53 protein-coding genes and 3 tRNA genes are annotated in these 56,369 nt (G+C 71.6%); 28 read left to right on the top strand and 28 right to left on the bottom strand.

Annotation, left to right across the window (positions count from 1 at the left end; translation table 11 throughout):
* The first annotated feature begins 167 nt into the window (after positions 1-167).
* Together P3T37_RS22495 and P3T37_RS22500 are read left to right on the top strand one after the other, a co-directional pair.
* A complete protein-coding gene (locus P3T37_RS22495) occupies positions 168-947 on the top strand; it encodes an ABC transporter ATP-binding protein (protein WP_280725589.1) in 780 nt (259 codons plus the stop codon).
* The gene (locus P3T37_RS22500; RefSeq protein WP_280725590.1) at positions 941-3,307 is read left to right on the top strand and encodes an FtsX-like permease family protein; all 2,367 of its coding nucleotides are present in this window, start codon (positions 941-943) and stop codon (positions 3,305-3,307) included. The genes P3T37_RS22495 and P3T37_RS22500 overlap by 7 nt, the downstream gene beginning before the upstream one ends.
* Before the next feature lie 54 nt (positions 3,308-3,361).
* On the opposite strand, the gene pgi is transcribed toward P3T37_RS22500, so the two are convergent.
* Together pgi and P3T37_RS22510 are read right to left on the bottom strand one after the other, a co-directional pair.
* Positions 3,362-5,023, bottom strand: coding sequence for a glucose-6-phosphate isomerase (gene pgi / locus P3T37_RS22505; RefSeq protein ID WP_280725591.1), 1,662 nt, complete (start codon positions 5,021-5,023; stop codon positions 3,362-3,364).
* A 94-nt stretch (positions 5,024-5,117) separates the two neighbouring features.
* Positions 5,118-6,704, bottom strand: a complete 1,587-nt coding sequence (locus P3T37_RS22510; protein ID WP_280725592.1) for a Na+/H+ antiporter — start codon at positions 6,702-6,704, stop codon at positions 5,118-5,120.
* 140 nt (positions 6,705-6,844) lie between these two features.
* Between P3T37_RS22510 and P3T37_RS22515 the strand changes: the two genes are divergently transcribed.
* Positions 6,845-6,918: transfer RNA gene (locus P3T37_RS22515), tRNA-Lys, on the top strand.
* Between the two features lie 329 nt (positions 6,919-7,247).
* On the opposite strand, the gene P3T37_RS22520 is transcribed toward P3T37_RS22515, so the two are convergent.
* The 8 genes from P3T37_RS22520 to P3T37_RS22555 form a co-directional block, all read right to left on the bottom strand.
* Positions 7,248-7,553, bottom strand: a complete 306-nt coding sequence (locus P3T37_RS22520) for a hypothetical protein (RefSeq protein WP_280725593.1) — start codon at positions 7,551-7,553, stop codon at positions 7,248-7,250.
* Between the two features lie 32 nt (positions 7,554-7,585).
* The gene (locus tag P3T37_RS22525; protein ID WP_280725594.1) at positions 7,586-8,296 is read right to left on the bottom strand and encodes a hypothetical protein; all 711 of its coding nucleotides are present in this window, start codon (positions 8,294-8,296) and stop codon (positions 7,586-7,588) included.
* Positions 8,297-8,568: 272 nt separating this feature from the next.
* On the bottom strand, positions 8,569-9,036 hold the full coding sequence (locus tag P3T37_RS22530; protein ID WP_280725595.1) for a GNAT family N-acetyltransferase: 468 nt from the start codon (positions 9,034-9,036) through the stop codon (positions 8,569-8,571).
* On the bottom strand, positions 9,033-9,878 hold the full coding sequence (locus P3T37_RS22535; RefSeq protein WP_280725596.1) for a serine/threonine-protein kinase: 846 nt from the start codon (positions 9,876-9,878) through the stop codon (positions 9,033-9,035). Before P3T37_RS22535 ends, P3T37_RS22530 begins: the two co-directional genes overlap by 4 nt.
* Complete coding sequence (locus P3T37_RS22540) at positions 9,842-10,498, bottom strand: hypothetical protein (RefSeq protein ID WP_280725597.1); 657 nt, start codon at positions 10,496-10,498, stop codon at positions 9,842-9,844. The genes P3T37_RS22535 and P3T37_RS22540 overlap by 37 nt, the downstream gene beginning before the upstream one ends.
* Positions 10,495-10,917 carry a hypothetical protein gene (locus P3T37_RS22545; RefSeq protein ID WP_280725598.1) on the bottom strand — a complete coding sequence of 141 codons (423 nt, stop codon included), beginning with the start codon at positions 10,915-10,917 and terminating at the stop codon, positions 10,495-10,497. Before P3T37_RS22545 ends, P3T37_RS22540 begins: the two co-directional genes overlap by 4 nt.
* A gap of 135 nt (positions 10,918-11,052) precedes the next feature.
* The gene (locus P3T37_RS22550; protein ID WP_280725599.1) at positions 11,053-11,487 is read right to left on the bottom strand and encodes an ATP-binding protein; all 435 of its coding nucleotides are present in this window, start codon (positions 11,485-11,487) and stop codon (positions 11,053-11,055) included.
* Entirely contained in the window at positions 11,471-11,935 is a 465-nt protein-coding gene (locus P3T37_RS22555; protein ID WP_280725600.1) for a hypothetical protein, read from the bottom strand. Before P3T37_RS22555 ends, P3T37_RS22550 begins: the two co-directional genes overlap by 17 nt.
* 173 nt (positions 11,936-12,108) lie before the next feature.
* Here P3T37_RS22555 and P3T37_RS22560 point away from each other — a divergent pair, with 173 nt between their 5' ends.
* The 3 genes from P3T37_RS22560 to P3T37_RS22570 are packed head-to-tail and all read left to right on the top strand — an operon-like array spanning position 12,109 to position 14,609.
* Positions 12,109-13,203 carry a hypothetical protein gene (locus P3T37_RS22560; RefSeq protein ID WP_280725601.1) on the top strand — a complete coding sequence of 365 codons (1,095 nt, stop codon included), beginning with the start codon at positions 12,109-12,111 and terminating at the stop codon, positions 13,201-13,203.
* A gap of 16 nt (positions 13,204-13,219) precedes the next feature.
* Positions 13,220-13,888, top strand: a complete 669-nt coding sequence (locus tag P3T37_RS22565; protein ID WP_280725602.1) for a YdcF family protein — start codon at positions 13,220-13,222, stop codon at positions 13,886-13,888.
* A 25-nt stretch (positions 13,889-13,913) separates the two neighbouring features.
* A complete protein-coding gene (locus P3T37_RS22570) occupies positions 13,914-14,609 on the top strand; it encodes a WbqC family protein (RefSeq protein ID WP_280725603.1) in 696 nt (231 codons plus the stop codon).
* Positions 14,610-14,659: 50 nt separating this feature from the next.
* Here the strand turns inward: P3T37_RS22570 and P3T37_RS22575 are convergent, their stop codons facing one another.
* A complete protein-coding gene (locus P3T37_RS22575; protein WP_280725604.1) occupies positions 14,660-15,397 on the bottom strand; it encodes a hypothetical protein in 738 nt (245 codons plus the stop codon).
* A gap of 106 nt (positions 15,398-15,503) precedes the next feature.
* Here P3T37_RS22575 and P3T37_RS22580 point away from each other — a divergent pair, with 106 nt between their 5' ends.
* Positions 15,504-15,944, top strand: coding sequence for a hypothetical protein (locus P3T37_RS22580; RefSeq protein ID WP_280725605.1), 441 nt, complete (start codon positions 15,504-15,506; stop codon positions 15,942-15,944).
* A gap of 45 nt (positions 15,945-15,989) precedes the next feature.
* Here the strand turns inward: P3T37_RS22580 and aspS are convergent, their stop codons facing one another.
* A complete protein-coding gene (aspS, locus tag P3T37_RS22585; RefSeq protein WP_280725606.1) occupies positions 15,990-17,297 on the bottom strand; it encodes an aspartate--tRNA(Asn) ligase in 1,308 nt (435 codons plus the stop codon).
* A gap of 157 nt (positions 17,298-17,454) precedes the next feature.
* Between aspS and P3T37_RS22590 the strand changes: the two genes are divergently transcribed.
* Both P3T37_RS22590 and P3T37_RS22595 read left to right on the top strand, forming a co-directional pair.
* Positions 17,455-20,673, top strand: coding sequence for a S41 family peptidase (locus P3T37_RS22590; protein ID WP_280725607.1), 3,219 nt, complete (start codon positions 17,455-17,457; stop codon positions 20,671-20,673).
* 76 nt (positions 20,674-20,749) lie between these two features.
* On the top strand, positions 20,750-21,598 hold the full coding sequence (locus P3T37_RS22595) for a serine/threonine-protein kinase (protein ID WP_280725608.1): 849 nt from the start codon (positions 20,750-20,752) through the stop codon (positions 21,596-21,598).
* Between the two features lie 68 nt (positions 21,599-21,666).
* Here P3T37_RS22595 and P3T37_RS22600 read toward each other — a convergent pair whose 3' ends face one another.
* Both P3T37_RS22600 and P3T37_RS22605 read right to left on the bottom strand, forming a co-directional pair.
* On the bottom strand, positions 21,667-21,894 hold the full coding sequence (locus P3T37_RS22600) for a hypothetical protein (protein ID WP_280725609.1): 228 nt from the start codon (positions 21,892-21,894) through the stop codon (positions 21,667-21,669).
* 92 nt (positions 21,895-21,986) lie between these two features.
* Positions 21,987-24,038: a phospholipase C, phosphocholine-specific gene (locus P3T37_RS22605; protein ID WP_280725610.1), complete on the bottom strand. Its 2,052-nt coding sequence runs from the start codon at positions 24,036-24,038 to the stop codon at positions 21,987-21,989.
* A 277-nt stretch (positions 24,039-24,315) separates the two neighbouring features.
* Between P3T37_RS22605 and P3T37_RS22610 the strand changes: the two genes are divergently transcribed.
* Positions 24,316-25,050, top strand: a complete 735-nt coding sequence (locus tag P3T37_RS22610) for a class I SAM-dependent methyltransferase (RefSeq protein WP_280725611.1) — start codon at positions 24,316-24,318, stop codon at positions 25,048-25,050.
* 55 nt (positions 25,051-25,105) lie between these two features.
* On the opposite strand, the gene P3T37_RS22615 is transcribed toward P3T37_RS22610, so the two are convergent.
* The 4 genes from P3T37_RS22615 to P3T37_RS22630 all read right to left on the bottom strand — a co-directional run bounded on the left by P3T37_RS22615 (position 25,106) and on the right by P3T37_RS22630 (position 27,521).
* Positions 25,106-25,909 (bottom strand): aminoglycoside 3'-phosphotransferase, encoded by an 804-nt coding sequence (locus tag P3T37_RS22615; RefSeq protein WP_280725613.1) that lies wholly within the window; start codon positions 25,907-25,909, stop codon positions 25,106-25,108.
* A 102-nt stretch (positions 25,910-26,011) separates the two neighbouring features.
* The gene (locus P3T37_RS22620; protein WP_280725614.1) at positions 26,012-26,290 is read right to left on the bottom strand and encodes a type II toxin-antitoxin system RelE/ParE family toxin; all 279 of its coding nucleotides are present in this window, start codon (positions 26,288-26,290) and stop codon (positions 26,012-26,014) included.
* A gap of 5 nt (positions 26,291-26,295) precedes the next feature.
* A complete protein-coding gene (locus P3T37_RS22625) occupies positions 26,296-26,577 on the bottom strand; it encodes a type II toxin-antitoxin system Phd/YefM family antitoxin (RefSeq protein ID WP_280725615.1) in 282 nt (93 codons plus the stop codon).
* A 50-nt stretch (positions 26,578-26,627) separates the two neighbouring features.
* On the bottom strand, positions 26,628-27,521 hold the full coding sequence (locus P3T37_RS22630) for a DMT family transporter (RefSeq protein WP_280725616.1): 894 nt from the start codon (positions 27,519-27,521) through the stop codon (positions 26,628-26,630).
* A 130-nt stretch (positions 27,522-27,651) separates the two neighbouring features.
* On the opposite strand from P3T37_RS22630, the gene P3T37_RS22635 reads away from it, so the two are divergent.
* Positions 27,652-28,566, top strand: coding sequence for a LysR family transcriptional regulator (locus P3T37_RS22635; RefSeq protein WP_280725617.1), 915 nt, complete (start codon positions 27,652-27,654; stop codon positions 28,564-28,566).
* On the opposite strand, the gene P3T37_RS22640 is transcribed toward P3T37_RS22635, so the two are convergent.
* The 4 genes from P3T37_RS22640 to P3T37_RS22655 form a co-directional block, all read right to left on the bottom strand.
* A complete protein-coding gene (locus P3T37_RS22640; protein ID WP_280725618.1) occupies positions 28,550-30,082 on the bottom strand; it encodes an AMP-binding protein in 1,533 nt (510 codons plus the stop codon). The genes P3T37_RS22635 and P3T37_RS22640 overlap by 17 nt on opposite strands.
* A gap of 30 nt (positions 30,083-30,112) precedes the next feature.
* Entirely contained in the window at positions 30,113-30,760 is a 648-nt protein-coding gene (locus tag P3T37_RS22645) for a pentapeptide repeat-containing protein (RefSeq protein ID WP_280725619.1), read from the bottom strand.
* 76 nt (positions 30,761-30,836) lie between these two features.
* A complete protein-coding gene (locus P3T37_RS22650; protein ID WP_280725620.1) occupies positions 30,837-32,036 on the bottom strand; it encodes a low temperature requirement protein A in 1,200 nt (399 codons plus the stop codon).
* Positions 32,037-32,437: 401 nt separating this feature from the next.
* On the bottom strand, positions 32,438-34,147 hold the full coding sequence (locus P3T37_RS22655; RefSeq protein WP_280725621.1) for an ABC transporter family substrate-binding protein: 1,710 nt from the start codon (positions 34,145-34,147) through the stop codon (positions 32,438-32,440).
* Positions 34,148-34,512: 365 nt separating this feature from the next.
* Here P3T37_RS22655 and P3T37_RS22660 point away from each other — a divergent pair, with 365 nt between their 5' ends.
* From P3T37_RS22660 to P3T37_RS22670, 3 genes are all read left to right on the top strand, one after another.
* Complete coding sequence (locus P3T37_RS22660) at positions 34,513-35,496, top strand: ABC transporter permease (RefSeq protein ID WP_280725622.1); 984 nt, start codon at positions 34,513-34,515, stop codon at positions 35,494-35,496.
* A gap of 98 nt (positions 35,497-35,594) precedes the next feature.
* On the top strand, positions 35,595-36,485 hold the full coding sequence (locus tag P3T37_RS22665; RefSeq protein WP_280725753.1) for an ABC transporter permease: 891 nt from the start codon (positions 35,595-35,597) through the stop codon (positions 36,483-36,485).
* On the top strand, positions 36,482-38,563 hold the full coding sequence (locus tag P3T37_RS22670; RefSeq protein WP_280725623.1) for an ABC transporter ATP-binding protein: 2,082 nt from the start codon (positions 36,482-36,484) through the stop codon (positions 38,561-38,563). Before P3T37_RS22665 ends, P3T37_RS22670 begins: the two co-directional genes overlap by 4 nt.
* Here P3T37_RS22670 and P3T37_RS22675 read toward each other — a convergent pair.
* On the bottom strand, positions 38,536-39,201 hold the full coding sequence (locus tag P3T37_RS22675) for a response regulator transcription factor (RefSeq protein ID WP_280725624.1): 666 nt from the start codon (positions 39,199-39,201) through the stop codon (positions 38,536-38,538). The two genes, P3T37_RS22670 and P3T37_RS22675, sit on opposite strands and share 28 nt — an antisense overlap.
* A gap of 53 nt (positions 39,202-39,254) precedes the next feature.
* Complete coding sequence (locus tag P3T37_RS22680; protein ID WP_280725625.1) at positions 39,255-39,476, bottom strand: hypothetical protein; 222 nt, start codon at positions 39,474-39,476, stop codon at positions 39,255-39,257.
* A 146-nt stretch (positions 39,477-39,622) separates the two neighbouring features.
* On the opposite strand from P3T37_RS22680, the gene P3T37_RS22685 reads away from it, so the two are divergent.
* From P3T37_RS22685 to P3T37_RS22720, 8 genes are all read left to right on the top strand, one after another.
* Positions 39,623-40,759, top strand: a complete 1,137-nt coding sequence (locus tag P3T37_RS22685; RefSeq protein ID WP_280725626.1) for a helix-turn-helix transcriptional regulator — start codon at positions 39,623-39,625, stop codon at positions 40,757-40,759.
* A 182-nt stretch (positions 40,760-40,941) separates the two neighbouring features.
* Positions 40,942-41,015, top strand: a tRNA-Lys gene (locus P3T37_RS22690).
* A 171-nt stretch (positions 41,016-41,186) separates the two neighbouring features.
* Complete coding sequence (locus tag P3T37_RS22695) at positions 41,187-41,753, top strand: DJ-1/PfpI family protein (protein WP_280725627.1); 567 nt, start codon at positions 41,187-41,189, stop codon at positions 41,751-41,753.
* An 82-nt stretch (positions 41,754-41,835) separates the two neighbouring features.
* Positions 41,836-42,486 carry a LysE family translocator gene (locus tag P3T37_RS22700; protein WP_280725628.1) on the top strand — a complete coding sequence of 217 codons (651 nt, stop codon included), beginning with the start codon at positions 41,836-41,838 and terminating at the stop codon, positions 42,484-42,486.
* A gap of 51 nt (positions 42,487-42,537) precedes the next feature.
* A tRNA-Lys gene (locus P3T37_RS22705) sits at positions 42,538-42,611 on the top strand.
* A gap of 197 nt (positions 42,612-42,808) precedes the next feature.
* Positions 42,809-43,111 (top strand): hypothetical protein, encoded by a 303-nt coding sequence (locus P3T37_RS22710; protein WP_280725631.1) that lies wholly within the window; start codon positions 42,809-42,811, stop codon positions 43,109-43,111.
* A gap of 87 nt (positions 43,112-43,198) precedes the next feature.
* Entirely contained in the window at positions 43,199-44,407 is a 1,209-nt protein-coding gene (locus P3T37_RS22715) for a histidine kinase (protein ID WP_280725632.1), read from the top strand.
* A 59-nt stretch (positions 44,408-44,466) separates the two neighbouring features.
* Positions 44,467-45,456 carry a DMT family transporter gene (locus tag P3T37_RS22720; RefSeq protein WP_280725633.1) on the top strand — a complete coding sequence of 330 codons (990 nt, stop codon included), beginning with the start codon at positions 44,467-44,469 and terminating at the stop codon, positions 45,454-45,456.
* On the opposite strand, the gene P3T37_RS22725 is transcribed toward P3T37_RS22720, so the two are convergent.
* Positions 45,453-45,803 (bottom strand): chorismate mutase, encoded by a 351-nt coding sequence (locus P3T37_RS22725; protein ID WP_280725634.1) that lies wholly within the window; start codon positions 45,801-45,803, stop codon positions 45,453-45,455. The two genes, P3T37_RS22720 and P3T37_RS22725, sit on opposite strands and share 4 nt — an antisense overlap.
* Before the next feature lie 223 nt (positions 45,804-46,026).
* Here P3T37_RS22725 and P3T37_RS22730 point away from each other — a divergent pair, with 223 nt between their 5' ends.
* The 3 genes from P3T37_RS22730 (at position 46,027) to P3T37_RS22740 (ending at position 49,642) form a co-directional block, all read left to right on the top strand.
* The gene (locus P3T37_RS22730) at positions 46,027-46,794 is read left to right on the top strand and encodes a VOC family protein (RefSeq protein ID WP_280725635.1); all 768 of its coding nucleotides are present in this window, start codon (positions 46,027-46,029) and stop codon (positions 46,792-46,794) included.
* A 76-nt stretch (positions 46,795-46,870) separates the two neighbouring features.
* The gene (locus tag P3T37_RS22735) at positions 46,871-47,296 is read left to right on the top strand and encodes an OsmC family protein (RefSeq protein WP_280725636.1); all 426 of its coding nucleotides are present in this window, start codon (positions 46,871-46,873) and stop codon (positions 47,294-47,296) included.
* 348 nt (positions 47,297-47,644) lie between these two features.
* On the top strand, positions 47,645-49,642 hold the full coding sequence (locus P3T37_RS22740; protein ID WP_280725637.1) for a GGDEF domain-containing phosphodiesterase: 1,998 nt from the start codon (positions 47,645-47,647) through the stop codon (positions 49,640-49,642).
* A 3-nt stretch (positions 49,643-49,645) separates the two neighbouring features.
* Here P3T37_RS22740 and P3T37_RS22745 read toward each other — a convergent pair whose 3' ends face one another.
* A complete protein-coding gene (locus tag P3T37_RS22745) occupies positions 49,646-50,722 on the bottom strand; it encodes an LLM class flavin-dependent oxidoreductase (RefSeq protein WP_280725638.1) in 1,077 nt (358 codons plus the stop codon).
* A 107-nt stretch (positions 50,723-50,829) separates the two neighbouring features.
* On the opposite strand from P3T37_RS22745, the gene P3T37_RS22750 reads away from it, so the two are divergent.
* The 3 genes from P3T37_RS22750 (at position 50,830) to P3T37_RS22760 (ending at position 54,608) form a co-directional block, all read left to right on the top strand.
* A complete protein-coding gene (locus tag P3T37_RS22750; RefSeq protein ID WP_280725639.1) occupies positions 50,830-52,104 on the top strand; it encodes a multidrug effflux MFS transporter in 1,275 nt (424 codons plus the stop codon).
* A gap of 369 nt (positions 52,105-52,473) precedes the next feature.
* A complete protein-coding gene (locus P3T37_RS22755) occupies positions 52,474-53,076 on the top strand; it encodes a VTT domain-containing protein (protein ID WP_280725640.1) in 603 nt (200 codons plus the stop codon).
* Between the two features lie 248 nt (positions 53,077-53,324).
* Positions 53,325-54,608, top strand: coding sequence for a hypothetical protein (locus P3T37_RS22760; protein ID WP_280725641.1), 1,284 nt, complete (start codon positions 53,325-53,327; stop codon positions 54,606-54,608).
* A 28-nt stretch (positions 54,609-54,636) separates the two neighbouring features.
* On the opposite strand, the gene P3T37_RS22765 is transcribed toward P3T37_RS22760, so the two are convergent.
* Together P3T37_RS22765 and P3T37_RS22770 are read right to left on the bottom strand one after the other, a co-directional pair.
* The gene (locus tag P3T37_RS22765) at positions 54,637-55,533 is read right to left on the bottom strand and encodes an alpha/beta hydrolase (RefSeq protein ID WP_280725642.1); all 897 of its coding nucleotides are present in this window, start codon (positions 55,531-55,533) and stop codon (positions 54,637-54,639) included.
* Between the two features lie 76 nt (positions 55,534-55,609).
* Positions 55,610-56,329, bottom strand: a complete 720-nt coding sequence (locus tag P3T37_RS22770; protein ID WP_280725643.1) for a uracil-DNA glycosylase — start codon at positions 56,327-56,329, stop codon at positions 55,610-55,612.
* Between the last annotated feature and the right edge of the window lie 40 nt (positions 56,330-56,369).

Below are 56,369 nucleotides of genomic sequence, written 5' to 3' on the forward strand. Positions count from 1 at the left end.
CTCCCTCAATCCTGCGAGACCACCACGCTCAACGCCCACGGTCCCCGCAACTCCCATCGATCACGGGTGTTGCGAGGACCGTTAGAACCCAAGCCGTTAGGTGGACAGCGAGTCGTGCGGTAGTACTGTCGCTCGAATTCGTTGATCGTTTAATGGGGGAAGTCGTCATGGGGCAGGCAGGCGCGGTGGTCGCGCTGACAGCGGTGCGCAGGGAGTACGGCAGCGGGGAGGGGCGGGTCGCGGCGCTGGACGGGGTGACGGTGGAGTTCGCGCCGGGGACGTTCACGGCGATCATGGGGCCGTCGGGGTCGGGGAAGTCGACGCTGCTGCAGTGCGCGGCCGGGCTGGACCGGGTGGATGAGGGGCGGGTGCAGCTCGCCGGGGTGGATCCGAGCGGGATGTCCGAGACGGCGCTGACCAAGCTGCGGCGGGAGCGGATCGGGTTCGTCTTCCAGTCCTTCAACCTGCTGCCCACGCTGACGGCCCGGCAGAACGTCGAGCTTCCGCTGCGGCTGGCGGGTCGCCCGCCGCGGCCCGACCAGGTGGCGCAGGTGCTCGCCGAGCTGGGGCTGGCGGAGCGGGCCGGGCACCTGCCGGGTGAGCTCTCCGGCGGGCAGCAGCAGAGAGTGGCGATCGCCCGGGCGCTGGTGACCCGTCCGCAGGTGCTGTTCGCCGACGAGCCGACCGGCGCGCTGGACTCGCGCACCTCGCGGGACGTCCTCGCGCTGCTGCGACGGATCGTGGCCGAGCACGGTCAGACGATCATCATGGTGACCCACGACCCGGTGGCCGCCTCGTACGCGGGCCGGGTGGTCTTCCTCGCCGACGGCCGGGTGGTGGACGAGCTGGCGGATCCGACCGTCGAGGCGGTGGCCGCCCGGATGGCGGGCCTGGAGAGCCGGCACGACACAGAGCAGGACGTCGCGGAGCAGGGTGCCGCGTGCTGAGCCTCGCACTGGCGAACGTCCGGTCGCGGTGGACGGCCTTCGCCGGGGCGTTCGTCGCCCTGGCCCTGGGCACCGGGCTGATCGCGATGATGGCGCTCACGCTGGCCGCGACCGTCGGGACGCCGTACCCCGCGCCGCAGCGGTTCGCCGCTGCCACCGCGGTGGCGGTCCCGGTCGACCCGCGCGGAGACCACGCCCGGCTGCCCGCAGCGCTGCCGGCCGACCTGGTCGCGCAGGCGCCACCCGGTGCCGTCGCGGACCGCAGCTTCCCGGCCCGGCCGGCCGGCGGGCCCGCCGACGGCGTCGGGCACGGCTGGTCCTCGGCGGCGCTCACGCCCTACCGGCTGACGGCCGGGCGGGCGCCGGCCGCCGACGACGAGATCGTGACCGCAGGTGGGAGTGGGATCGGCGCACAGGTCACCGTCTCCACCGCGGCCGGACCGGCCCGGTACACCGTGGTCGGCACCGTCGGGCACAAGTGGTTCGAGGACCCGGTCTTCTTCACCGACGCCACCGCGGCCCGGCTCTCGCCGCCCATCAACGCACTGGCGACCACGGCCGCTCTCCCGAGCCACGCAGGCGTGCTGCTGCTGACCGGGGACGACCGGCGGCAGGCCGACCCGGACCCGTCCGGCGGCGCGGACCAGCTGATGAGCGCCTCCGCGATGGCCGCGACCACCAGCGTGATCGCGCTCTCGGTGGCGGTCTTCATCGTCATCGCGACCTTCGCCTTCTCGGTCGAGCAGCGCGGACGCGAGCTGGCGCTGCTGCGCCTCACCGGCGCCACCCCGTGGCAGGTGGCGCGGCTGGTGCTGGCCGAGGCGGGCGTGGTGGCGGTGGCCGCGGCGCTGGTCGGCTGCGGCCTCGGGGTGCCGGCCGCCGGGCAGCTGAACGGCTGGATGATCGCGAACGGCGTCGCCCCCGCCTGGTTCCACGTCGGCTTCAACCCGGTCGCGCTACTGGCGGCGGTGCTGCTCGGAGTGGGCTCCGGGCTGCTGGGCGCGGCGGCGGTGGCCGTCCGGGCGGCCCGGGTCCGTCCGGTGGCGGCGCTGCGCGAGGCGGCGGCGAGCAGCCGGGCGATGACCCCGCTGCGCTGGGTGCTCGGCCTCGGCCTGCTGGTCGGCGCGGTCGCCACCGGCTGGACGATCGCCGCGACCACACCCGAGTACGCGGTGAACGCGCGCAAGTACGGCATGGTCCCGCTGCTCTACGTCGGCGCGCTGGCGCTGCTCGCGCCGGTGCTGCTGCGGCCCGCCGCGCAGCTGGTCAGCCGTCCGCTGCTGCGCTTCGGGGCCGGACCGCTGGTCGTCCGGCAGAACCTGCTGAACGCGCGGCGGCGGACGGCCGCGACGGTCGCCCCGGTGGTGGTCGCAGTCGGGCTGGTCGCGGCGATGGTGAGCATGCAGACCTCTGCCGACCAGGCCCGGGCGACCATCGCCCGCCAGCAGACGCACGCCGACGCGGTGGTGCAGCCGCGCGACGGCGCGGTGTTCGACCGTCCGACCGCCGCGGCACTGGCCGGGCTGCGGGCCACCACGGTGACGCCGACCCGGCTGGAGATCGGCACCGGGGACGGCCAGATGATCGACTCGCTCAGCGGCAAGGCGGTCTCCCCCGGCGCACTCGGCTCGGTGCTGACGCCCGCGGTGCTGGCCGGCTCGCTGAGCGGCCTGTCCGACGACTTCCTGGTGATCGACCAACACACCGCACAGAGCGATGATCTGACGGTTGGTCAGCCAATCGACTGCTGGCTGCCGGACGGCTCGCGGACCACGCTGCGGATCGCCGCGGTGATCCGCACCGGACTGAACGGGGACGACACCTACCTGTCCAGCGCGCACACGGCCGGCGGCCTGCCGTCGGTGGCCTGGCTCTGGGGGACGCCCGGCGACCGGCTGGCCGGGCTGGACGCGCGGGTCGGGCCGGTCGCCGGCTACTTCGCGCAGCTGGCGGCCAAACAGCGCCAACAGTCGCGCACCGCAAGCACCGTGGTGCTCGGGATCTCGGTCGGGTACGCGCTGATCTCGGTGGCCAACACGCTGATGATGGCGGCCGCGGGCCGCCGGCGCGAGCTCGCCTCGCTCAGCCTGGCGGGGGCGACCAGGGGCCAGCTGCTGCGGCTGGTCGCAGCCGAGTCGGCGCTCGCGGTGCTGGTCGGCAGCCTGCTCGCCGCGCTGGCCGGAGTGGCGCTGGCCGCGACCCAGGCCTTCGCGCTGGCCGAGCTGATCCACGGCGTCGACCTTGCGGCTCCGCCGTGGCGCGCGCTCGGCGAGGCGATGGCGCTGTGCGCGGTGGTCGCCGTGACGGCCTCGGTGCTGGCCGCCTGGCGGACCACCCGCGGTCAGGCGATCCGGGCGTAACTGGTCGACCGCCCCGGGCGCTTGAAGTGCACCCGGGGCGGTTCGCAGGTCGGCTCAGCGGCCGCGCAGCTCGCGGTAGCGGGAGACCAGCGCGGCAGTGGAGCTGTCCAGTGCCTCGACGCCCTCGCCGGTCAGCAGCACCGGCTCGATCCGCTTGGCCAGCACCTTGCCGAGCTCCACGCCCCACTGGTCGAAGGAGTCGATGTTCCAGATCGCGCCCTGCACGAAGACCTTGTGCTCGTAGAGCGCGATCAGCTGGCCGAGGACCGAGGGCGTCAGCTCGGTGGCCAGGATCACCGAGGTCGGGTGGTTGCCCTTGAAGGTGCGGTGCGGCACCTGCGCGGCGGGCACGCCCTCGGCCACCACCTCTTCGGCCGTCTTGCCGAACGCGAAGGCCTGCGCCTGCGCGAAGAAGTTGGCCATCAGCAGGTCGTGCTGGGCCACCAGGCCAGGCAGCAGGTCGTCCACCGGCTTGGCGAAGCCGATCAGGTCGGCCGGGATGACCTTGGTGCCCTGGTGCAGCAGCTGGTAGTAGGCGTGCTGGCCGTTGGTGCCGGGGGTGCCCCAGACCACCGGGCCGGTCTGCCAGTCGACCGGACGGCCGTCGCGCTGCACCGACTTGCCGTTGGACTCCATGTCCAGCTGCTGCAGGTAAGCGGTGAACTTCGACAGGTAGTGCGAGTACGGCAGCACCGCGTGCGACTGCGCGTCGAAGAACGCGCCGTACCAGACGCCGAGCAGGCCGAGCAGCATCGGCACGTTCTGCTCCAGCGGAGCCGTCCGGAAGTGCTCGTCCACCAGCCGGAAGCCGGCCAGCATCTGCTGGAAGTTCTCCGGGCCGATCGCGATCATCAGCGACAGGCCGATCGCCGAGTCGTAGGAGTAGCGGCCGCCGACCCAGTCCCAGAACTCGAACATGTTCGCGACGTCGATGCCGAAGTCGGCCACGCCCGCGGCGTTGGTCGACAGGGCGACGAAGTGCTTGGCCACCGCGCCGGCGTCGGCGCGCAGGCCGGTGAGCAGCCAGTCCCGCGCCGAGGTGGCGTTGGTGATGGTCTCGATGGTGGTGAAGGTCTTGGACGCGACGATGAAGAGCGTCTCGGCCGGGTCCAGGCCGCGGACGGCCTCGTGCAGGTCGGCGCCGTCCACGTTGGAGACGAAGCGGAAGCCCAGCTCGCGGGCCGAGAAGGCGCGCAGCGCCTCGTACGCCATCGCCGGGCCCAGGTCCGAGCCGCCGATGCCGATGTTGACGACGGTCCTGATCCGCTTGCCGGTGTGGCCCTTCCACTCGCCGCTGCGCACCCGGTCGGCGAAGGCGGCCATCTTGTCCAGCACGGCGTGCACCGCCGGAACGACGTTCTCGCCGTCGACCTCGACCACCGCACCGCGCGGGGCACGCAGGGCGGTGTGCAGGACGGCACGGTCCTCGGTGACGTTGATCTTCTCGCCGCGGAACATCGCGTCGCGCAGCTCGGCCACGCCACGGGCCGCGGCCAGTTCGCGCAGCAGCTCCAGCGTCTCGTCGGTCACCAGGTGCTTGGAGTAGTCCAGGTGCAGGTCACCGACCTGCAGGGTGAAGCGGCTGCCGCGCTGCGGGTCGTCGGCGAACATCTCGCGCAGGTGCAGCTCGCCGAGCTCCGCCCGGTGCTTCCCGAGGGCGGCCCACTGCGGGCTGCGGTCCAGCGGGGTACGGCCGTCGGCGGGGTTCTCCGGCATCGGTTCTCTCCTCGATTCGTAGGCGGCGCAGTGCCTGATCGTCCGCCCAGCCTACGGAACAGTCAGCGCCCGCCGTGCCAACGCGGGCTGACACTCAGACCTGTCTACGGTCCGACCTGAGATCCAGGCTGCGCAGCACCTGGTCGACCAACTCCGGATCGGTGCCCGGCTCGGCCCGCACCGACAGCACCTCGCGGCGCGAGGCCGCGAGCAACTCCTGTTCCACCTCCCGCAGTCGGCGCACCTGCGCGACGCGCTCGCGCGCCTCGGCGGCCTCCTCCTCCTCGTACTGCTCGGGGCAGAGCCGGGCGAGCCGGTCGTGCTGGCGGGACCGCAGCTTCTCCACCAGCTCGATCGGCAGCCGGTCCTCCTCCTCCAGCTCGGCCAGCCGGACCAGGCCCGCCTTGGCCGCCCGCCACCAGAGCAACCGCTCCTGCTGCTCGCGCAGGTCCAGCCGGGCGTCGATGCCCAGCCGCTTCACCAGCCAGGGCAGCGACAGCCCCTGCACCAGCAGGGTGAACAGCACGACGCAGAAGGCGATGAAGACGATCCGGCCGCGCCCCGGGAACGGCTGTCCGTGGTGCGTGGTCAGCGGGACGGCCAGCGCCAGGGCGACAGTCGCCACCCCGCGCATCCCGGACCACCAGAGCACTACGGTCTCCCGCCAGCTGATCGGGATGTCGTCCTCGCCACGGCTGAGCCGCTTGGAGAGCCGGGCGGCGGGCAGCAGCCAGACCAGCCGGACCAGCACCACGACCGCGATCACCAGCGCCGCGTCCCCGAGCATCGAGTGCCAGCCGGCTCCGACGTCCTTGAGCACGGTGGCCAGTTCCAGGCCGATCAGACCGAAGGCGACCCCGGTGATCAGGATCTCGATGATCTCCCAGAAGGCGCCGCCGACCAGCCGGTAGCCGACGTCGTCGGCGTCCGCCGCGCGGTCGGCCAGGTAGAGCCCGCAGACCACCACCGCCAGCACACCCGAGCCCTCGATCTCCTCCGCCAGCGTGTAGGCGGCGAACGGCACCAGCAGGTTGAGCGCGACCTGCTGGGTCGGGTCGTCCAGCAGCGCGGCCAGCCGGGCGTTCAGCCAGCCCAGCGCGATGCCGACGACCACCGCGAGCACCGCGGACTGCACGAAGCGCAGCAGCGCGTGCGGGATCGAGAAGTCCCCGCTGACCACCGCCTCGACGGCCAGCGAGTAGATCACGATCGCGGTGACGTCGTTGAAGAGCCCCTCGCTCTCCAACACCGCGACCAGCCGCCGCGGCAGCCCCACACTCCCCGCCACCGCCACGGCCGCCACCGGGTCGGGCGGCGAGACCAGCGCGCCGAGCGCGACCGCGGCGGCGACCGGGGTGGCCGGCGCCAGCGCGTGGAAGGCGACCGCCACCAGCGTGGTGGTGATCACCACCAGAGCCACCGCGAGCAGCAGGATCGAGCGCATGTTCGCCCGGAAGTAGTGCAGCGACGCGCGCCTGGCCACCGCGAAGATCAACGGCGGCAGCACCAGCGGCAGGATCAGCTCAGGGTCGACGGCAACATCCGGGATCCACGGCACCACCGCCATCGCCAGCCCCAGCAGCGTCATCAGCACCGGCTGCGGCATCCCGGTCCACCGGGCCAGCGGCATGGTGACCACCGAGGCCAGCAGCACCAGGAAGAACAGCGACAGCTGGCCCACGAACGGTTCCTCTCGGATGGCTGGAGGTCAGCGTAGGCAGCGGGCCGCGCGGCAGCGGACGGACGCGCCGGGCTGGGCGGCCCCGCGGACCCGATTGGAGATTCCGGCCGCTGACCAGGTAATGTCTTCCCCGTCAGCAAGCGCCGCTAGCTCAGTTGGTTAGAGCAGCTGACTCTTAATCAGCGGGTCCGGGGTTCGAGTCCCTGGCGGCGCACAGCGAGACAGACGTCAGAGGCCGTTCTCCCTTCGGGAAGAACGGCCTCTGACGTTTCCGGGTCACGGGCGCCGGCGCGGGTCCGACGCGCCGCCCGTCGGGGATGGTCGAGTACCTGACCATGGCCGAGATCGCCTTCCTGCCTCCGCGGCGGCCAGCGCCAGCGTGGCGGCACCGTGGCGCAAGTCGCGGAATCGGACGGGCGGCGGCAGCCCGGATGCTCGGATGCTCGGACAGATTCGACGGGCCGGCGAGCACTGTTCATGATTCTCGGGCAATGGGCATAGCTACCCGACCGAATAGTTGGAACTCCGAACCCCTTTTAACGATCACGCCTCCGGCCTTGCATGCCAGCCCCACCTTTCAACTGGCAATGGTGGAAACCCGCTTTCAACAGAGTTGCCCTGCGCATCCTCAGCCAGCGCAACCTCTAGCCCCCGAGGATCAAGTTTAACGTATTGTGCGCCGTTAGCCACTCTGCCTTCCAGCTCCTTGAACAGCTTGACCACCATGTCGGGCTGATCAATAGCCCCAAGGACCTGGCCCCTCTTTCGAGAGGTCTGCCTGACGTTTCCCTCCAGATTCACCATGAGGTCGGGATCCGGCGGGTACGGGAACACTCGGTATCGTTCCACTTCGGGCTTCTTTGACTTTTTTTGCCACATCATCACGGATCTGCCTTACTCGACCTGGGGTCAGGCTGCCGGGTAATCGTCACGACAACCGTTGGCGTTGGTTCGATCCGTTCCGTGACTCGAACATCGACTGTGGGCACAGGGGCTGGAGGTTCAGTCACGGAGACGTTGATCTGCGGAGTCGGCACAACAGCCACAGGACTGACAACAACAACCGGCGTTGGACCATTCCTGTCGGTCAATCGGCACAATGAACCAGCCACATCAACCATCATCGCTGCAGCAATCAGGAAGACAGTTGCTCTCAGGTAGGAGCGCTTTTTGTAAAGGCTGGAGATGTCTGATTTCTGATTCCAAACCAGGGTACTGGCCAACACGCCCAGGCTCTCATCCGACCCCAGTGCCGCATAGCTCAGCAATCGCTCTCCACCAGGATACTCGCCCGGTCGAAACCAGAGTGACATCACTGCCACGAACACGGCAATTCCAGCGAGCACCTGGCCGATTACCTCAAGAATATCGGGGTGATCCGATCGGATCAGACCAACCAAAACACCGCCCAGGGCGATGAGGAAGCCGGCCTTTTGGTCATAGCTGGCAAATCGGTCGGCTTGCCATTTGCTTCCTTCCTGAACCTGCTGCCAAACCACCTTCATCGATGGGAAGGGCCGGTGGGGTGATCCTTTCGCTGTGACTGGCGCTGCCGCCTGGCCAGCAGCGTCGTCATCCGGAGCATCGACCATGAGAACTAGTCCAGTCGCTGACCACGGTGCGCGCCACCCGAAAGGAGCTACCAGAGTGCGCGAGGCAGGCCGAGGCCCGGCACGATCGGCCCTGCCGGAGACTGCCAGGACAGTTCGTCCTCGGCCACCCGACAGCGCACAAGCAGCACCTGCCCGGCCCGGACCACGACCGCCGCCACCACCGCCAGGTTGGTGACGAGTTAGCCCGAGATCTCTTTCGGCGCAAAGTGCAACAGGAGCAAGCCGGTAGACCGTCCGGGCTGTCTTGCAGTTCAGGGACAGGGTGATCGGATCTCGTACAGCTCAAATCCACCCTCCGCCACCGTGCGAGAGAATCCGGCCTTGATGAGCACGCGTCCAGAGGCAGAGTTGCCCGAGTGGTGTTTGGCCCGTACGAGCGGGATACGCAGAGCGGCACCGAAGGCCAGGGCCAGCAGTCTGGTCACGGCCTCGGTGGCATAGCCCTGGCCCCAGGCGTCCGGTCGCAGGATGTAGCTCAGCGCGCCGTCACCGTGGGCGGTGTTGAGCTTGGCGATGCCGACCAGATCGCCGGTCGCTTCGATGCCGAAGATGAACTGGGTGCGAGGAGACTGCTCAGACGCTGCTGCGGCCCGGCGGATGTACAGCCGGGCTTCGTCCTCACCCATCGGACCCCGGCCCAGATACCTGACCGACTCGTGGCAATAAATCCGCTGGAGAACCCGTTCGTCCCCGGCCCGCAGCTCCCGCAACCGGATCACGTGCTCACCGCCGCCAAGGCGTCGCCGAGTTCGGCTGCGGTCGGCCGATCAGCCGGCCCCGAAAGCAGCACAGGGCGGAGCACGGCCTGAAGCTCCGGCCACGGCGTCGCCAAAGTAAGGGGCAGCGTGCCCGTGGCGATAGCGTCGCGCAGACCTTCGGGGCCGGCCTGCTTGCGGTTGATTCCGGCTGCCCGGTAGTCGAGTGGCCAGTCACCGGTCGCGCAGGTCCAGAGCACTCCAGCGAGGGCGTACACCTCGGCGGCCGGTGACGTCTTGACCGGCTGCGGCCCGGTTGAGATCCAAGCGGCGAGTTCCGGTGCCATCAGGTGAACCATGGCCCCTTGAAAGACGCTCCAGGGAGTCGTGCCCACCTGCCAGGACCAGGCGAAGTCGATCAGCTTCGCTCCCGTCTCGGTGTGGATGCCGTGCGACGGCTGCAAGTCACCGTGAACCCAACCGAGGGCGTGGAGGTCGGCGACCGCACGACACAGATCGACTGCTCCGGCGAGCGCCATCGAACGGCCCGCAGCACCCTCTCTGGAGGTTCGGGACACCTCCCAGGTGGATCGCCCGACCAGCCACGGCGTGACGAACCAGACCGCGTCACCGGCTCGGTCCGCCGTCACCGTGTAGCCGGGAAGCTGGTCCAGCACCGACGCCTCGCGCGCCGTCACCTCGGCGGCTTCTCCGATCCCGAGCTTGATGGCGACAGCGGCCATGGGACCGGTGGCCTTCCAGACGGCAGAGCCGCGTCGGTCGGTGATCTCCTTCAACTCGACCGGCCCGCAGACGGCTTCTGCGGCCTTCACGGCTTCCGGGGGACAGGAAGCGAACTCGCCCATGCTCGTAATGCCTTCCACTCACAGGGGATGTGCTCGAACACGTCCCGCCCATCGTCGTCGGCAGCAGCCAGCGCCGCAGCAAGCTCGGGCGTGTCCTTCAGGAACTTCGGGTCGCGGGCGCGAACGGATGCCCGCACCGGCAGGAACGAGAACGGAGCCGGCGGAATGCTCCAGCCGAAGCGGTCCAACTCCTGGACGCCCTTGGCGAACTTGCCGAACATCACGCCAACCGGGCCGTAGAGGTTCTTGAGCGCCCAGTGGGGCCACGTCATCAGCTCTCGGTGGTCAGTGTCGATGGCCTGGCCCAGGATGACGATGTTCTCGCAGGTGAACATACCGTCGGTTCGACGTGCCAGGGGTCGCACCCACTCGGCAGCTTGAACGCCGGCGTGGAACAACTCGGCCTCGACGGCGTACTGGTGGGCACCGGGAGCGATCTCGTAGACGGTCCAGCCGGTCATGCCACGGGCTTGGGAAGGTTCGAGGAACGGGCAGTGCCTGACTAACGCGCTGACGTAGTCGGTCACATCGACGCTGCGCGGATTCTCCGACCTGGCCTCGATGAGGCGGAGCGCCCCGGCGGTCGGCCGGGACGCTCCGTCCGTTGGGGCGGTGATCACCGGGTGGTCTTCTCCGGCACCATGTCGTCGCCGTCACCGGGGCCGGGCTTGGGGCCGCAGTCCCACTCGGCCACGACGATGCCGGTCTCCCGGTACTGCGCCAGGGCGTCAGTGTTGACCGTGCCGTCGGCGCTGGTGAACCAGATCTCTGGCAGCGGTCCGTACTCCTTCTCGTACGCCGCCACCCAGGCGATGTGGCCGTGGCCGGCCCACTCCGTGTGGGACAGCTCCTGTCCGGCGTGCGTGATGGTGAACTCGCGGTGCGCCTTGGGGTTCTGGGCGAGCGCGTGCCACGTGGCGTCGATCGTCGCGGAGAACATCTCCGGCGCGGCCTGCCCAGCGTTGAATCGCTGGCCAGCAATCTTGAAGAACTTGCCCAACTCGACCAGCTCAGGGCTGGACTCGATGGTGGTGCTCATGCCTTTTCTCCAACAGGTTGGCGATGCCGCATCCGGCCAGACAGCCGGGCGGATGATGCGTGGGTCTTGCAAACCCCGGCCTGGCAGGACGACCCTTTCCTGCCTGCCAGGCCGGGAGACTGGGGACTTGCGGCTTCACAGGGGCGGTCGGAGCCGGAGATCGGCGTGCACGGTCTTGCCGAACGCCTCGGGCTGGACTCCCCAGTTCCCGCGAGTCAGGTTGTGGACGATGGCCATACCCCGACCGCTCTCCGCGCCGCTGTCGGTCGACCCGTCCTGGATGAAGACGGGGAGCGACCGCGAGCCGTCCCTCACGGAGATGCGTATCGAGTGGATGGTGATCTGTTGCACGGTGACCACCATCCGTCGCCTGCACCCCGTGGCAACGGCGTTGGTGGCCAGCTCGCTAACGATGATCAGGGAGTCGTCGAGTAGACCGTCCAACTCCCATGCGGCAACCGCATGGCGGACCAAGCGCCGTGCTGCGGCGGCGGATTCTGGCTGGTACGGCAGCGAGGCGCACAGCGTTGTCGGTGCCGCGACGCTGACGGGCTCATCGAGTGTTGTCACTGCGGCCCCCGGCTGACGCGTCTGCGGCGCCGTTCAGCGAGTTGCGGACTCGTTTCGAGGCCGGAGCTGGCTGGGCCACCAGATCCGAGAGCCCAGCGCGCACAGTCATCGGGTGGCGGATCAGCAGCAGACGAGCGCGGGCTGCGCGGATCTGCATTTTGCGTTCGCCCGCTATTGCTCGGGGGCCAAGGTGTGAGGCCGCCGGCATGACCACCCCGAAGGTGTCCGGCAGCGCCAGGACGTCGAGCAAGCCGGCGAATGCCGCGGACTTCGCGGCGCTGGCGCTCTCACGCTCGGTGAAGACACCGCACAGCGTCAGTTCATGCTGCGTGCAGTACTGGGCAAGGACTTCGGACAGTGCCCGGTGGCGGGCGGCGGCAGTCGCCGCCATCCGAAGGAAGCCGTAGACGACGAGGCCGTGGATCAGGCGGTGTTCCGTGAGTTCCATCTGCGAGACCGTTCATGGCGAAGGGACTGAGACCAACCTGCGGGGCGTTGGCCTTGCTCCAAGCGTCCCTGGATTCGGCGGGCGCAGAAATGACCTGCTGTTGCACTTGCGTGGCACTTCTGACTCACCGTCTGCGCGCTTCGTGCTTCGATGACTTCTCGAAAGGAGGCCTCATGGCGACCGTGCAGCAGTGGAGCGGAGTGGAAGCGCTGGCCCTACGACGTGCGCTGCGCATGAGCGTCCGAGCCTTCGCCGAGCACCTCGGTGTGGCTGTGCGAACGGTCTCCAAGTGGGAGAAGCTCGGCGCCGACACCCAGCCTCGCCCCGACACCCAGGCGATCCTCGACACCGCCCTTACCCGGTGTGACGGCGCAGCCCAACTGCGGTTCGAAACCTTGCTGTCCGAGGCTGGCCGGAGCACGACACCGCCGAGAGTCACCACGGCTGGTCCGCGTCTGTGGGAGTTTGAGTCCTGGACCGACGACCTTGAGCGCACAGTCGCTGCTCTGAGTCGGCAGAACTTCACGTTCGCGACCAGCCTCCTCAACCGATGGCTGAGTCGCTACGAACCCCGCAGCCTGGACGAGAAGGGCCTCTATCTCCACGCCCGCTCCATCACTCTTCTCGGTGACTTGCAGCGCGACCAGGGCGCCATCCTCGGGCCGTTGTCAGCCCAGCACTCCTACGCCCAGGCCCGCTCGATCTTCACTCAGCTCGACATTCCGCGCCGCGTGGCTCAGCTCGACCTGTCCTTGGCCGTTGTTGCCGAGATGTCCGGCAAGCTCGATCTGGCGGCCCACCGTTACGAACTGCTCGCCACCGACGAACGGCTCAGCCGCCGTGACCGGGCCAGAGCCCGCCTGTGGGTAGGAACGGCGCTGAGCAAGGATGGCAACCACGACTACGCGGCCCGCGTCATGATGACTGCCACCCGCGAGTTCGAGGACCTGTCCGAACCCGACGACTGGTCGGTGGCTCACCAGAAGCTCGCCCTCGCTCACCGCGGCGCCGGCGATCTGACAGGCGCCTTGCAGTTCATCGAGATCGCCCGCCAGACAGGCATCACCGACGCACCGATGCAGCGCGTCCGGCTCGATACCGCCCACGGCCACATCCTGCTGTCCGACGAGGCCACGGCAGCCGATGGCCTGGCCGTGCTCAGCCGGGCTGCCACACTCGCCGCCCATTACGGTATGAGTCACCAACTGCGAAGCATTGAGGGCATTCGGCAGACCTACGAACGGCCGACCGCCCTTCAGCATCGGTGACCCAAGGAGAACCCGAGTGACGGACAGCCAGAAGTCGGCAATCACCGACGGACAGTGGACGGATGCCACGCTGATCTGGGACTACCACCAGATGCACCACCAGCTCCGGCCGTGCGACGTGGCGATCGGCCTTGGCAGCCACGACCTGGGAGTGCCCGCGTACGCGGCTGAGCTGTACCACGCAGGGTTGTTCTCCGCCCTGATCTTCAGCGGGGCGAAGAATCCCACCCACCCCGAGCGATTCCCGCGTGGCGAGGCAGTCCAGTTTCGTGAGCACGCTGTAGATCTCGGCGTTCCTGACAGCGCGATCCTCCTTGAACCCAACGCCACCAACACCGGTCAGAACATCAGCCTCTCGCGCCAGGTCCTGGCTGATGCCGGCCTCGAAGCCGCGTCCGTGATGCTGATCGCCATGCCGTACATGGAACGGCGCGCGTACGCGACCTGCCGCAAGCTCTGGCCCGAGGTCGACATCGTGTGCGCGTCCGCGCCCATGGCTTTCGATGACTACGTCAAGGTCATCGGGGACGACAAGCTCGTCATCGACATGCTCATGGGCGATCTGCAACGGGTGATGGAGTACCCGAAGCTCGGCTTCGCCATTGAGCAGGAAGTCCCGGGGGAAGTGCATGCCGCTTACCGACGTCTCCTCGCCGAGGGGTTCGACAGCAGGCTCCTGGCCTGATCAGCTGCTGCCGTTACCGGGCGGCGTGTGCGCCATCCACCAGCCGAATCTGTTCCCGAGGCTGTCGACACTGGCGAAGATCTTCGCCGCGGACTACTGGATCGTCCTGGACGACGTCCAGTTCGCCCGGCGCGACTACCAGCACCGTGCCCGCCTGGCCACCCTCGACCAGCCTGGCAGGGCGCAGTGGCTGTCGATCTCGACCCACCTGCCGCACGGCCGCTCCACCCTTATCAACCAGATGGTGATCGTCGAGCCGGAACGCTGCCGACGCCGCACCGGCCAGCTGATCCGGCAGCACTACGGCTCCAGCCCGCACTGGCCGCAGCTGCGAGACGTGCTCGATCCCGTGCTCGACCTGTTTGCCGTCACCGACCGCACGGCTGTGATCGCCGAGGCATCCACCCGAGCCCTGCTCGGCCTGCTCGGTTGGCAGGGAGAAATCCTTCACAGCAGCAGCCTGGAGTCCAGGACTGACCGTTCGCAGCGGCTGGCCGATCTTGCTGCCGTGACCGGCGCCAGCTCATACCTGTGTGGAACGGGCGGCATGCGGTACCTCGACCCCGTGGCCTTCCACCAGCACGGCATCACCGTGACACCGTTCCAGACCGCCATCGACGGCACCTGGTCCTCTGCCCGGGAGGTCAGCAGCCTCCAGCCCCTCATGGCGCTCGGGTCGGACGCCCTGGCGGCCGAGCTGCTTCTGGCGTCGGAGCAGTAGATGCCAGGGGCCTCTCGCAGTTCTTGCAAGAGGCCCTTCGGCGTGTCCGGTCAGGTGGTGAAGCGGTAGGCGCCGCGGATCTGGGCGGTGGTGTCTTGGAGGAGGAGCTCGAGGCCCGAGGCGACCGGGGGGCCGCCGGCGGTCGGGGCCAGGTCCCAGGTGAAGCGGATGGCGTTGTGGTGGGCGGAGGCGTGGCCGGTCAGGCGGCGGGTGAGGCCGTTGGCGGCCAGGGTCCGGCCGGTCGTGGTGATCGAGTCGTGGACGGCTGCGCGGCCGAGGTGTTCGGCGGAGTCGTCAACCAGGCGGGCGTCCGGGGTGTAGAGCTCGGCGACGGCCTTGCGGCGGAGTTCGGCGTCCGGCTCGTGGGCGAGGGCCAGGTAGCGGCGGGCGAAGGCGTCCAGGTCGGCCACCGGGGCCGGTGGCTCGTTGAACTGGTAGTCGATGAAGATCCGGCCGCTGCGGTCCAGCAGCACGAAGTCGGATCCGACGGCCTGCACGTTGCCGCCCGCGGCCGGGGATATCTCCCAGCTGAAGGTGGCGACGTCGTGGTGGGTGACCAGGTTCTCCCCGGACCGGAAGCGCAGGCCGGTGCCCGCCACGAACTGCTCGTGCGCCTCGGTGATCCGGGCGTGCAGGGCGTCGGTCCCGCGGAACTTCCTGGTCTGCGTGAAGTGGATGCCGTCCGGGACCCAGAGCTGTGCCACGGCGTCGCGGCGGACCGCCGCGTCGGGCTCGTTCCACAGCGCGACGTACCGGTCCAGCAGGTCGTTCAGCTGACTCACTGTCATTTCCCTTTCCAGGGGAGCGCGTTGGTCGGTGCGACGGACGATATACCAGCGCCTCACGGGAGGGATCTACACTGACCGCGGCACGGCCTGGAACGAGAGGTACTGGATGCGAGTCGGAATCACGGGGTACCACGGGCTATCGGAGATCACCGAGATGCTGGTCCGCGGCGAGCTGTGGAAGCTGGTGACCACCTACGGCCCGTACGAGCTGGTGGGTGTGACCTGTCTGCGGCCGGGGCCGGAGACCTGGTTCGCGCAGGCGGTGCGCGAGCACGGCGGCAAGGTCGAGATCATCCTCCCGGCGGGAGCCCCGGCGCTGCCGAGGACCGAGATCACCCGCGAGGCCACCGCCGTGCACCGGCTGGCGCCGGTGGCGGCGGGCGGCCTGGGCAACGACGTCGGGCGGGCGCTGGTGGGGATGGTGGACGAGATGATCGCGGTCTGGGACGGCGCGCCCGGGTGCGAGGCCGCCGACACGGCGGAGCTCACCCGCCGGGCCGGGCTCTGGGTGCACGAGATCTGGCCGGCCGGCTGCGAGCGGCCGTGAGAGGCGGTCGGTTCGGCCCTGCGAGGGGACCGAACCGACCGCAGGTCACGGCGTCAGGCGGTGCGGGCCGCGGAACAGGAAGGTCGCCTCGCGCAGCGAGGGCAGCCCGAGCAGCAGCATCAGCACCCGGCCGAGACCCAGTCCGAAGCCGCCGTGCGTCGGCGTCCCGTACCGGAAGCAGTCCAGGTACTGCGCCAGCGGCGCCAGCTCCATGCCCTTCTCCCGGGCCTGGGTGCACAGCACCTCGTAGCGGTGCTCGCGCTGCGCGCCGGTGGTGATCTCCACGCCCTTCCAGAGCAGGTCGAAACTGGCTGTCACGCCGGGGTCGCCCGCCCGCCGGTGGTGGTAGAACGGGCGCACCGCCGCCGGGTAGTCGGTGACGTAGACGAAGGCGTGTCCGTACTCCTCGGCGACCAGCGCGGCCAGCCGCCGCTCGCCCTCGGGGTCGAGGTCGTCCCTGCCGCCCTCGGCGTCCCAACCGGTGGCGCGCAGCCGGGCGAGCGCGTCCGCCATGGTGATCCGCGGGAACGGCAGGGCGGGGGCGGTGACCTGGACGCCGAAGTGCTCGCGGATCGCCTCGCCGTGGCGCTCGGCGACCCGGGTCAGCACCCGGTGCAGCATCCGCTCCTCGAAGGCCATCACCTCCTCGACGTCCTCGATCCAGGCGATCTCGACGTCGACCCCGGTGAACTCGGTGGCGTGCCGGGAGGTGAAGGAGGGTTCGGCGCGGAAGACCGGGCCGATCTCGAAGACCCTGTCGATGCCTCCGGCGATCGCCATCTGCTTGTAGAACTGCGGGGACTGCGCGAGGTAGGCGGTGCGGTCGAAGTAGCCGACCTCGAAGACCTCCGCGCCGGACTCCGAGGCGGTGCCCATCAGCTTGGGCGTGTGCAGTTCGGTGAAGCCCTCCTCGGCGGCCACCTCGCGCATCGCCTGCTCGACGGTGGTCTGCACGGCCATCACCAGCTGCGCGGCGGGGCGGCGCAGGTCCAGGAAGCGCCAGTCCAGGCGGTGGTCGGGGCCGGAGTGCTCGTCGATCGGCAGTCCGGCCTCGGCCAGGGCGACGATCTCCACCCGTTCGGGGACGATCTCCAGGCCGCCCAGCTTCACCTGCGGGGCGTCGACGACCCGGCCGGTGATCTTCACGGCGGACTCGGCGGTGAGGCTCTCGAAGGCCGCCTCGATCGGGTCGCCCTCGCCGCCGCGCGGATGGGTGACCTGCACGGTGCCGGTGTGGTCGCGGACCAGGACGAACTGCATGCGCCGCTGAAGGCGCAGGGTGTGGACCCACCCGAAGACGGTGACGCTCTCGCCGACGTGCGCGCGGAGGTCGGCGGTCAGGGTACGGGGCATCGGGAACTCCAAGCGGCTGGCGCGTTGGTCGCGCACTCGGCGGGTGGTAGACGGCCACCCGAGGGCCCGGCCACCGTAGCGTGATCGTCTTCCGCCGAGCACCCGAATTTCGGCGCCCCGGTTGCCGGGCCGTCCGCGCCGCCGAACGATGGACGGGATGAGCACTCAGCCGGGGTACCTGCGATTTCCGCACCTGCGCGACGGCCTGCTGGCGTTCACCGCCGAGGACGACGTCTGGCTCGCGCCGCTGGAGGACGGCGCGCGGACCGGGCGTGCCTGGCGGGTGAGCTGCGACCGGACCAGGGTCAGCCACCCGCGGCTCTCCCCGGACGGGCGCACCGTCGCCTGGACCAGCTGGGCCGCGCTGACCCCCGAGGTCTGGACGGCCCCGGCCGACGGCGGCGAGTCCGTCCGGCTGACGTACTGGGGCAGCCAGGACACCCGGGTGCGCGGCTGGCTGCCGGACGGCGAGGTGCTGGCGGTGACCTCGTTCCACGAACCGTTCGCCCACTACACCTGGGCGCACGCGCTGCCGCTGGACGGCTCGCCGGGCCGCCGCCAGCCCTGGGGACCGGTCCGCGACGCCCAGGTGAACGCCCACCACACGCTGCTGCTGACCGCCGCCGCCCCGCACGAGCCGGCCGCCTGGAAGCGCTACCGGGGCGGCGCGACCGGGCGGCTCTGGCTGGACGGCGAGCGGCTGCTGCCGGACCTGGCGGGCCACCTCTCCGCGCCGATGCTGGTCGAGGGCCGGGTGGCCTTCCTCTCCGACCACGAGGGCGTCGGCAACCTGTACTCCTGCCGCCCGGACGGCACCGAGCTGCGCCGGCACACCGACCACGCCTCGTGCTACGCCCGCGAGGCCGCCAGCGACGGCCGGCGGATCGTCTACCAGCACGCCGGGGACATCTGGCTGCTGGACGGGCTCGACGCCCCCGCGCCGCGCCGCCTCGAGGTGCCGCTCGGCGGCGCGCGGGCCGGCCGGCGCCCGTACCAGGTGACCGCCTCCCGGCACGTCAACGACCTGGTGTGCGACGCCACCGGCCGGGCCGCGGTGATCGGGGTGCGCGGCAGCCTGTACTGGCTGACCCACCGCGACGGCCCGGCGCGGGCGCTGGCCGACACGCCCGGCGTGCGGACCCGGCTGCCGGTGCTGCTCGGCCACACCGCGCGGGTCGCCTGGGTCACCGACGCCGAGGGCGAGGACGCGATCGAGCACGTCGCGCTCCCGGGCGAGGCACCTCCCGAGCAACAGGGCGAGGCGCCGCGCCGGATCGCGTCCGGGCGGCTCGGCCGGGTGCTGGAGCTGGCCGCCGCCCCGGACGGCCACACCCTGGCGGCCACCACCTCGGACGGGCGGCTGCTGCTGGTCGGCGCCGAGGACGGCTCGGTCCGCGAGCTGGCCCGCTCCGCGTACGGCCCGGTGCGCAGCCCGGCCTTCTCCCCCGACTCGCGCTGGCTGGCCTGGTCGCAGCCGATCGCCGGCCGCTCGCTGCGCCGGATCCGGCTGGTCCGGATCGACACGCCCGAGCAGATCGTCGACGTCACCAGCGGCCGCTTCGAGGACGAGCAGCCGGTCTTCACCCGGGACGGCCGGTTCCTGGTCTTCCTCTCCTGGCGCGGCTTCGACCCGGTGCACGACGTGCACAGCGGCGACCTGTCGTTCCCACTCGGCTGCCGCCCGTACCTGGTGCCGCTGGCGGCCGACACGCCGTCCCCGTTCGCGGCCCCGGTGGACGGCCGCCCGTCGGGCGGGTCGGATCCGGTGGGCGGCGACGGCACGGTGCGGGTGGATCGGGAGGGGCTGGCCACCCGGCTGGTGCCGTTCCCGGTGATCGCCTCCAAGTACTCCTCGCCGGCGTCGGTGCGCGGCGGCCTGATCTGGCTGCGCTGGCCGATCTCGGGCACCCTCGGGCAGACCTTCGCCCACCCCACCGACACCTCCGGGCGTCCGGCGCTGGAGTACTTCGACCTGGCCACCGCCACCCGCAGCACGCTCCAGGAGCAGGTCGAGGGCTTCGCGGTGGCCGGCGACGGAAGCGCGCTGACCACCTTCCTGGCCGGGACCCTCAAGCTGCTCCCGGTCTCCTCCCCGCACAGCGCGGTCACCGTCGACCTGAGCCGGATCACGCACACCGTGCACCCCGCCGCCGAGTGGCGCCAGTCCTACCGGGAGGCGGCTCGGATCGTCCGGGACCAGTTCTGGGACGCCGATCTCGGCGGTCTGGACTGGCCCGCGCTGACCGAGCAGTACGCCCCGCTGCTGGAGCGGATCGCCACCCCCGACGACTTCGCCGACCTGCTGCGCGAACTGCTGGGCGAGCTGGGCACCTCGCACGCGTACGTGACGCCGTCCCGGCGCGGCGAGGGCCCGGCGCCGGTGCAGCAGCCGCTCGGGCTGCTCGGCGCCTCGGCCCGCCGCAGCCCCGACGGGCGCTGGCTGCTGCAACGGATCCTGCCCGGCGAGTCCTCCGACCCGCGTGCTCGAGCGCCGCTGGGCACCCACGGGGTGTGCGACGGCGACGAGTTGCTCGCGGTGGCCGGCCGGGCGCCGGATCCGGTGCGCGGACCGGCCCCGCTGCTGGCCGGCACCGGCGGCACCACCGTGGAACTCACCGTCCGCAGCGGCGCGGACGGCCCGGTGCGCCGACTCGCGGTGACCCCGCTGACCGACGAGCGGCCGATCCGCTACCAGGACTGGGTGGTCCGACGACGGGCCCTGGTCCGGGAGTTCAGCGACGGGCTGTGCGGCTACCTGCACATCCCGGATCTCGGCGGCTCCGGCTGGGCCCAGTTCAACCGCGACCTGCGCACCGAACTCGACCGCCCCGCCGTGGTGTTGGACGTGCGCGGGAACGCCGGCGGGAACGTCTCCGAACTCGTCCTGGAGAAGCTCAGCCGCCGGGTGCTCGGTTGGGATTTCAACCGCGGCCGCCGCCCGGTGCGCTACCCGCGCGACGCCCCGCGCGGACCGGTGGTCGCGCTGGCCGACGAGGCGACCAGCTCGGACGGCGACGTCATCATCACCGCGGTCAAACTCCTGGGCCTCGGACCGGTGTTGGGCCAGCGCACCTGGGGCGGAGTGGTCGGCACGCTCGGCCGCTACCCGCTCGGCGACGGGACGTTGATCTCGGTGCCGGCCAACGCCTCCTGGTTCACCGGCGGTTACGGCTTCACGGTGGAGAACCACGGGGTGGAACCGGACATCGCGGTGCTGCGCAGCCCCGCCGACTGGGCGTCCGGGCGCAACACCGAGCTGGCGGAGGCGGTCCGGGTGGCCATGGACCTGCTGCGCCACACCCCGGCCGCCGCTCCCCCGCCGCCCGCCGCCCCGCGCCCCGACCTGCGCCGCCCACCGCTGCCGCCGCGCGGCTGACCTGCGCCGACGGCGCCGAGCCGACGGCAAGTGGACGTTTATCACCGCTCGCTAGCTTCTGCCCATGCGGGGAACGATGCAGGGCACACGACTCGCCGGTCGCTACCACCTGGTGGAGCGGCTGGCGGGCGGGCCGATGGGCGAACTGTGGGCGGCGCAGGACGCGGTACTGGGGAGGGACGTCGCCGTCCGGATCCTGAAGCCGACGCTGCCGGCCGACCCGGACTTCGCCGCCCGCTTCCACGCCGAGGCCCGGCTGCTGGCCCGGCTCAGACACCCGGGCGTCGTCCAGATCCACGACTTCGGGCACAGCTCGACGCAGGACGGCACGCCGGTCGCGTACCTGGTGATGGACCTGATCCGGGGCGAGGCGCTCAGCGCGCTGCTCGACCGCCGCGGCCCGCTGGAGCCCGCCCAGGCGCTGCGGCTGATGTCCCAGGTGCTCACCGTGCTGGGGACCGCGCACAGCGCGGGCGTCGTGCACCGGGACCTCAAGCCGTCGAACCTGCTGCTCTGCGAGGGCACCGTCGTGCTCACCGGCTTCGGCATCGCCCCGCTCGGACACGACGACACCGCCAGCGGGGCGGACGACCTCTACGCGCTGGGCGTCGTACTCCACGAGTGCCTGACCGGCCGCCTGCCGGTCCGCTCCACGCTCGGCGCCGAACTCCCGGGGCCGGTGCGCGCGCTGGTCGCGACCGCACTGGCGGAGGACCCCGCGCGGCGCTGGCCGGACGCGGCGACGATGGCCGCCGCCTGCGAACTCACGCTCGCCGCGGTCCTCGCGCAGGACCCGGCCGAACCCGCTCCAGCCCGACCGGTGTCCTCGCGCGGCGCCGCGCGGCATCGCCGGGTGCCCCGCCTGTTGCGCGGCCGCGGGCGACTGCTGCTGGCGGTGGGCCTGGCGCTCCGGTCGCTCTCCTGACCGACCCCGCAGCGCATGGACGGACGGAGCGTGCCCGAGGGCACACTCCGTCCGTGGGTCCCGGCGGCCTACATCGGGTCGTGGCCGCCCTCGCTGTCCATGTCGTGCGCGGCCTGCTCGACCGGGTCCACGGCGGACTCCCGGGACCTGCCGGTCATGTCGCCCATGGCGTCGGAGGCCCTGTGGCCGGTGTCGGACATCGCGTCGGAGGCCCTGTCCTTGTGGCCGCCGAGCGCCGTCTTGGCCTGCTCCACGGCCTCGTCGGCCTTCTCCCTGAACTTGTCGAAGATGCCCATATCTCCTCCTGCGGGGTTCGTCGGGCGATGGGCTGTGACCAACATGTCACTGCTCGCTCGCACCCGCACCTCGGAGACGGCCGCGCAGCGGATCAGCCGGTGACGCTGGCGGCGCCGCTCTCCAGGTGGCCCGAGAAGCGCTGCGACCAGGTGCTGTCCAGGTCGACGGTGATCGTGAAGTCGTACCAGCCGTTGTTGTAGGCGACCGCGTTGAAGTAGTCGCTGACGTTGCCGCCGGCCGGCACCACGTACGTCCAGGGCCCGTCGGTGCGGTAGTTGTTGGAGGCGATGGTGAAGGTGGCGGGCGTCGTCCCGCTGTTGGCGAGCTTGAAGTAGATCGCCAGCTGCCCGCTGCCCGGCTCGACCGCGTACGAGGCGGTGGCGGCGACGTTCTTGCCCGCCTTGGTCGCGTCGCCCTTGAAGCGGCGCAGGAAGCGGTTCGGGCCGGTCACGCTCAGGTCGTACGCGCCGCTGCCGTAGCCGGTACCGCAGTTGAAGAAGTCGCTGGTGGCGGTGCCCGCGTCCACCGTGTACTGCCAGGGGCCGCCGCTGCGGTAGGCGTTGGCGTACGCGGCGAAGTGCGCCGACTTCACCGCCGCGGTGCCCTGGTTGGCCATCGCCAGCCAGACCTTCATCACGCCGCCCGAGCCGAACTCCAGGTGGTCCAGGTTGGCGTTCGGCTGGTACGGCAGCGCGCGGGCCGGACGGGTGCCGGACTCCTGGACGGGCAGCGCGTTGTTCACCGGCGCCGGGTTGGGCAGCGGGCCGCAGGCGGCCAGGCCGATGGTGGCCGAGGTGTCCGGCAGCGCCGGAAGGTTGTAGACCGGGTTGGCGAAGTCGAAGACCGAGGTGAGGTCACCGCAGACCTTGCGGCGCCAGGCGCTGATGTTCGGGCAGGTGGCCGGCTTGCCGATGGCCGCCGTCCAGGTCTCCAGGAAGCGCAGCACCGAAGTGTGGTCGAAGGTCTCGGAGTTGACCCAGCCGCCGCGGCTCCACGGCGAGACGGCGATCATCGGGACGCGGAAGCCGAGGCCGATCGGGGTGCCGTTGTAGGTCTCGCCCGCGGTGCCCGCCGGGGCGACCGGCGGCGGGACGTGGTCGAAGAAGCCGTCGTTCTCGTCGTAGTTGAGGAAGAGGATCGAGGAGTTGTAGACGTTCGGGTCGGCGTTCAGCGCGTCGATCACCATGTGCACGAAGTGCGCGCCGTCCTCGGGGGTGGCGTACGGGTGCTCCGACGAGCCCTGGTCCGCGACCACCCAGGAGACCTGCGGGAGCGTGCCGCCCAGGACGTCCGCCTTGATCGCGGCGGCGATGTCGTTCGGCGTGTTGCCGGTACTGGGCACCGATCCCATGCCCTGGGTGGCGAGCGCGCTGCCGGCCGGGGCGTTCTCGAACTGGGAGAAGTAGGCGAGCGCGTTGTCGCCGAAGTTGTCGGCGGCGTTCTGGTACACCTTCCAGCTCACGCCCGCGCTCTCGAGCGCCTCGGCGTACGTCTGCCAGCGCAGGCCGGACTCGTCGCCGCCGTCGTAGGCCGGGCCGCCCGCGGTGCCCGCCGGGTCGATCCAACCGCTCCAGTGGTAGGTGCGGTTGGGGCCGGTCGCGCTCAGGATCGAGCAGTGGTAGGCGTCGCAGACGGTGAAGTTGTCGGCGAGGGCGTAGTGGAACGGGATGTCGGCGCGGCCCAGGTAGCCAAGCGCGCGGACGTTGCCCTTGGCCGAGACCCAGGAGTCCATCTTGCCGTTGTTCCACGCCGCGTGCTGGTCGCTCCACGCGTGGGACAGGTCGCCGTTGCACTGCGCGAGCCGCTCGGGGTCGGCGCCACCGGCCGGGCTCGTCGCGCTGAACGCCCACGGGTACTGGCGGCCCGAGCCGTTGGGCTGGTTGAAGACGCTGTAGCCGCCCGCGATCTGGATCGCGCTGCGGTCGGCGAAGCCGCGGACGCCCTGGAGCATGCCGAAGTAGTGGTCGAAGCTGCGGTTCTCCTGCATCAGGATCACCACGTGCTGGGCGTCGGTGATGGTGCCGGTGTTGGTGAGCGTGGTGGTGGCGGGGGCCGCGGTGGCGCCGACCGTCCCGGCCACCGCCGCACCGGCCGCGGCACTCGCCGACAACGCCATGAACTTCCTGCGGCTCAACTCTGACATCCGGCTCGCCAACCCCTCGGTCTCGCCGCGTCCCGGCGGCATACCGGCCCGCGGCACACACAGGTTGTGTGTACAACACGAGCCGCGCGCCATCCTGGCGGACGGCATGCTCATGCGGAAGGACCCGGGAGGGAGATTGGCGGACTGTTCGCCCAACCGTCAGCGGACGGCGGGCGGATGGACGGAAGCTGTCCGAGATGCGGAGGCCGTCACCCCTGGACGTCGCACCGGGCGAAAACGGGATGCGCTCAACTCGCCTCCCTGCCACGCTGCGGCGATGAATCGTGAACAGATCTCCCGGATCGCCCATGCCGAACACCCGATCAAGGCCCCATTGGACGACGACTCGGTGCGCCGACTGCTCGACCGCGCCCTCCCGCGCGGCGATGAGCGGGTGCTCGATCTCGGGTGCGGGGGTGGGGAGTGGCTGCTGCGGGCGCTGGACAGCCGTCCGCGGGTGCATGCCGAGGGAGTCGACGTCTCGGAGGACGCCCTCGCGCAGGCGCGCGAGGGGGCGGAGCGGCTGGGGCTTCAGGACCGGCTGGTCCTGCACCAGCGGGAGGCTGCCGAATTCAGCTCGCCGCAGCCGTTCGACCTGGTGCTCAGCGTCGCGGCCACGCACGCCTTCGGCGGGCTGCTCCCCACCCTCGCCGCAGCGCGCAAGCACCTCGCGCCCGGCGGGCGCGTGCTGATCGGCGACGGCTTCTGGGAGCGCGAACCCTCCCCCGCGGCCGTCGAGATGCTCGGGGACTTCGCCGACCTCGCCACCACCGTGGACCGGGTCGTCGCCGAGGGTTGGATCCCCGTCGACGGACACGTCAGCACGCGCCAGGAGCTGGACGCCTACGAGTGGGCCTGCTGGGGCACGTTGGCGTCCTGGGCGCTGGACCACCCCGCCGACCCGGACAGTGCCCAGGTACGGGAGACGGCCCACACCCGGTACTCCGAATGGCTGCACGCGTACCGGGAGAGCTGGGGTTTCGTCACGCTGGTGCTGCGCCGGACGTCCTGACCGAGCGGCGCAGCGCGGTGTGAGCCAGCGGGCCCCGGCTGGGCTTGCCGCGGGCTCAGTCCGACAGGTCCCACAGCAGGCGGTAGTACCTGATCCGGTCCGGGTCGGCCTCGATCCCGTAGGCGTCGAGCAACGGCTCCTCCCACCCGGGGCCGTAGTTCCACCGCGTGCTCCAGGTGGCGATGGCGAGGTCGGCCCAGCGGTCGGCGACGCCGAGCGCGCCGAGGTCGACGTGGCCACTGCACGAACCGTCGTCGGTGATCAGGGTGTTGGGGGCGCAGGCGTCGCCGTGGCAGACGACGAGGCGGTCGACCGGCGGGAGTTCGGCGACCAGGTCGAGTGCGCGTTCGACGGTACCGACGTACCGGATGTCCTCGTGCCACTGGGCCGGATCAATCCGGCCCGCCGCCGCGCGCGACCGCACCGCCTCCAGGCGTCGCCCGGCCGACCAGTCGAACGGGCAGTGGGCGACGGGGAGTTGCTCGTGCAGCGCGCGCAGGCCGGCGCCGATCGCGCGTACGGCCGTGGCAGGGTCGCGCTTCCAGTGGTCGTCCACCGCCATCCGTCCGGGCAGGCCGGCCGTGACGATCCACGACCCCGTCGCGTCCGCGCCCTCGGCCAGCACGCGCGGCACCACGGTGAACTCCGCCGCCCAGCGCAGGCGCACGACCTCGGCCGAGAGGTCGATACCGCTGCCGACCGGCGTCCACTTCACGAACTGCCGTGCATTCCCACGGCCGAGCTGGAAAGTCAGACCACCGACGCCGTTCTCCCACACGGCCCGCAACGGCCGTCCCGCTGCCAACTCGGTGACGACCTCCGGCACTTCGACCGGTCCCTCAGGTGTGGCAGCTGTCATTCGGTCATTCTCGCCGCGCCTGGCGGTGGTCGGCCAGCCCTTATCGGGTTGCGGCAGAAGTCGACCCCGCCGACGTCTGCGTCGGCAGCAGCGACGGAGCGGCTACCTGCCTCGGTAGACGTCGCGACGGTTTCCGGCGGCCATGACCCACACGATCAGTCGGCCGTCCTCGATCGTGTACACGACTCGGTAGTCGCCGACCCTGAGTCGCCAACGCGAGCTGTGCCCCTGAAGAGCCTTGATATCGAAGGCCGTTGTATCGCCCTCGTCCAACCCCTTCTGGAGTTCGGCAAGGCGATGGAGGATCCGCAGAGCGTCAGGGCGTGGGATCTTGAGCATGTCCCGTTGGGCGTGCGGGGTAAACCGCGTCACGTAGCCCATGGAGATCAGGCGTGGTGGGCGCGCAGCATGGCGGCCATCTCTTCGAGCGAGACTGAACCCTCGGTCCCCTCGGAGTCCGCCTCGTCGGCCAACTGGTTCAGCCAGGACTCCTCGGCCTGTTCCGCAAGCCGACTCAGCCGCCGGTACTCAAGGATGTCGATCACTACGGCCTCCTGCTTGCCGCGCCGAGTGATGATGGTCGGAGTTTCATCGCGACGGGCCCGGTCGAGAACGTCGGCCAAGTGGCTGCGAACCTCGGCCATGGATTCGATCACTGGCTCACTCATGCAACAAATGTAGCAGATGTACATCTGAACGGGGCACCCGGATCCTCGTCTCACCGGCGCTGGCAGCACGTCCTCCTGGCCGTAGCGTCTGCGGTACGCGCCGTCCCGTGGCGGGTCAGGGCTACGCCGGTGAGGACGACGGCCATGCCCGCCAGGACGCGCAGGCCGATGCGTTCGTGCAGGACAGCGGCTCCCAGCGCCACCGAGACCACCGGGAGCAGGTAACCGACGGTGGCGGCGGCGGTCGGGCCCTCGTCGGCGATGAGACGGGAGTTGAGGTGGAAGGTGATGCCCGTGCAGAAGACGCCCAGGACGGCGGCGGCGATCAGCGCGGTGAGGGTGGGTCCAGCCGACGGGGGGTGGCCGGCGGGCAGGGCGAGTGTGGTCAGGCCCGTCGCGGCGAGGAGTTGGGCTGCCGAGAGGGCGAGCGGGCCGGCGCCCCGGCCGAGCAGGTGGCGGGCCATGTAGGCGAAGGCGACGGCGTAGCTGAGGGCCGCGCCCAGCAGGGCCGCCGCGCCCCGGCCGGTCAGGCCGGAGTGCTGCCAGGGGGCGAAGATCAGCAGCGTGCCGGCGAAGCCGAGCAGCAGGCCGGCCACCCGGCGCGGCCGGAGTCCGCGCTCGGTGCGCAGCGCGAGGCCGATGGCCAGCGACCACAGCGGCGTGGTGGCGTTGACGACGCCGGCCACCCCGGAGTCGACGCTCTGCTCGCCGATGCCCGACAGCAGGAACGGCAGGACGTTGCAGAAGAGGGCGGCCACCACGAGGTGCCCCCACGTGCTGCGGTCCCACGGCAGGCGCTGGCCGCCGATGCGGGCCAGGGTCAGCAGGACGGCCGCGCCGAGGGCGCAGCGGATCACGGTGAGGTCGAGCGGGGACAGGCCGCCGCTCAGCGCGATCTTGATCCACAGGAAGCCGGACCCCCAGAGCAGGGCGAGGACGCCCATCCGTGCGAGGGTTCCGGCCTGGCCGCTGGGCACTGTTGATCTCCCGTCGAGTGGTCTCCGGGGCAACACTGCGCCGATGGATAACGTAAGACAAGCGAAAAGATCTGCACCCAGCATTAAGCTGGCCTACATGCTTGATGTGCGTCGTATGCAGCTGCTGCGGGCGGTGGTCACCAGCGGGTCGGTCACCGCGGCGGCACGGAATCTCGGGTACACGCCGTCCGCCGTCAGCCAGCAGATGGCGGCGCTGGAGAAGGAGGCCGGCATCGCGCTGCTGGAGCGCACCGGGCGGGGCGTGCGGCCGACGGAGGCGGGCACGCTGCTCACCGAGTACGCGGCCGTCATCGGCAGGCAGCTGGCCGAGGCGGAGACGGCGCTGGCCGACCTGCGGGCCGGGCGGACCGGGCGGCTCGCCGTACAGTACTTCGGCACGGCGGGGGCCGCCCTGATGGCTCCCGCCGTGGCCGAACTGCGCCGCCAACACCCGGGCGTGCAGGTTGAGTTGAAGGTGGCCGAGGCCGAGGAGGCAGTCCCGGAGGTGCGCAGCGGCCGGGCCGACCTGGCCCTCGTGGTGCGGACCCGGGAGCGGCCACCCGTCGACGGCATCCGCTTCGTCCACCTGCTCGACGACGGGTACCGCGCCGTACTGCCGCGCGGGCACCGGCTCGCCGCCAAGCGGGTACTCGACCTCGCCGAGCTCGCCGACGAGCCGTGGGTCGGCAGCGAGCGCTCGGGGCCCTGCCTGGACGCCGTGCTCGACGCCTGCGGCGCGGCCGGCTTCAGTCCCGACGTCGTGGTGGAGGGCGAGGACTACGCCACCGCGCAGGGCTTCGTCGCGGCCGGGCTCGGCGTCAGCCTGGTGCCGGGGCTGGGCCTCGGCGGCCGGCATCCCGGCGTGGTCGTCCGCAGGGTCCGCAACCCGGAGCCGGTCCGGGCGATCTACGCCGCCGTGCGGGAGTCCGCGGCAGCCCCGCCCGCGCTGGACGGCCTGCTCGACGCGCTGCGCAGCGCGGCCGCCGAGGGCACGGTCAGCGCGTCGACGTGAGCGTGCGCAGCGCCGCCAGGTCGGGCTTGCCCGCCTCGGTGATCGGTATCCGGGGCAGCAGCAGGACCGAACGGGGTTCGCTGTGCGGGCCGTTGAGCTCCCGGACCCAGCGGCGCAGCTGCTCGGCGGTGACCGCGACGCCCGGGACGGTGGTGACGGCGGCGTGCACGCTCTCCTGCCGGTCGCGGTCGACGGTGGAGAACATCACGGCCTCGCGCACCGCCGGGTGGGTCAGCAGCGGCCCCTCGACGTCGCGCGGGAACACGTTGCGGGCGTTGACGATGGCCATCGCGCCCCGGCGGCCCTCCACGATGAGGTAGCCCGCCGCGTCGAGGCGGCCGAGGTCACCGGTGCGCAGCCAACCGTCGTGCAGGACCTGCGCGGTGAGCTCCGGGTTGCGCCAGTAACCCGACATCATGGTCGGGGTCCGCACCCAGATCTCCCCCGTCCGGCCGGGGCCGAGGTCCCGGCCGCGGTCGTCCAGGATGCGGACCCCACTGTCGGGGAACGGGCGTCCGGCCGTGGTCAGCAGGCGCGGATCGAGGTGCTCCTGCGGGTGGAGGCGGGTGACCGGGCCGGCCTCGGTGAGGCTGTACGTCTGGTGGAGTACCGGCCCCAGGCGGCGGGTGGCCTCGGCGAGGCGCTCGGGCGAGGGCAGGCAGCCGGTGTAGCTGACGCGCCGCAGGCTGCCGGTGTCGGTGCGGTCGAGATCCGGGTGGTCCAGCACCTGGTGGAGCAGGTGCGGCGGCAGGTAGACCCGGGTGACCCGGTCCCGTTCGACAGCCGCCAGGACGGCCGCCGCGTCGAAGCCCTCCTGGAGGACGACGGTGCCGCCGGCGGCGAGCGCCAGGTCGGCCGTCGTCCCGCCGCCGTGGCAGAGCGCCGTGCAGAGCAGGAAGGTGCCCGCGTCCTCCAGTGGGGGCCTGGTCGGGCGGGCGAAGTAGCGCTGAATGCCCTTGGGCCGCCCGGTCGAGCCGCCGGTGAACCGGATGGCCATCACGTCCTCGGGCCGGAAGCGCGGCGCCACCGGACGCGGGGAGTGCGGCGCCGCGAGCCGCAGCAGGTCCTCGCCCAGGCCGGTCGGGCCGAGGGCCAGCAACAGGGCCTCCGGCATCCCTGCGGCGATGCGCGCCGCCGCCGGACCGAACCGCTGCGGATCGAAGACGAACGCGGTGGTCCGCGCGTCCAGCGCCGTCGCCAGCTGGTCGGCCACCGGCCGGTCGGCGTAGAGCATCGCGATCCGGCAGCCGATCAGGTTGGCGGCGAGCCGGACCACCACGGTCTCCGGCCGGTTCCCGGCCAGGACGGTCACCCCGTCGCCCCTGCCGAGCCCGGTCTCCAGCAGCGCACGGGCGGTGCGATGGACGTCCTCGAGTACCTGACGCGCAGTCAGGTCGGCTCCCTCGCACCGGATCGCGACCCGCCCGGGGTTGTTCGCCAACCCCGCCAGGACGAGCCCGGTGAGGGTCGCCGACGCGTTCGCCGTCTCGTACCGACTGCCCAGTGCCTCCGTCACACCCGCATCTCTTCCCCGACCAGGGCCCTTTCAGGCGTCCTTCACCTGGACGCCCAGCGCCTGCGCGAACTGCGGTGCCAGCTCCAGCAGCTGGAGCGAGGAGATGACCGCGCCGCGCAGCCCCTCGTGGCCGTCGGGCAGGCCGAGCCGGGTGGCGCCGCGCAGGTCCACCTTCTTCAGGGTGGCACCGCCGAACCGCACCTCCTCCAGCGAACTGCCGGGAAACGAGACGTCGGTGAGCTTCGCGCCGCCGAAGTCGACGTCCCGCAGCTGGCAGTCCTCGAAGACCACGTCGCGCAGCACGGCGGACCGCAGGTTGACCGCCTCCAGCTTGCACTGACGGATCGTCAGCCGCCGCAGCTGGGAGCCGTACGCGGAGATCCCGGCCAGTAGTCCGGCCTGCACGGTGGCGTCCTGCCACTCGGTCTCGGCGAGGTCGGTGGCCACCCAGCGGCAGGCGTCCACCCAGACCTCGTTGAAGCGCGCCTTGCGCAGCCGCGCCTCGGTGAGCGAGACGCCGGTGAACGCGCACTCCATGAAGGTCGCCCCGCCGGCCTCGACGCCCTCGTAGGCCACGCCCTCGAAGTGCGCGGTGTCGTAGCGGGCGTCGCGGCGCAGCGGGCCGGCGTGCGGCTGGAGCAGGTGGGCGTACGGCAGGTCGGCGAGCTGCTGGGCCATAACAGAGGACCTCGATCGTGGTGCAGGATGCGGGCGCGGGTGCGGTCCCGCGATCGTCGCACGCGGGACCGACAGGTCAGCCCTGCGCCGCCACCGGCCCCCGGCTGTGCAGCCAGACCCCGACGGCCACCACGGCGGCGCCGACCAGCCCGGTGGCCAGCACCCCCGCCGCCCCCGCCGCCGTGCAGGCCAGCACCGCCAGCGAGGCGACCGGCAGCACCCACTGGGCGGCGCCGGTCTTGGTGTGCCGGGAGTGCAGCGCCCAGACGGTGAACAGGTAGAGCGCCGCCGGCACGGTCACCGCGGCCGTCGCGGCGGCCTGCGAGATGTGCGCGGCGCCGACCGCGTACTCGACGGCGACCTCCAGCCCCGCGCCGATCGCCGCCGCCGATCCGAAGATCAGATAGTGGCCGTAACCCCAGAGGAAGGCCTGCCGATTGGAGCGCAGGTGCGCGTGCACCGGGCGGGCGAAGTAGATCCACCACGCGGAGAAGCAGAGCAGCAGGCCGCCCACCGCGATCGGCACCAGCCTGCCCAGCGCCTCGTGCTCGTCGATCGCCGACTGGGTGGCGATGGTGGCCGCCGAGACGGTCTCGCCGAGCACGATCAGGGTGAACAGGCCGTAGCGCTCCGAGATGTGCGCCGGATGCCAGCTGGTCTGCACCCTGCGCTCGGCCAGCGCGGGCACCGACAACTCGACCAGCACGCCCACCGGGACGACGTAGGGGGCCACCGAGGACGGCAGCAGCAGCATCAGCACCCAGCCGACCTGCACCAGGGTGATCCCGGCCGCGTAGCGCCGGGCCATCGAGCGGGCGGCGCCGCTCTCGCCCTGCGCGGCCCGCAGCCACTGGGTCACCATGGCCAGGCGCATCACCACGTAGCCGGTCACCGCCAGCGCGTTGCTGCCGTCCGTGAAGAGCCGCGGGATGCCCGCCGCCAGGATCAGCACGCCGGTGATCTGCACCAGCGTGGTGACCCGGTAGGGGACGTCGTCGCAGTCGTACGCCGAGGCGAACCAGGTGAAGTTCATCCAGGCCCACCAGACTGCGAAGAACGCGAAGAGGTAGCCGACCAGCGCCACCCGCAGGTGCCCCTCGCCGAGCGCCGTCGCCAGCTGCCGGCCGGCCTGGCCGACCGCGACCACGAAGCAGAGGTCGAAGAAGAGTTCCAGCGGGGTGGACGCGCGGTGCGCCTCGTCCCGGCTGCGGCGCACCATGCGGCGCACCACCGGGTCCCGCGGCGCGAGCGCGGCGGGGGTGGGTCCTGCGGTCATCGGGGGCTCTCTCGGGACGTCGGACGAGCGGCTCCCGGCGATCGTGGCACCCCGGACCGGCGGGCGCACGCACCGCGACGGCACGGCTGCGCCGAACGACGGCACGACCTCGCCGAACGGGCGAGCCCGTCAAGGAGAGTTGACGGCGCAGTGCGCGAACCGGGTGACAGCTCGCCCGCCACCGGGCGCGCCCCGCGCCGGGGTGCGCGAACGTCCCGACCACCCCGCTACATTCCTCGTCAGTGGAACGGCACGAAGGGCGTCCTGCGGGCAACGCGGAAGGTCAAGGCCGACGCGGCACGGACGGGGGCGACGCCTCCGTCCCGCTGCCGCACCGGCCTCGTGATCACCGCGCTGCCCGGCAGCGCTTCAGCCTGCCCGCTTACCGACGCGACGGGGGCTCACTTCTGCCACCCCACCGCGGTGTAGTCGGTGTCCGCGAGCCCGGTCGCGCCGTAGTTGGCCAGGCCCTTGCGGAACGCGGCGACGGTCGGGCGCTGGTAGAGCTCGATGGTGTGGCCCAGCGCCCAGATTTCGGCGTCCGCCTGGTTGTAGAGCTTCGCCGCGGCGGCCGGGTCCAGGGTGGCGGCGGCCTGCTTGAGCAGACCGTCGATCTCCGGGGTGCTCAGCTTGGAGTAGTTGGAGAAGACGTTGTCGCCGACCGGCTCCTGGTAGGACGGGATGATCGCCGAGGGCGGGAACGAGCCGGTGTTGCGCCAGGTCGCCAGGTCGAACTTGCCGACGTTGACGTACTTCTCGAAGAAGTCGTTCTCCGGTACCCGGTCCACGTCGAGCTTGACGCCGGCCTGGAGCAGCATGTTCTGGGTGGCGGTGGCCATGTCGGCGGTGGCCTGCGAGGAGCCCTGGGAGAGGACGAAGTGCAGCTCCAGTGACTGGCCGTCCTTGGTGCGCGGCTTTCCGGCCCCCGCGTCCTGCCAACCCGCGTCGGTCAGCAGCTTCTTGGCCGCGTCCAGGTCGAACTTGCCCCACTCGCCGGAGTTGTCCTGGTAGCCGGCCTGGTTGGTCATCAGGATGTGGTTGCCGAGCTTCGGGAAAGTCACCGGGACACCCTGGTTCAGCACCTTGATCAGGGCATCGCGGTCGACCGCCTTGTCGATCGCCTGGCGCACGTGCAGGTCGGCGAGCGGCCCGTTGGAGCCGAGCGAGATGTGCACCTCGTCCCACGGGCTGGCCGAGCGGATCACCCCGTTGGCGTCCGCCTTGAGCTGGCTGTAGGCGTCCGCGTTGCCGGCGCCGGCCTCGTCGATCTCGTTGTTCAGAAAGGCCTGGGTGATCGCCGAGGTGGACAGCACCCGGTAGGTGAACTTGTCCAACTTGGGCTTGGTCCCCCACCAGTTGGGGTCCGGCACGACGGTGATGGTCTGCGCGGCCTTGTCCTGGGTGCCGAGCTTGAAGGCGCCGCCGGTGATCGGGATGTTCCCGATCCAGCCCTTGTTGAACGCGTCCGGGGTGGATATGCCGGCGGCCGGGAGCAGCGGGTAGAACAGGTTCTGCCAGTCGGCGAAGGGCTTGCTGAAGGTGATCTTGACCTGGGTCGGGTCGGCGCCCTGCGAGACGTCGCTGATCTGGTCGTAGCCGGTGGTGGAGGAGACGTTGAAGGCCGGGTTGGTGCCGTTGGCGGCCTGCCACTCGGCCTTGAAGTCCAGGTAGCTCAGCGCCTTGCCGTCCGACCACTTGGCCTTGGGGTTGAGCGTGTAGAGCACCACCTGCGGGGAGGTGGAGACCACCTTGGCGGAGACCAGGAAGTCCGGCACGGCCTGGAAGGTGCCGGTGGCGTCCACCCGGAAGAGCTCGGGCTCGACCATCTTCATGATCTCGACCGAGTCGCCGTAGGTGCCGTCCACCTGGATCGGGTTCCACTGGTCGATCCACTGCTGGAGCGGTAGGCGCAGTTCACCGCCGTCCTTGATCTGGGACAGCGGCTGCGGGTTGATGTCGGTGCTGTTCAGGCTCGGCTGGGCGCTCTTGGACGCGTCGGCCGTCGCCCCCGAACCGCTGGAGCTGCAGCCGGCGACCACCAGCACCAGGGCGGTGGCGGCGACGGCCATCGTGGAACGGCTGAGTCGGCGGCGAGGGGCGGTGACGGCCATGGAGGGTTCCCCCAAGATTTCGAAGACAGATTCGATCGCCAGGTGTGGCGACGCTTGAGCGTGGGCAGCCAAGTCGGTGTCCAGCCAGCAGAAGGTAACAGCGGATCAGTTCGCCCACCAGGGGTTGGTGTTCACGCCTGATCGAATTGAAACAGGCGGAAACACGGCGGACACACCCCGTCCGCAGAGCGCTGAAAGACTCTGACCTGCCGCTTCGCAGCACCCTGCGAAGCGGCTCCCTGCACGGGTCTTGACCGGCCCCCGCACCGGCCACAGAATCCCTGCTGCACGAACCTGCTTCGAACACCCCACGAACGAAGGCAAACCGCCATGTTGATCAGGTCCCGCCGGTTCTGGCGCCGCTGATGCTCCGCTACCTGGCGAAGCGTCTCGCCTACTACCTGCTGCTCCTGGTCGTCTCGATCTTCCTCGCCTACGCGCTCTCCAGCGCCTCGCTCAACCCGCGGGCCTACTTCGAGGCCAAGCAGCCGCGCCCCTCGGCCGCCGCCGTGGACCGCCAGCTCACCGACCTCGGCATCAACGACCGCACGCCGATCGTCGAGCGCTTCGGCCACTGGTCGAGCGACCTGGTGCTGCACGGCGACCTCGGCCAGAGCATCCACGACACCCCGATCAACGCCGAGTTCGGCCGCCGGATCTGGGTCTCACTGCGGCTGATGCTGGTCGGCAGCCTGCTCGGAATGCTGCTCGGCGTGGCCGCCGGTGCCTGGGGCGCGGTGCGCCAGTACCGGATCTCCGACCGGGCGTTGACGATCTTCTCGTTCGTGGTGCTGTCCACGCCGGTCTTCCTGATGGCGCTCTTCCTGAAGAACGGCGCCATCGCGCTCAACCAGGCCTCCGGACACCAACTGATCAACTTCACCGGCTACGAGACCCCCGGACTGACCGGCGGCTTCGTCGCCCACCTGTCCGACTGGTCCGTCCACCTGCTGCTGCCGACCCTGTCACTGGCGCTCGGTGGTCTGGCCACCTACAGCCGCTACCAGCGCGGCACGATGCTCGACGTGCTCGGCTCGGACTACCTGCGCACCGCCGAGGCCAAGGGCCTGACCCGGCGCCGGGCGCTGGTCAAACACGGCCTGCGCACCGCCGTCATCCCGATGTCCACCCTCTTCGCCTACAGCTTCCTGGGCATCCTGACCGGCGCCACCTTCACCGAGACGATCTTCGGCTGGCACGGCATGGGCGAGTGGTTCATCAACGCGATCAACGAGAACGACACCAACGCGGTGGTCGCGGTCAACCTGTTCGCAGCCGTCGTCGTTCTGGCCTCCGGCTTCGTCGCGGACGCGCTGCACGCCGCCCTGGACCCCCGGGTCCGGCACTGATGACGGGAGCTGGACCCACCGTGACCACGGCGGACGCAGTGATCGAGAACGCCACGCCGACCGCCGCCGACGCGGCGCCGGCCGGACGCGGCAAGCTGGTGCTCGGCCGGCTGCTGGCCGCGCGGGGAGCCGTGGCGGGCACGGTGATCGTGCTGCTGCTCTTCCTGCTGGCCTTCGTCGGACCGTACCTGACGCACTGGCGCTACACCGACATCGACTACGCCGCCCTGCGCCAACCTCCCTCCGCCACCCACTGGTTCGGCACCGGCGGACTCGGCCAGGACGTCTACGCGCAGACCCTGCGCGGCCTGCAGAAGTCGCTGATCATCGGCCTGCTGGTCGCTCTGCTCTCCACCGTGGTGGCCGGCCTGGTCGGCGCCTGCGCCGGGTACTTCGGCGGCTGGACGGACCGGCTGCTGATCTTCTTCGTGGACCTGATGCTGGTCTTCCCGAGCTTCCTGGTGATCACCATCATCTCGCCCCGGCTGAAGAACACCGGCTGGATCGCCTTCGTGGTGCTGCTCGCCGCCTTCAACTGGATGATCACCGCACGCGTCGTGCGCTCGATGACCATCTCGCTCAAGGAGCGCGAGTTCGTGCGCGCCGCGCAGTTCATGGGGGTGCGGCCACTGCGGATCATCCTGCGGCACATCCTGCCGAACGCCGCCTCGTACCTGATCGTGGACGCCACCATCGCGGTCGGCTCGGCCGTGATGAGCGAGACCGCGCTCTCCTACTTCGGCTTCGGCGTCAAGGCGCCGGACGTCTCGCTCGGCACGCTGATCGCCGACGGGACGGACGCCGCGCCCACCTATCCCTGGATGTTCTACTTCGCGGCCGGACTGCTGGTGCTCTTCGTGCTGGCCGTCAACCTGATCGGCGACGGCCTGCGCGACGCGCTCGACCCGACCGCCGAGTCCGGCCGGGCGCCGTCCCGCCGCGCCGCCCGCCTCAGCCGCTCCACTCGCACCCCCAAGGGCTCCCGATGACCTCCCCCGCAGCGCTGTTGACCGTCCGCGACCTGCGGGTCGAGTTCGCCGGAGCCCGAGGCCGGGCCGCCACCTCCGCCGTGCGCGGCGTCGACCTCACGGTCCGCCGGGGCGAGACGCTCGGCATCGTCGGCGAGTCGGGATCCGGCAAGTCGGTCACCGCGCTGGCCGTCCTCGGCCTGCTGCCGGGCACCGCGGGGATCAGCGGCTCGGTCGAGCTGGACGGCCGCGAACTGGTCGGGCTGCCCGGCCGCGAGCTGGCCCGGATCCGCGGCAGCCGGATCGCGATGGTCTTCCAGGACCCGCTCTCCGCCTTCACCCCGGTCTATCGGATCGGCGAGCAGATCACCGAGGCGGTACTCGTCCACCAGAAGGTCGACAAGGCAACCGCCCGCCGCCGGGCGGCCGAACTCCTGGACCTGGTAGGCATTCCGGACCCCCAGCGGGCGCTCGACAGCTTCCCGCACGAGTTCTCCGGCGGCATGCGGCAGCGCGCGATGATCGCCATGGCGGTGGCCAACGAACCGGACATCCTGCTCGCGGACGAGCCCACCACCGCGCTGGACGTCACCATCCAGGCGCAGGTGCTGGACGTGCTGCGGACCGCCCAGCGCGAGACCGGCGCCGCGCTGGTGCTGGTCAGCCACGACCTCGGGGTGATCGCCCAGATGGCCGACCGGGTCGCGGTGATGTACGCCGGGCGGGTGGTGGAGACGGCCGGCGTGGACGAGCTGTTCGCCGCGCCCCGGCACCCGTACACGCTCGGACTGATCGGCGCTGTACCGCGGTTGGACACCCGGGGTGGCCCGCTGGTGCCGATCCCCGGCAACCCGCCGCCGCCGTCCAAGCTGCCCGGCGGCTGCCCGTTCGCGCCGCGGTGCCCGCTGGCCGAGGACCGCTGCCGCACGAGCGAGCCCGAACTCCTGGGCGAGGACGGTCACTTGGCCGCCTGCGTGCGGAGCGAGGAGCTGGCCGAGCGACGGCCCGCACCGTCCGAGGTCTACCCCGTCCCCGAGGTGCCGCCGAGCGTCCTGCCGCCGGACCGGGCGGACCGCGAGCCGGTGCTGCGGGTCTCCGGCCTGACCAGGACCTTCCCCGTACTCAAGGGCGCCGTCTTCAAGCGCAAGGTCGGCGAGGTGTACGCCGTCGACGGCGTCGAGCTGGACATCCGGCGCGGTGAAACCCTGGGCCTGGTAGGGGAGTCGGGCTCCGGCAAGTCGACCACGCTGTTCGAGGTGCTGGGCCTGGCCAAGCCCGAGGCGGGCCGGATCGAGCTGCTCGGCCAGGACACCGCCGGCCTCGACCGGGCCGCCGCGCACCGGCTGCGCGCCCAGTTGCAGATCGTCTTCCAGGACCCGATGGCCAGCCTCGACCCGCGGATGCCGATCGGCGACGTGATCGCCGAACCGCTGCGCGCGCAGGCCGCGCCGAAGCCCGAGATCGACCTGCGGATCCCCCAACTCCTGCGCCTGGTAGGCCTGGACCCCGCACACGCCAGCCGCTACCCGCACGAGTTCTCCGGCGGCCAGCGCCAACGCATATCCATCGCCCGGGCGTTGGCGGTGGAGCCGCAACTCCTGGTACTGGACGAGCCGGTGTCCGCGCTGGACGTCTCGATCCAGGCCGGGGTGCTGAACCTGCTGCAACGTCTCAAGGCCGAACTCGGCCTGGCCTACCTGTTCGTGTCGCACGACCTGTCGGTGATCCGGCACCTCGCCGACCGGGTCAGCGTGATGTACCTCGGGCGCACGGTCGAGCAGGGCTCGGTGGAGGCGGTCTTCAACACGCCGCGCCACCCGTACACCCAGGCCCTGCTCTCCGCCGTCCCGCTGCCCGACCCGGTCGCCGAACGGGCGCGCGAGCGCGTCCTGTTGGCCGGCGACCCGCCGAGCCCGACCGAGCGCCGGGCCGGCTGCCGGTTCCGCAGCCGCTGCGCGGTCTACGCGGCGCTCGCCCCCGAGCTGCGCACCCGCTGCGAGCAGGACTCCCCCGTCCTGCTCGACGCGGCGCCGGACGCCGACCACGCGGCCGCCTGCCACTACCCGACGGTTCAGAGGTACCCGGCGCGCAGGGCGTAGGCGACGGCGTGGGCGCGGTTGCGCAGGTGGAGCCGGCTGGTCAGACCGTGCAGCACGTTCTTCACGGTCCGCTCGGAGAAGAACAGCCGGCTGGCGATCTCGGCGGTCTCCAGACCGTCCGCGATCAGCCGCAGCACGTCCACCTCCCGGTCGCCCAGCGCCGTCCGCGCGGCGCCGCCGCCGGGGGCGCCGTCCCGCGACATCGCGGCGACCTCGCCGAGCAGGCGGCCCAGCAGGTCGGCGGGCACCTCGCCGCGCCCCTTGGCAGCGGCCAGCACGCCGTTGGCGAGCTGGGAACTGCTTGCCTGGTGCCGCCACAGGATCGTGCCGACCCCGCAGCCGACCACGTCGAGCAGCCGGTTCTCACCGATCTGCCCGACCACCAGGACGACTCGCCCGGAGGTCTGCCGGGACAGCCCGCGCAGCATCGTCAGCACGGTTTCGTCGACCGTGTCGGCGACCACCACGCCCACCGTCGCGGACTCGGTCGAGCCCCCCGCCACCAGGGAGATTCCCGGGTGGTCGCGCAGCTGCTGCGCCGCGCCGGCCCGTGAGATCGGATCGGCCGCGTGCACGGCGACGGTCACCGTGTCGGTCATCGTGGCGGTCGCCGTGTCGTGTGTGAGTGTCTGCTGCATGAACGCCCCCTCCGTGCGAGGTTCTCGTCAGTCCGTGACGTCGCCGGCGGCGACTACGCGCCGTGGGTGGGGACGGTGGATCCGGGCCACGGGCTGGTCCGCTGGCACGCGTCGTGCTTGTCGCCCGGAATGCAGACCGGCCAGCCCCAGCTGGTGTTCGCCGTCACGGAGGTGCCGTGGCCGGTCGGAGCGGCCTGCAGCTCCCCTGCCGCCTGCGCCCCCAGGAACGCCAGAACTCCGATACCCAGAACTGCGAGGGCGCGAGCTGTCTTCATGCGTGAATCCCCAGGTGTCACTCGCGCGCCGGCCTGTCGACCAGGCGCGTCGGGATCTCTTCCCAGCTAGAGGGTGCCAGGGGCCGTGCACGGAGAACCAGAGCGTTCGGGGATCATAAAGGTGACGCACCACAGGGGAGGGATGGATGAACCAGCCCAAATCGGGCATCGCCGACCGCGCCGGCCCGCCTCCGCAACTGGACCCACAGGCCCAGTCGCTCTACAGCTGGGTCGTGCGCAGCGGACACATGGAACGCGCGTACGTCGGCACGGCCGCCGCCGAGCTCGGCCTGGACCCGGCCCGCTGCCAGGACGCCCTGGACACGCTGGCCGCCCTGCACCTGCTGCGACCGGACGAGGAGCACCCGGACCGGCTGGTCCCGGTCAGCCCGGAGGCCGCCACCGCCCAGCTGCTCGGAGCCGAGGAGGCGGAGCTGCGCGCCGCCGAGGCCGCGATCCGCGACCGGCAGGCCCGGCTCGACACGCTCAAGGCGGACCTGTCCGCACTGAGCCCGCTCTACCTGGACGGCCGCGACCGTACCGCCGGCGCCTTCCAGCTACTGGAGGACATGCACATGGTCCGGGCGGCGCTGAGCGACGCCGTGGCCAACTGCACCCTCGAGGTGCTCGCCATCCAGCCCGGCGGCGGCCACCCGGAGGCGGCGCTCTACGAGTCGCTCGCCCGCGACACCGCGATGCTCAACCGCGGAGTGCGGCTGCGCAGCATCTACCAGCACCTCACCCGTTTCCACCAGCCCACTCGTTCGTATGCGGATGTCATCCTCGCCGCCGGCGCGGAGATCCGCACCCGTGCCGAGGTCCCCAGTCAGATGATCATCGTCGACCGGCTGACCGCCTTCGTCCCGGCCCGGCTGGAGACCGGCGGGGCCTTGGTGATCCGCGAGCCCTCCATGGTCGCCTTCCTGATCAAGCTCTTCGACAACGAGTGGGGGCAGGCCGTGCCGTTCGCCACCGGCCCGGCCGCCGCCCGCACCGTCTCCGAAGCGGTCAAGCACACCATCGCGACGCTCCTCGCGGACGGCGTCAAGGACGACGTGATCGCCCGCAGGCTCGGGATGTCCACCCGAACCTGCCGGCGCCACATCGCCGAGCTGCTCGAACAGCTCGGCGCCCAGAGCCGCTTCCAGGCCGGCGCACTCGCCGAACGCCTGGGTCTGACCACTCCGGACTGCCCACTCGACACCACCGAACCCGACGACGGCGACGAGACGCCGACCCCCGCACAGCCACCCCGAGGGCAGGCGACAGTCGACTGCGGTTGACGCTAGCCCAGTCCGTGGCCGGGACCTACGGGTCCCGGCCACACTGGTTCACACCTGCGCGCGCGGACGCCCGGACGGGCAGAAACCCTGCCCGTCCGGCCCCGAAAAGGGCACCCACCGTGGCACCCCGGGCACGATTCGGCGGATCCCTCATCTGCGTGTAATGTTCTCCGGGTCAGCAGGCGCCGCTAGCTCAGTTGGTTAGAGCAGCTGACTCTTAATCAGCGGGTCCGGGGTTCGAGTCCCTGGCGGCGCACAGCGGATTCAGGGCCTTCTCGCTTCGGCGGGGAGGCCCTGAGTCGTTCCCGGGCGGCGCAGCGCGCGCCCCGTTGCGCAGCGGCCGGTGGTACGTCAGGTTGGTCCTTGACACCGCGTTTACCGGTGCCAGTGACCAGAGTTGACTACGCATCAGAATCGAGGCCAGGCCATGGCTGTGAAGATCCTGCTCGTCACCGGGGACGCGGCGGAGTCGCTGGAGGTGCTCTACCCCTACCAGCGGTTGCGCGAGGAGGGCTACCAGGTCGACATCGCGGCGCCGGCGAAGAAGAAGCTCCAGTTCGTGGTCCACGACTTCGAGGAGGGCTTCGACACCTACACCGAGAAGCCCGGCTACACCTGGCCGGCCGACCTGGCCTTCGCGGACGTCGACCCCAGCGCGTACGCGGCGCTGGTCATCCCCGGCGGCCGGGCCCCCGAGTACCTGCGCAACAACGCCGAACTGCAGCGCATCGTCCAGCACTTCTTCGCCGCCGAGAAGCCGGTCGCACAGATCTGCCACGGCCCGCAGATCACCGCCGCGGCCGGCGTGCTGACCGGACGCCGGACCGCCGCGTACCCCGCGCTGGAGCCGGACGTCACCGCGGCCGGCGCCACCTACCAGGACGGCGAAGCGGTCGTGGACGGCGTCCTGGTCTCCGCCCGGGCCTGGCCGGACCACTCCGCCTGGCTGCGCGCCTTCCTCGAGATCCTGCGTACCAAGGCCCCGGTCGCCTGATCCGGCCCCCGTCTGCCCGATTCCGGGCAGGCGGGCCACCCGCCCGGGGCGGCCGGACCCCGCGCGGCTAGCCTGACGGTCCATGACGCTCACCAGCGCACTGTGGTCCTTCGCCCTCGTCGTGGGGCTCCTCACACTCACCCCCGGCCTGGACACCGCACTCATCCTGCGCACCGCCGCGCTCGGCCGGCGCCGCCGGGCCTGGGGCGTCGTCCTGGGCATCCAGACCGGCACCCTGTTGTGGGGTTCGCTCACCTCGCTCGGGGTCACGGCCCTGCTCACCGCCTCCCATCTCGCGTACGACGCCCTGCGGTTGGGCGGCGCCTGCTACCTGCTGTGGATGGGCGGCCGGATGCTCTGGCAGAGCCGGCACCGCTCCCCGACCGAGAGCACCCCCGAGGACGACGTCCCTGCCGCCGAGCCGCCCGCTGCCGACTCCTGGACGGCCGGCTGGCGCCAGGGCACCGTGACCAACCTCCTCAACCCCAAGGTCGGCGTCTTCTACGTCGCCGTCCTGCCGCAGTTCATCCCGGCCGGCGCACCGCACTTCGCTACCGGCGTCCTGCTGACCAGCGAGCACGTCGCACTCGGCCTGCTCTGGTCGACCGTGCTGATCGCCTTCGCCCAGGCCCTGCGGGTACGGCTCCAGCGCCCCTCCGCGCGCAGGCTGCTGGACCGGGTCACCGGCGTCGCGATCGTCGGCTTCGGCCTGCGCCTGGCGGGCGGCTCCTGAACGGATTCGGCGTTCGGCCGCTGATCAGGTAATGTTCTCCGCGTTGAACAGGCGCCGCTAGCTCAGTTGGTTAGAGCAGCTGACTCTTAATCAGCGGGTCCGGGGTTCGAGTCCCTGGCGGCGCACAACAGACTCAGGGCCTCCTCGCCATAGCGAGGAGGCCCTGAGTCGTTCCGGCCTCCACCTCTCCGTAACGGGTTGATCACACCGCCCACACCTCGACGACGGCGCTGCCAGGCTGCACGCACCACCCGAGCCCCTCTCCCGCCGGAGCAGCCGTGACGAAGCCCCCGAAGCCGCGCAAGCCCAGCTACCAGCCGCAGTGGGCGGCCCCGATCGGCCCGCCGCCCCCACCACTGCCCCGGCCCCCCAGCGGACCACCGCCCCGCCGGCCCCCGCCACCAGAAAGCCGACCCCCGCCCCCACCACCCACCCCGCCACCGGCGACACGGCCCCGACCACCGCCCCCGCACCCCCCGCCGGCGTGATCATGGCGCCCAGCGGCAACTACTACCGCGCCGGCGAGTTCTGCCCCGAAGCCGACGCCGGACTCTCCACCATCGACGCCCAGCACCGCACCATCACCTGCAAACTGATCAGCGGCCGCGACCACTGGGACTACTGAGCCCCCGGAGCTGCGGAGAAGCCCGCGGCCGCTTGAGGTACCGTCGCGCAGGACTTCGCGAGAGACGCGAGGGACGGGAGTGGCACGATGCCCAGGCAGACAGAGCCGACACGGGGCGGCGGCGGCCGGGCCGGGCGGCTGGTCCGCCGGGTGTGGTGTCCGCAGCGGTGGTGGCATGCGTGGGTCGTGGACCTGGTGCTGGTCGTCACGGCGGGGCTCGACGCGCTGCTGAACTTCCCGCCGCCGCGTGACTGGCACTTCGCCGTCTCGCTGGTGGCGGCGCTCGTGCTGGTGCTGCGGCGGCGGTTTCCGCTCACCGTCCTGCTCGCCACCATGCCCGGGCTCTACGCGGGGAACGCGCTGATCGCCGCGATGATCGCGGCCTACACGGTGGCCGGGACGAGGCGTCCGGCTTGGCAGAAGGGGCTGGTCGCGCTCGCGGTGGCAACCGGCAGCTTCCTGCCCTGGCCGATCACCGACTTCGGGCACGAGTCGGCGAGCGACATCGTCCAGCACCTCATCTACGGGACGATGCTGGGCACCGGGCCGGTGGTGCTCGGCCTGCTCGCGCAGACCCGGATGGACCTCTCGGAGCGGGTCGCCGAGCTGGCGGTGCTGCGCGACCACGAGCGCGCCCTGTACGCCAAGACGGTGATCGCCGAGGAGCGCGCCCGGATCGCGCGTGAGATGCACGACGTGGTCTCGCACCAGGCGGGGCTGATCGCCGTGCAGGCCGGGGCGCTCCAGGTGACGACCCGGGATCCGCAGGTCAAGGAGGTCGCGGGGACGCTGCGCAAGCTGGCGGTGGCGACGCTGGAGGAGTTGCGCAGCATGATCCTGGTGCTGCGGGCCGCCGGCGCCGGTCCCACCGAGCTGGTCCCGCAGCCCAGGCTGTCGGACCTGCCCCGGCTGGTGGCCGCGGCGGAGGTGGACGCCGTGCTGCGGATCGAGGGCGACACCGGGCGCCCGCTGCCCGAGCCCGTCGAGCGCACCGCGTACCGGACGGTGCAGGAGGCGCTGACCAACGTCCGCAAGCACGCGCCGGGCGCGCGGACCGACGTGCTGGTGGAGATCGGCGCCGACTTCCTGCGAGTCAGCGTGTGCAACGCCGCCCCGGACCTGCGGGCCGAGCGCCCCGAGCTGCCGGGCGGGCGGCACGGCCTGGTGGGGCTGCGGGAGCGGGCCGCCCTGCTGAAGGGGACGATCAGCGCCGAGCCGGAGGCGGACGGCGGCTTCGCGGTGCGCCTGCGGCTGCCGCTGGACCGGCAGCTACCAGGGCCCTCCGACCTCGGCTAGAGCGGCCGCAGCCCGAGACACCAACCCGACCAACCGGTTGAAACTGGCACAATGCCTCGATGCGCAGCTCATCGGCAGTCCCCCACCCCTCACGTCGCGCCGTCGGGCTCACCCTCGCGCTGATCTCCGCCTGCGCCTTCGGCGGCTCCGGCACGGCGGCGAAGCCGCTGATCGAGGCCGGCCTGTCGCCGCTGCACGTGGTCTGGCTCCGCGCCACCGGCGCCGCCGTGATCCTGCTGCCGGTGGCCTGGCGGCACCGCGCGGTGGTGCGCCGGCGTCCCGGCCTGCTGCTGGGCTTCGGCGTGTTCGCGGTCGCCGGGGTGCAGGCCTGCTACTTCGCGGCGATCTCGCGAATACCGGTCGGCGTGGCACTGCTGATCGAGTACCTCGGACCGCTGCTGCTGCTCGGCTACGTCCGGCTGGTCCAGCGGCGCCCGGTCAGCCGCGGGTCGGCGATCGGCGCGGCGGTCGCGGTGACCGGGCTGGTCTGCGTGGTGGAGGCCTGGAACGGGATGACCTTCGACCCGCTCGGGGTGCTCTTCGCGCTGGCCGCGGCCTGCTGCCAGGTCGTCTACTTCGTCCTCGCGGACGCGGGCAGCCAGGGCGACAACCCCGTCAACCCGCTGGCGGTCAGCGCGTACGGGCTGCTCATCGGCGCCGCTGTGCTGACCGCGGTGACCCGACCGTGGGAGGCCGACTGGGGTCGGCTGGCCGGGAACGTCACGATGAACGGGCACCTGATACCGGCCGTGCTGCCCGCCGTCTGGATGGTGCTGGTGGCGACCGTGCTGGCCTACCTCACCGGAGTGGTCTCGGTGCGGCACCTCTCCCCGCCGGTGGCCGGGGTGGTCGCCAACGTGGAGGCGGTGGTCGCCACCGTGCTGGCCTGGGTGCTGCTCGGCGAACACCTCGGCGCACCGCAGCTGTTGGGCGGAGCGCTGGTGCTGACAGGCGCCTTCGCCGCCCAGCTCGGCCGCTCCACCCCGGAACCCGCACCCGCGGCACCCGCGGCACCCGCCGAAGCCGCCGCACTGCACCCCTGCGCCTAGGAGCGCGCGATCGCCTCGTGGTGGCGGATGACCTCGGCGATGATGAAGTTGAGGAACTTCTCCGCGAAGACCGGGTCGAGGTGGGCCCCCGCCGCCAGTTCCCGCAGCCGCTCGATCTGGTCCCGCTCGCGCGTCGGATCGGCCGCCGGCAGCTTGTGCTCGGCCTTGAGCCGGCCGACCCGCTGGGTGGCCTTGAACCGCTCGGCGAGCATGTGGACCACGGCGGCGTCGATGTTGTCGATGCTCTGGCGCAGGCCGGCCAGCTCGGCGCGAACGGCGTCGTCGACCCCCTCCAGGGTGGAGGCCGGTTCGGTGGAGGCCGGGTCGGTGGAGGGCTGCTCCGTCATCGCTTCTGCTCCGGTTCGGGCGTCCCGGCGCGGTGGGCCGGGGCTGGCTGGGGCCGAGCAAATCTAACAGCACGCCGCCCGCCGCCCCGCCCCGATTCCGGTGATCGTCCGCCATGTGGACACCCGTCCAAACGGTCACCATCCGCCGCACTGCGGTTGCGCCCCGTTAGAACCGGCCCGATTCTGACCGCACGGATCCCCTGCGAGAAAGGCCCACCCCGCCATGCCCGTGCGCGACTCCTACCCCGACGGCGCCCCCTGCTGGGCCGACCTGACCACCTCCGATCCGGCCGGCGCCCAGGCCTTCTACGGGCCGATCCTCGGCTGGGAGTTCCACGACAACGGCCCGGCGTACGGCGGCTACACGATGTGCCTGCGCGGCGGCCGTCCCGCCGCCGCGCTGATGCCCCCGCCGCCCGGCGCCGAGCAGCTGCCGACGATGTGGAACGTCTACTTCTCGACGAGCGACCTCGACGGGGTCTACGCCAAGGTGGCCAATGCGGGCGGCAAGCCGGTGATGGGACCGCACGACATCCCGGGTGCCGGCCGGATGGCCTTCGCCTTCGACCCCTCCGGCGCCTCCTTCGGGCTGTGGCAACCCGCCGAGCACTTCGGCGCCGCCGTCATCGGCGAGGCGGGCGCGATGTGCTGGAACGAGCTCAACACCCCGGACGGCGAGACGGCGGACGCCTTCTACGGCGAGCTGTTCGCTTACACGACGCGGCAGATCGGCGACGGCAAGGACTTCGACTACACGGAGTGGCGCCTGCCGGACGCGCCCGACACCCCGGTCTGCGGCCGCAACCGCACGGCCGATCCGCAGCCCGTCTGGTCGACGTACTTCGGGGTGGCCGAGGCCGACCGGGCGGCCGCCCAGGTCGCCGAGCTCGGCGGCCGGGTGCTGCGCGACCCGTTCGACACGCCGTACGGTCGGATGGTGGTGTGCACCGACTCCGGCGGCGCCGCGCTCACGTTCTGCCAGGTGCCGTGATCACCACGTAGTCTGAGGTCGGCGTGACCGGAACTGACACTCCGACAGTCCCCTTCAGCACAGGAGGAACCCGATCGTGGCTACCACCCGTACCGCCCGCACCGCTTGGAAGGGCGAGCTCCTCACCGGCACCGGCGAGGTGACCTTCGTCTCCTCCGGGATCGGCGAGTTCCCGGTCTCCTGGCCGGCCCGCTCGGAGCAGGCGAACGGCAAGACCAGCCCGGAGGAGCTCATCGCCGGCGCGCACTCCGCATGCTTCTCGATGGCGCTGTCGCACGGACTGGCCGGCGCGGGCACCCCGCCCACCCAGCTGGACACCCAGGCCGACGTGACGTTCCAGCCCGGCACCGGCATCACCGGCATCCACCTGACCGTCACCGGCCAGGTGCCCGGCCTCGACGAGGCGGGCTTCCAGAAGGCCGCCGAGGACGCCAAGGCCAACTGCCCGGTGAGCCAGGCGCTGTCCGGCACCACCATCACGCTCACCGCCAAGCTGGCCTGACCGGCAGCGCTCCGTACCAGCCCGCGAGGCCCCGGCCCCGCGTACGCCCCTGGCGTGCACCGACGTGCGCACGCCAGGGGCGCGGCTGTTTCCCGCCCGCTTCACCCGAAACCCGGCGAATCACCCTGACGGCTGTGGCCGCCACTTCTCCCGGCGCCTTATGATCGGCCAGAGTGCCCTGCCCCATACCGGGGAGCAGGCGCACTCGCAAGTTCTCGCAGCAGTGCGGGGAGTCGGCGGACCCGGCGCGGGCCCGGCCGAGACAGCGTCAGCAGCGGACGGGAGCGTGCCGTGCGGGGCCGGAACGAAGGGGCCGACGCACACCACCACGGGGTGCGGCGCGAGGAGTTGATCGACCCTACCGTAGGACTGGACGGCCGACTGCGCTCCGTGGCGCCGGACGCACTGGCCGTACCCGCGGACGACGCCCGCCCGGCGCCGGGACCGGCCCTGCCGCTCGCGCTCTGCCCCACCTGCGCCAAGCCCCTGGACATCGGCCGCAGCCCCGCCCTGGCCCGGGTCGGCGCCGTGGCGGCCGCGGACGCGCACGCCACCTCCCGCGGCGGCACCGGCTGCACCGAGACCGACCAGCTGCTCGCCGCCCTGCGCGCCAGCGAGTCCCGGTTCCGGGCCGCCTTCGCCGACGCTGGCATCGGCATGGCGCTGATCGACTCCGACGACTGCGTCATCGAGGCCAACCCGGTCTTCGCCACCATGATCGGCCGCGAGGTCGCCGACCTGGTGCGGATGCACATCTACGACATCATCGACCCCGAGGACACCCCCCAGCGGCTCTACCGCGAGCTGGTGGCCGGCGAGCGCGACCGGGTCAGGGTGGAGAAGCAGCTCAAACACCGCGACCCGGCCCGGGCGGTGTTCAGCAACGTCACCATCTCGCTGATCCGTGACGACGACGGCAGGCCGCTCTACACCCTGGTCATGTTCGAGGACGTCTCCGAACAGCGCCGGCTCGGCGACCGCCTGGAGTACGAGGCGCTGCACGACCCGCTCACCCGGCTGCCCAACCGCACCTTCTTCTTCGAGCAGCTGGACGCGGCCTGCCTGCCGAGCGGCGTCCAGGCCGCTGCCGGCCCCGGCCGCCGGGTCGGCGTCTGCTACCTCGACCTTGACGGCTTCGCGGCCATCAACGACACGCTCGGCCACCACATCGGCGACCAGCTGCTGGTGGCGGTCGCCGCCCGCCTGGAGCGCCGCTTCGCCCAGGGCGACGGGCACCTGGTGGCCCGCCTCGGCGGCGACGAGTTCGCCGTCCTGGTCGCCGACAGTGAGAACAGCGGCCAGCTCACCACGCTGGCAGGCCAGTTGCTGGCCGTCCTGGACCAGCCCTTCGACGTGGCCGGCCACCGCCTGGTGGTCACCGCCAGCGTCGGCGTGGTCGAACGGCCCGTCAGTTCGACCAGTCCGACCGACCTGGTGAAGGACGCCGACGCGACGCTCTACTGGTCCAAGGCCGACGGCCGGGCCCGCTGGACGCTCTACGACCGCGACCGCGGCGCCCACCAGCTGACCCGTCAGCTACTGGCCACCGCGCTGCGGCCGGCGCTGGAGCGCGGCGAGTTCACCGTCGAGTACCAGCCGCTGATCGGCCTCGCCGACGGCACGGTGCACGGCGCCGAGGCTCTGGTCCGCTGGCGCCACCCGCGCTACGGGACGCTCTCGCCGGACCGCTTCATCCCGCTGGCCGAGGAGTCCGGGGCCATCGTCCCGCTCGGCAAGTGGGTGCTGGAGGAGTCCTGCAAGCAGGCCCGCAACTGGCTGGCCGAGTTCCCCGACAGCGAGACCTTCGTCAGCGTGAACCTGGCGGCCCGCCAGATCTGGGACTCCGACGTGGTGGCCGACGTCGCCCAGGTGCTCGAGCGCACCGGCCTGCCCGCCAGGCTCCTCCAGCTGGAGCTCACCGAGAGCGCCGTGCTGGGCCCGGGCGGGCGCCCGTTGCAGGCCCTGCAGGCGCTCGCCGACATGGGCATCCGGATCGCCATCGACGACTTCGGCACCGGCTACTCCAACCTGGCGTACCTGTCCCGGCTGCCGGTGCACGCGCTGAAGCTGGACGGAACCTTCATCGAGGGCTTCCGCGACCCGGCCCCCACCGGCCGCCCCGACGACCGCTCGCGCCGCAGCGAGGCGGACGAGCAGATCGTCACCGCGATGGTCCGGCTCGCCCACGACCTCGGCCTGACCGTCACCGCCGAGGGCATCGAGAGCGCCGCCCAGGCCGAGCGCCTGCGGCTGACCGGCTGCGACACCGCCCAGGGCTGGTACTTCGCCCGCCCCGGCGAGGCCGAGACGGTCGCCGCGATACTGCGCAAGGGCCGGATCCACTAGGGATCAGGCGGCGGTGAGTCCGTAGGCCTCGGCGATCAGGCCGTACGAGCGGTGGCGCACCTCGTGGCCGTGGATGTGCGAGGTGACCATCAGCTCGTCGGCTCCGGTGCGCTTGCGCAGCCCCTCCAGGCCGTCCGCCACCTCGCCGGGCTCCCCGAGCACGACGTTGCCGAGCCAGGACTCCACGAACTCCGCCTCGGACGGGCTGTAGGCGTAGCTCTCGGCCTCCTCCGGCGTCGGGATCGGGCCGGGCCGGCCCTGGCGCAGCCGCAACATCCCCAGCGCCGCGGACCGGCCCAGCCGCCGCGCCTGCTCCCGGCCGCCCTCCGGCACCGCGATCGCGCCGACCCCGATCAGCGCGTACGGCTCGGCGAGCACCGCGGAGGGCCGGAAGCTGGAGCGGTACAGCTCCAGCGCGGGCACCGTGTTGGCGGCGCTGAAGTGGTGCGCGAAGGCGAACGGCAGGCCGAGCCGACCGGCCAGCTGGGCGCTGAAGCCGGAGGACCCGAGCAGCCAGATCGGCGGCCGCTCGGCGCTGCGCGGGACGGCGGTGAGCCGGCTGTACGGGTGGCCGGAGGGGAAGTCGCCGTCCAGGAAGTGCGTCAGCTCGGCGAGCTGCTGCGGGAAGTCGTCGGCGCCCTCGTCGGCCAGGCCGCGGCGCAGTGCGCGAGCGGTGGCCTGGTCGGTGCCGGGGGCGCGCCCCAGGCCCAGGTCGATCCGGCCCGGGTGCAGCGCCTCCAGCAGCCCGAACTGCTCGGCGACCACCAGCGGGGCGTGGTTGGGCAGCATCACCCCACCCGAACCCAGCCGCAGCGTACGGGTGTTGGCGCCGAGGTGGGCGAGCAGGACGGCGGGCGAGGAACTCGCCACCCCTGGCATGCCGTGGTGCTCGGCCACCCAGAACCGGTGGTAGCCCCACTCCTCGGCGCTGCGGGCCAGCGTGGTGGTGGCGGCGAGTGCCTGGGTCGGCGTGAAGCCGGCGCCGATCGGGGCCAGGTCCAGAATGGACAGCGGCGCGGGCGCGCTGCCCCGGGCGGTTCCCCGGATATCGCCGCGGGTCTGCTGGTCCTCGGTGCTCATCGCCTGTGCCCTCCTGCCGGTACGCGGGATCCCCGCCTGTCCGCTCGGGGACAACAGGGGGCCGGGGCCCTGTGTTCCCGCCGCCCGGCACGGCCTACCGTGGGCCCGTGCCCGAGCCTTCTCCCGCCGCCACCGCCGCGCCCACCGCCACCACCGCGATACCCATGCCCGCTGTCCAGCGGGTCGGACTGCTGCTGACCCTCGTCCTCGGCTCGCTGAGCGCCCTGGCGCCGCTCTCGATGGACATGTACCTGCCGTCGCTGCCCCGGATCACCGTCGGCCTGCACACCAGCGACACCCTGGTGCAACTCACCCTGACGGCCTGTCTGGTGGGCCTGGCGCTCGGCCAGCTGGTGGCCGGACCGCTGAGCGACGCGCTGGGCCGGCGCCGCCCGCTGCTGATCGGGCTCGCCCTGTACGTGCTGTCCACGGCGGTCTGCGCGTTCGCCACCGACGTCCGGGTGCTGATCGCCTGCCGGGTGGTGCAGGGGCTGTCGGGCGCCGCCGGGATCGTGATCTCCCGCGCGGTGGTGCGCGACCTGTTCGACGGACTGGCGGCGGCCCGGTTCGCCTCCACGCTGATGCTCGTCTCGGGCGCTGCGCCGCTGCTGGCGCCGGTGCTCGGCGGCCAGCTGCTGCGATTCACCTCCTGGCGCGGGGTGTTCATGGTGCTGGCCGGGCTCGGACTGGTGATCCTGCTGGCCTCCGCCGTCCTGGTCCGCGAGACGCTACCGGCGGCCCGGCGGCGCCGGGGCGGGCTGCCGGACACCCTGCGGACCTTCCGCGGCCTGCTGGCCGACCGGCTCTTCAGCGGCTACCTGCTGAGCATCGCCTTCGGCTTCGGGGCGCTGTTCGCCTTCATCGCCGCGTCGCCCTACGTGGTGCAGGACCTCTACCACGGGTCCGCGCAGACCTACAGCCTGCTCTTCGCCCTGGTGGAGACCGGGCTGGTGGGCATGTCGCAGGTCACCGGCCGACTGCTGCTGGGACGCTTCCCGAGCCACCGGATCCAGCTGGCCGGCGTGCTGATGCTCACGCTCTCCGGCGCCGTGCTGGTCCTGATGGCGACGGTCTGGCACGCCGGGCTCACCGGGCTGACCGCCGGGCTCTTCGTGATGGCCGGCTCGCTGGGCGTGGTGACACCGCCGAGCTCGGCGCTGGCCCTGCAACGGGCCCCGCACGCGGCCGGCACCGCCTCCGCGCTGCTCGGCACCCTGCAGTTCCTGACCGGCGCGATCGCGCCCGCCCTGGTGGGCCTCGGCGGGCAGGACAGCGCGCTACCGATGGCCGCCGTGATCCTGGGGTCGGCGCTGCTCGCGCTGGGCTCGTTCGTCCTGCTCTGCCGCCCCTGGCAGTCGGTCCCCGACCCGCTGCGAACCTAGACCGAGCTGCGCCGACTCCCCTGCGTGATGGCGGGATCACGCCAGCGCCGGAACTCGCCAGCGCGGAGGGTCGCGCACGGCGGGTCGTGTCCGGCAGGCTGATCACCAGCAAGGAAGCGCCAACCAGCGCCCCTTACTCCTCAGCAAGGCCGAGGACTGGACCAGTTCCGACCGACCCCCGTGAGCCCCTGCACCGGAAACCCCGGTGCAGGGGCTCACGCTTTGTGCGGCCACCGCACGTCGACTCCCTGACTGCAACCGGTGACCCCCGCCACATGGGGGGTGCCCGATGGCATGGAATGAACAGCCGCTAGCGTTGTGATCTCAAGCCACCTGTTCTCCCCCGGGCGGTGTGGAGGGAGTACGAACTTGAACAGCGCACAGCTCGTCAGCTCGTCATGGTTCTGCGTCCTGGCGCTCGTGGCCGTTCTCGGCGACGCCTTCCTCCCTTTCCTGCCCAGCGGCACGCTGGTGATCCTCGCGGTGCTGAAGACCTCCCGGATCGACGGCGCCCCGGTGCTGCTGGCCGGCGCGGTCGCCGTCGCGTCCTTCCTGGGCGATGTGCTGCTGCTCACGATGGCCCGCCGCGGCGCGCCCTTCCTGCGCCGGCGGATCGACGGGCGCCCCAAACTCGCCGCCAGCGTGCGGCGGGTGCAGCAGTCGCTGGACGGCCGGACCAGCCGGGCGGCCGCCGTGATGGTGATCGTCGCGCGCTTCGTGCCGGGCGGTCGCACGGTGCTGGACCTCGCGATGGGCCACTCCCCCAGCCAGCCGAGCCGCTTCCTGCGCTGGTCGGCGCTGGCGGCCCTGGTCTGGGCTGCGTACATCGTCACGCTGGGCTGGCTGGACAGTCACTGGTTCAACACCGCCTGGCTGAGCCTGGCGGTCTCCTGCGCGGCCGCGACCTCGATCAGCGCCGCCGTCGCCCGCCTGGTGCGCCGCAGCCGGCAGCTGGCCTCGATATCCGCGTGAGCGTCTGATCGTCCGACTTGCCGCCCGAGGGTTGCGGGCGGAGTTGTCTCAGGACTGCAACAGAACACCTGTCCGTGGAGCCGTTCCGGACAGTCGGCTCGTCATGCCCGAGTGTGGGGACGGTTGCTGGAATCCAACCAGGTCTCCATGACATCCTGATTGAGAAATCATTATAAAAGTGCCCGAAATGGCCCGCCACTCACCGCGACCCGCATCGGTGAGCCGGGCTCAACCCGGCAGGGGAGACGATGAGCCACATCTCGCGCAGGACCGTGCTGAGCGCCACCGCAGCCACCGCGGCCCTGGGAGCCGTCGCGGCGTGCGGCAGTGCCACCAGTACAGCCGGCTCGGGATCCGACGCCCGCACCCCGGCCGGCAACGGCACCAGCTCGGACCCCGGACAGCCGTCGGCCAAGGCCACCCCGATCGGTGACGGCTCGACCTCCGACACCGGCGCGCAGCCCAACCAGCCCAAGCCCGAGAAGCTGAAGCCGGGCGAGCAGCCCCCGCAGTTCGTGGTCTTCTCCTGGGACGGCGCCGGGGCCACCGACGACAACCAGTTCCCGCGGTTCCTCAAGCTCGCCGAGCAGTACAAGGCGTCCATGACGTTCTTCCTCTCCGGCATCTACACCCTGCCGAAGACCAAGACCGACCTCTACCACCCGCCGCAGCACTCGGTGGGCGCCTCGGACATCCCGTACCTGTCGGACGGCGCCATACGCAACACGATCAAGCTGGTCAGCCAGGCGTGGCTGGCGGGCCACGAGATCGGCACGCACTTCAACGGCCACTTCTGCTCCAGCCGGCCGGGCGGCAACGGCGTCAACAAGTGGTCCTCGGACGACTGGCAGAGCGAGATCGACCAGGCGATCTCCTTCGTCACCAACTGGAAGACCAACACCGGCTTCGCCGACCTGCCGCCGCTGCCCTTCGACTACAAGAAGGAGCTGATCGGCGGCCGGACCCCGTGCCTGGAGGGGCAGAAGACGCTGCTGCCGACCGCTGCCAAGATGGGCTGGAAGTACGACGCCAGCTCGCCGGGCGGGCTGCAGATGTGGCCGCAGAAGGTGCAGAACGGCGCGCTCTGGGACTTCCCGCTGCAGTCCATACCCTTCCCCGGGCACACCTTCCAGGTGCTCTCGATGGACTACAACATCCTCGCCAACCAGTCGGCCGGCAGCACCAAGGGCGACCCCGGCAAGTACGACACCTGGCGCAGCGAGGCGGCCGCGGCCTACCAGGCCGGGTTCGACCGGGCCTACACCACCAACCGGGCGCCGTTCTTCGTCGGCAACCACTTCGAGCAGTGGAACGGCGGCATCTACATGGACGCCGTCGAGGCGACCCTGAAGTACGTCGCCGGCAAGCCGGACGTCCGGCTGGTGTCGTTCCGCCAGCTGGTGGAGTGGCTGGAGGTGCAGGACGACTCGACGCTGCGCAAGCTCCGCACGCTGAACGTCGGCCAGGCGCCCACCGGCGGCTGGAACAGCTTCCTCGGCGTCCAGGGCGCGGCGGCCACCCCGACCTCCTGAGCCCTCCGACCTGCTGGCGTCGGCCCGGCTATCGGCCGGCCGTCGCCAGCAGGCGTTCGGCGACCACGGTGGCCCCCACCGGGCCCAGCAGGATCGAGTAGTGGTTGGTGTCCGGGATCTGACGGACGGTCAGCCGCTCGGCATCGAGGCCGGCCGCCGCGAGCCGCCGGGCGTCGTACAGGCCCTGCGGTTGGTCCAGCAGACCCCGCTCGGCCCACAGCAGCTCGCCGGGGCAGGGCAGTTGACGGATCGCCGCCGCAGCCGTCGGATCCAGGCGCACCTGGCGGGTGTCCGCCCGTACCGCCTCCAGCAGGCAGGAGGAGCGCAGTTCGGGCTCGGTACCGGTCAGGTCCCGGTCGACGAACTCCTCGACCAGCGGGGACCAGAGCGGCCCGACCGCCGGGTGCTCACGCCAGAACGCGTGGTACGCCGCCCGGTTGGCGAAGGTCATCGACAGCCTGGCCAGCGCGGGACCGAGGATCTCGACCAGCGCCTCCTCCATCACCGCCGCCGCGGGCAGCGGGAGGGTGACCGCGCCGTCCACCAGCAGGACCCGGGCGACCAGTTCGGGGTGCCGGACGGCGGTGAGCGCGGCGACCCAGGCCCCCATCGAGTGGCCGGCCAGCAGCACCGGGCCGATCCCCAGCGACTCGATCAGCGCGGCGGCGTCGTCCGCGTGCCGGGCCAGGCCGAACGGGCCGCCCACCTCGCGACTGGCCCCGCGCCCGCGCAGGTCGGGCGCGACCAGCGTCACCCGGCCCTCCAGGTGGCCGGCCACCCCGCTCCAGGCCGCCGCGTTGCCGGTGACCCCGTGCAGGGCCAGCACGGTCGGGGCAGCCGGGTCGGCGGCGGGCCAGCGGAGTACCGCGAGCTCCCCGCCGGGCACCGCGACGCTGGACTCCTCGTACTGCGGCACGGCGATCAACTCCTGGAACGGGCGGCGACGTCCTGTGCGTCAAACCCTAGTTCGACTCCGCCGCCCGCGACAGGGTGACGGTCCCTCAGATCGTGCCCGCGCTCGGGAGGTTCCAGTCCAGCGGCTCCTGGCCGAAGCCGTCCAGCGCCGCGTCGATCTGCGAGAACGGCTTGCTGCCGTGGAACAGCTTGGCCGACAGCGGCGACGGGTGCGCCCCCTGCACCACCACGTGCCGCTCGGTGTCGATCAGCGGCAGCTTCTTCTTCGCGTAGTTGCCCCACAGCACGAAGACACACGGCTCGGCCCGGTCGCTGACCGCCTTGATGACCGCGTCGGTGAACTTCTCCCAGCCCTTGCCCTTGTGCGAGTTGGCCTCGTGCGCACGGACCGTCAGCACCGCGTTGAGCAGCAGCACGCCCTGCTCGGCCCACGGCATCAGGTAGCCGTTGTCCGGCACGGGCACGCCGAGGTCGGCGTTCAGCTCCTTGAAGATGTTGCGCAGCGAGGGCGGCGTCTTCGTCCCCGGCAGGACCGAGAAGCTCATGCCGTGAGCCTGGCCGTCGTCGTGGTACGGGTCCTGGCCGAGCACCAGCACGCGGACGTCCTGGTAGGCCGTCGCCTCCAGGGCCGAGAACACCTGGCCGCGCGGCGGGAAGATCTGCCGCTCGGCCCGCTCGGCCGCCAGGAAGTCGGTCAGCGCGGCGAAGTACGGCTGCTGCACCTCCGCCGCCAGCACCTCGCGCCAGGACTTCGGCAGCACCAGCTCCGTGCCCGCATCCGTGCCCAACTCAGCAACCTCGGTCACCACATCAACCTTCCGCCAACCCGACGGCGCAGGCCCGCGA

It is taken from the genome of Kitasatospora sp. MAA4, from assembly GCF_029893355.1.
Taxonomy (GTDB): Bacteria; Actinomycetota; Actinomycetes; order Streptomycetales; family Streptomycetaceae; genus Kitasatospora.

Coding starts and splice junctions, on each gene's coding strand:
- P3T37_RS22715 (WP_280725632.1), top strand. CDS start 43,199: ATGCCCAGGCAGACAGAGCCGACACGGGGCGGCGGCGGCCGGGCCGGG.
- P3T37_RS22525 (WP_280725594.1), bottom strand. CDS start 8,296: ATGGTCGATGCTCCGGATGACGACGCTGCTGGCCAGGCGGCAGCGCCA.
- aspS (WP_280725606.1), bottom strand. CDS start 17,297: ATGCCCCGTACCCTGACCGCCGACCTCCGCGCGCACGTCGGCGAGAGC.
- P3T37_RS22720 (WP_280725633.1), top strand. CDS start 44,467: ATGCGCAGCTCATCGGCAGTCCCCCACCCCTCACGTCGCGCCGTCGGG.
- P3T37_RS22590 (WP_280725607.1), top strand. CDS start 17,455: ATGAGCACTCAGCCGGGGTACCTGCGATTTCCGCACCTGCGCGACGGC.
- P3T37_RS22580 (WP_280725605.1), top strand. CDS start 15,504: ATGCGAGTCGGAATCACGGGGTACCACGGGCTATCGGAGATCACCGAG.
- P3T37_RS22625 (WP_280725615.1), bottom strand. CDS start 26,577: ATGAGTGAGCCAGTGATCGAATCCATGGCCGAGGTTCGCAGCCACTTG.
- P3T37_RS22615 (WP_280725613.1), bottom strand. CDS start 25,909: ATGACAGCTGCCACACCTGAGGGACCGGTCGAAGTGCCGGAGGTCGTC.
- P3T37_RS22660 (WP_280725622.1), top strand. CDS start 34,513: ATGCTCCGCTACCTGGCGAAGCGTCTCGCCTACTACCTGCTGCTCCTG.
- pgi (WP_280725591.1), bottom strand. CDS start 5,023: ATGCCGGAGAACCCCGCCGACGGCCGTACCCCGCTGGACCGCAGCCCG.
- P3T37_RS22575 (WP_280725604.1), bottom strand. CDS start 15,397: ATGACAGTGAGTCAGCTGAACGACCTGCTGGACCGGTACGTCGCGCTG.
- P3T37_RS22605 (WP_280725610.1), bottom strand. CDS start 24,038: ATGTCAGAGTTGAGCCGCAGGAAGTTCATGGCGTTGTCGGCGAGTGCC.
- P3T37_RS22675 (WP_280725624.1), bottom strand. CDS start 39,201: ATGCAGCAGACACTCACACACGACACGGCGACCGCCACGATGACCGAC.
- P3T37_RS22535 (WP_280725596.1), bottom strand. CDS start 9,878: ATGGGCGAGTTCGCTTCCTGTCCCCCGGAAGCCGTGAAGGCCGCAGAA.
- P3T37_RS22610 (WP_280725611.1), top strand. CDS start 24,316: ATGAATCGTGAACAGATCTCCCGGATCGCCCATGCCGAACACCCGATC.
- P3T37_RS22645 (WP_280725619.1), bottom strand. CDS start 30,760: ATGGCCCAGCAGCTCGCCGACCTGCCGTACGCCCACCTGCTCCAGCCG.
- P3T37_RS22635 (WP_280725617.1), top strand. CDS start 27,652: ATGCTTGATGTGCGTCGTATGCAGCTGCTGCGGGCGGTGGTCACCAGC.
- P3T37_RS22495 (WP_280725589.1), top strand. CDS start 168: ATGGGGCAGGCAGGCGCGGTGGTCGCGCTGACAGCGGTGCGCAGGGAG.
- P3T37_RS22595 (WP_280725608.1), top strand. CDS start 20,750: ATGCAGGGCACACGACTCGCCGGTCGCTACCACCTGGTGGAGCGGCTG.
- P3T37_RS22670 (WP_280725623.1), top strand. CDS start 36,482: ATGACCTCCCCCGCAGCGCTGTTGACCGTCCGCGACCTGCGGGTCGAG.
- P3T37_RS22730 (WP_280725635.1), top strand. CDS start 46,027: ATGCCCGTGCGCGACTCCTACCCCGACGGCGCCCCCTGCTGGGCCGAC.
- P3T37_RS22725 (WP_280725634.1), bottom strand. CDS start 45,803: ATGACGGAGCAGCCCTCCACCGACCCGGCCTCCACCGAACCGGCCTCC.
- P3T37_RS22680 (WP_280725625.1), bottom strand. CDS start 39,476: ATGAAGACAGCTCGCGCCCTCGCAGTTCTGGGTATCGGAGTTCTGGCG.
- P3T37_RS22650 (WP_280725620.1), bottom strand. CDS start 32,036: ATGACCGCAGGACCCACCCCCGCCGCGCTCGCGCCGCGGGACCCGGTG.
- P3T37_RS22760 (WP_280725641.1), top strand. CDS start 53,325: ATGAGCCACATCTCGCGCAGGACCGTGCTGAGCGCCACCGCAGCCACC.
- P3T37_RS22545 (WP_280725598.1), bottom strand. CDS start 10,917: ATGAGCACCACCATCGAGTCCAGCCCTGAGCTGGTCGAGTTGGGCAAG.
- P3T37_RS22600 (WP_280725609.1), bottom strand. CDS start 21,894: ATGGGCATCTTCGACAAGTTCAGGGAGAAGGCCGACGAGGCCGTGGAG.
- P3T37_RS22630 (WP_280725616.1), bottom strand. CDS start 27,521: ATGGGCGTCCTCGCCCTGCTCTGGGGGTCCGGCTTCCTGTGGATCAAG.
- P3T37_RS22685 (WP_280725626.1), top strand. CDS start 39,623: ATGAACCAGCCCAAATCGGGCATCGCCGACCGCGCCGGCCCGCCTCCG.
- P3T37_RS22655 (WP_280725621.1), bottom strand. CDS start 34,147: ATGGCCGTCACCGCCCCTCGCCGCCGACTCAGCCGTTCCACGATGGCC.
- P3T37_RS22745 (WP_280725638.1), bottom strand. CDS start 50,722: ATGAGCACCGAGGACCAGCAGACCCGCGGCGATATCCGGGGAACCGCC.
- P3T37_RS22560 (WP_280725601.1), top strand. CDS start 12,109: ATGGCGACCGTGCAGCAGTGGAGCGGAGTGGAAGCGCTGGCCCTACGA.
- P3T37_RS22620 (WP_280725614.1), bottom strand. CDS start 26,290: ATGGGCTACGTGACGCGGTTTACCCCGCACGCCCAACGGGACATGCTC.
- P3T37_RS22555 (WP_280725600.1), bottom strand. CDS start 11,935: ATGGAACTCACGGAACACCGCCTGATCCACGGCCTCGTCGTCTACGGC.
- P3T37_RS22695 (WP_280725627.1), top strand. CDS start 41,187: ATGGCTGTGAAGATCCTGCTCGTCACCGGGGACGCGGCGGAGTCGCTG.
- P3T37_RS22700 (WP_280725628.1), top strand. CDS start 41,836: ATGACGCTCACCAGCGCACTGTGGTCCTTCGCCCTCGTCGTGGGGCTC.